Source organism: Lysinibacillus sp. RC46, from assembly GCF_041262385.1.
Classification (GTDB): domain Bacteria; phylum Bacillota; class Bacilli; order Bacillales_A; family Planococcaceae; genus Lysinibacillus.
Map to the genome: position 1 here is coordinate 1 of NZ_JBGCCF010000026.1, position 57,671 is coordinate 57,671.

54 protein-coding genes (1 of these 54 running past the window's edge) are annotated in these 57,671 nt (G+C 36.6%); 27 read left to right on the forward strand and 27 right to left on the reverse strand.

Features of this window, described 5'->3' with window-relative positions; genetic code table 11:
- Positions 1 to 101 precede the first annotated feature (101 nt).
- Together ABH966_RS20095 and ABH966_RS20100 are read left to right on the forward strand one after the other, a co-directional pair.
- Positions 102 to 1,139, forward strand: a complete 1,038-nt coding sequence (locus tag ABH966_RS20095; RefSeq protein ID WP_370081511.1) for a serine hydrolase domain-containing protein — start codon at positions 102 to 104, stop codon at positions 1,137 to 1,139.
- 22 nt (positions 1,140 to 1,161) lie between these two features.
- Positions 1,162 to 1,581 carry a GNAT family N-acetyltransferase gene (locus ABH966_RS20100; RefSeq protein ID WP_370081513.1) on the forward strand — a complete coding sequence of 140 codons (420 nt, stop codon included), beginning with the start codon at positions 1,162 to 1,164 and terminating at the stop codon, positions 1,579 to 1,581.
- Positions 1,582 to 1,817: 236 nt separating this feature from the next.
- On the opposite strand, the gene ABH966_RS20105 is transcribed toward ABH966_RS20100, so the two are convergent.
- Both ABH966_RS20105 and ABH966_RS20110 read right to left on the reverse strand, forming a co-directional pair.
- Positions 1,818 to 1,997, reverse strand: a complete 180-nt coding sequence (locus ABH966_RS20105; protein WP_132356806.1) for a hypothetical protein — start codon at positions 1,995 to 1,997, stop codon at positions 1,818 to 1,820.
- 448 nt (positions 1,998 to 2,445) lie between these two features.
- Positions 2,446 to 2,982, reverse strand: coding sequence for a tubby C-terminal domain-like protein (locus tag ABH966_RS20110; RefSeq protein ID WP_370081515.1), 537 nt, complete (start codon positions 2,980 to 2,982; stop codon positions 2,446 to 2,448).
- Between the two features lie 362 nt (positions 2,983 to 3,344).
- Here ABH966_RS20110 and ABH966_RS20115 point away from each other — a divergent pair, with 362 nt between their 5' ends.
- On the forward strand, positions 3,345 to 3,593 hold the full coding sequence (locus ABH966_RS20115) for a LapA family protein (RefSeq protein WP_370081517.1): 249 nt from the start codon (positions 3,345 to 3,347) through the stop codon (positions 3,591 to 3,593).
- Positions 3,594 to 3,966: 373 nt separating this feature from the next.
- Here the strand turns inward: ABH966_RS20115 and ABH966_RS20120 are convergent, their stop codons facing one another.
- Both ABH966_RS20120 and ABH966_RS20125 read right to left on the reverse strand, forming a co-directional pair.
- Positions 3,967 to 5,232 (reverse strand): dicarboxylate/amino acid:cation symporter, encoded by a 1,266-nt coding sequence (locus ABH966_RS20120; protein ID WP_370081519.1) that lies wholly within the window; start codon positions 5,230 to 5,232, stop codon positions 3,967 to 3,969.
- A gap of 289 nt (positions 5,233 to 5,521) precedes the next feature.
- Positions 5,522 to 6,571 (reverse strand): TRAP transporter substrate-binding protein, encoded by a 1,050-nt coding sequence (locus ABH966_RS20125; protein WP_370081521.1) that lies wholly within the window; start codon positions 6,569 to 6,571, stop codon positions 5,522 to 5,524.
- Between the two features lie 112 nt (positions 6,572 to 6,683).
- On the opposite strand from ABH966_RS20125, the gene ABH966_RS20130 reads away from it, so the two are divergent.
- Both ABH966_RS20130 and ABH966_RS20135 read left to right on the forward strand, forming a co-directional pair.
- Entirely contained in the window at positions 6,684 to 8,264 is a 1,581-nt protein-coding gene (locus tag ABH966_RS20130; RefSeq protein ID WP_483308141.1) for an ATP-binding protein, read from the forward strand.
- A gap of 220 nt (positions 8,265 to 8,484) precedes the next feature.
- Complete coding sequence (locus ABH966_RS20135; protein ID WP_370081523.1) at positions 8,485 to 9,186, forward strand: response regulator; 702 nt, start codon at positions 8,485 to 8,487, stop codon at positions 9,184 to 9,186.
- Positions 9,187 to 9,380: 194 nt separating this feature from the next.
- On the opposite strand, the gene ABH966_RS20140 is transcribed toward ABH966_RS20135, so the two are convergent.
- Together ABH966_RS20140 and vrrA are read right to left on the reverse strand one after the other, a co-directional pair.
- Positions 9,381 to 10,349 carry a 4-hydroxy-3-methylbut-2-enyl diphosphate reductase gene (locus ABH966_RS20140; protein WP_370081525.1) on the reverse strand — a complete coding sequence of 323 codons (969 nt, stop codon included), beginning with the start codon at positions 10,347 to 10,349 and terminating at the stop codon, positions 9,381 to 9,383.
- A 73-nt stretch (positions 10,350 to 10,422) separates the two neighbouring features.
- On the reverse strand, positions 10,423 to 10,962 hold the full coding sequence (gene vrrA, locus ABH966_RS20145) for a VrrA/YqfQ family protein (protein ID WP_370081527.1): 540 nt from the start codon (positions 10,960 to 10,962) through the stop codon (positions 10,423 to 10,425).
- Positions 10,963 to 11,334: 372 nt separating this feature from the next.
- On the opposite strand from vrrA, the gene ABH966_RS20150 reads away from it, so the two are divergent.
- Positions 11,335 to 13,023: a methyl-accepting chemotaxis protein gene (locus ABH966_RS20150; RefSeq protein ID WP_370081529.1), complete on the forward strand. Its 1,689-nt coding sequence runs from the start codon at positions 11,335 to 11,337 to the stop codon at positions 13,021 to 13,023.
- 405 nt (positions 13,024 to 13,428) lie between these two features.
- On the opposite strand, the gene ABH966_RS20155 is transcribed toward ABH966_RS20150, so the two are convergent.
- The 5 genes from ABH966_RS20155 to ABH966_RS20175 all read right to left on the reverse strand — a co-directional run bounded on the left by ABH966_RS20155 (position 13,429) and on the right by ABH966_RS20175 (position 19,533).
- Positions 13,429 to 13,608, reverse strand: a complete 180-nt coding sequence (locus tag ABH966_RS20155; protein WP_370081531.1) for a FeoB-associated Cys-rich membrane protein — start codon at positions 13,606 to 13,608, stop codon at positions 13,429 to 13,431.
- A 10-nt stretch (positions 13,609 to 13,618) separates the two neighbouring features.
- The gene (gene feoB / locus ABH966_RS20160; protein WP_370081533.1) at positions 13,619 to 15,598 is read right to left on the reverse strand and encodes a ferrous iron transport protein B; all 1,980 of its coding nucleotides are present in this window, start codon (positions 15,596 to 15,598) and stop codon (positions 13,619 to 13,621) included.
- The gene (locus ABH966_RS20165; RefSeq protein WP_049663835.1) at positions 15,595 to 15,822 is read right to left on the reverse strand and encodes a FeoA family protein; all 228 of its coding nucleotides are present in this window, start codon (positions 15,820 to 15,822) and stop codon (positions 15,595 to 15,597) included. Before ABH966_RS20165 ends, feoB begins: the two co-directional genes overlap by 4 nt.
- A 131-nt stretch (positions 15,823 to 15,953) precedes the next feature.
- Positions 15,954 to 16,658, reverse strand: coding sequence for a response regulator transcription factor (locus ABH966_RS20170; protein WP_370081535.1), 705 nt, complete (start codon positions 16,656 to 16,658; stop codon positions 15,954 to 15,956).
- Positions 16,659 to 16,815: 157 nt separating this feature from the next.
- A complete protein-coding gene (locus ABH966_RS20175) occupies positions 16,816 to 19,533 on the reverse strand; it encodes an ATP-binding protein (protein WP_370081537.1) in 2,718 nt (905 codons plus the stop codon).
- Positions 19,534 to 19,906: 373 nt separating this feature from the next.
- Here ABH966_RS20175 and kdpA point away from each other — a divergent pair, with 373 nt between their 5' ends.
- From kdpA to kdpC, 3 genes are read left to right on the forward strand one after another with little or no spacing between them, the layout of a single operon-like run.
- Positions 19,907 to 21,601, forward strand: a complete 1,695-nt coding sequence (gene kdpA, locus ABH966_RS20180) for a potassium-transporting ATPase subunit KdpA (RefSeq protein WP_370081539.1) — start codon at positions 19,907 to 19,909, stop codon at positions 21,599 to 21,601.
- Between the two features lie 16 nt (positions 21,602 to 21,617).
- The gene (kdpB, locus tag ABH966_RS20185; protein WP_370081541.1) at positions 21,618 to 23,681 is read left to right on the forward strand and encodes a potassium-transporting ATPase subunit KdpB; all 2,064 of its coding nucleotides are present in this window, start codon (positions 21,618 to 21,620) and stop codon (positions 23,679 to 23,681) included.
- A 10-nt stretch (positions 23,682 to 23,691) separates the two neighbouring features.
- Entirely contained in the window at positions 23,692 to 24,330 is a 639-nt protein-coding gene (gene kdpC, locus ABH966_RS20190; protein ID WP_370081543.1) for a K(+)-transporting ATPase subunit C, read from the forward strand.
- A 277-nt stretch (positions 24,331 to 24,607) separates the two neighbouring features.
- On the opposite strand, the gene ABH966_RS20195 is transcribed toward kdpC, so the two are convergent.
- A complete protein-coding gene (locus ABH966_RS20195) occupies positions 24,608 to 25,663 on the reverse strand; it encodes a 2,3-butanediol dehydrogenase (protein WP_370081545.1) in 1,056 nt (351 codons plus the stop codon).
- A 349-nt stretch (positions 25,664 to 26,012) separates the two neighbouring features.
- On the opposite strand from ABH966_RS20195, the gene ABH966_RS20200 reads away from it, so the two are divergent.
- Both ABH966_RS20200 and ABH966_RS20205 read left to right on the forward strand, forming a co-directional pair.
- Complete coding sequence (locus tag ABH966_RS20200; protein ID WP_370081547.1) at positions 26,013 to 27,314, forward strand: DEAD/DEAH box helicase; 1,302 nt, start codon at positions 26,013 to 26,015, stop codon at positions 27,312 to 27,314.
- 12 nt (positions 27,315 to 27,326) lie between these two features.
- Positions 27,327 to 28,220: a deoxyribonuclease IV gene (locus ABH966_RS20205; protein WP_370081549.1), complete on the forward strand. Its 894-nt coding sequence runs from the start codon at positions 27,327 to 27,329 to the stop codon at positions 28,218 to 28,220.
- A 212-nt stretch (positions 28,221 to 28,432) separates the two neighbouring features.
- On the opposite strand, the gene ABH966_RS20210 is transcribed toward ABH966_RS20205, so the two are convergent.
- Positions 28,433 to 28,669, reverse strand: coding sequence for a Nif11 family protein (locus tag ABH966_RS20210; protein WP_053484617.1), 237 nt, complete (start codon positions 28,667 to 28,669; stop codon positions 28,433 to 28,435).
- Positions 28,670 to 28,901: 232 nt separating this feature from the next.
- Here ABH966_RS20210 and ABH966_RS20215 point away from each other — a divergent pair, with 232 nt between their 5' ends.
- The 3 genes from ABH966_RS20215 to ABH966_RS20225 are packed head-to-tail and all read left to right on the forward strand — an operon-like array spanning position 28,902 to position 30,945.
- Positions 28,902 to 29,648: a metal ABC transporter ATP-binding protein gene (locus tag ABH966_RS20215; RefSeq protein ID WP_370081551.1), complete on the forward strand. Its 747-nt coding sequence runs from the start codon at positions 28,902 to 28,904 to the stop codon at positions 29,646 to 29,648.
- A gap of 14 nt (positions 29,649 to 29,662) precedes the next feature.
- Positions 29,663 to 30,526 (forward strand): metal ABC transporter permease, encoded by an 864-nt coding sequence (locus ABH966_RS20220; protein WP_370081553.1) that lies wholly within the window; start codon positions 29,663 to 29,665, stop codon positions 30,524 to 30,526.
- A complete protein-coding gene (locus tag ABH966_RS20225) occupies positions 30,523 to 30,945 on the forward strand; it encodes a Fur family transcriptional regulator (RefSeq protein WP_142509824.1) in 423 nt (140 codons plus the stop codon). Before ABH966_RS20220 ends, ABH966_RS20225 begins: the two co-directional genes overlap by 4 nt.
- A gap of 281 nt (positions 30,946 to 31,226) precedes the next feature.
- Here the strand turns inward: ABH966_RS20225 and serC are convergent, their stop codons facing one another.
- Entirely contained in the window at positions 31,227 to 32,315 is a 1,089-nt protein-coding gene (gene serC / locus ABH966_RS20230; protein WP_370081555.1) for a 3-phosphoserine/phosphohydroxythreonine transaminase, read from the reverse strand.
- A gap of 681 nt (positions 32,316 to 32,996) precedes the next feature.
- Between serC and ABH966_RS20235 the strand changes: the two genes are divergently transcribed.
- A complete protein-coding gene (locus ABH966_RS20235; RefSeq protein WP_370081557.1) occupies positions 32,997 to 33,536 on the forward strand; it encodes a hydrolase in 540 nt (179 codons plus the stop codon).
- A 35-nt stretch (positions 33,537 to 33,571) separates the two neighbouring features.
- On the opposite strand, the gene ABH966_RS20240 is transcribed toward ABH966_RS20235, so the two are convergent.
- Together ABH966_RS20240 and ABH966_RS20245 are read right to left on the reverse strand one after the other, a co-directional pair.
- Positions 33,572 to 34,081, reverse strand: a complete 510-nt coding sequence (locus ABH966_RS20240; protein ID WP_370081559.1) for a PCYCGC motif-containing (lipo)protein — start codon at positions 34,079 to 34,081, stop codon at positions 33,572 to 33,574.
- An 80-nt stretch (positions 34,082 to 34,161) separates the two neighbouring features.
- Positions 34,162 to 36,474: a YhgE/Pip family protein gene (locus tag ABH966_RS20245; RefSeq protein ID WP_370081561.1), complete on the reverse strand. Its 2,313-nt coding sequence runs from the start codon at positions 36,472 to 36,474 to the stop codon at positions 34,162 to 34,164.
- 192 nt (positions 36,475 to 36,666) lie between these two features.
- On the opposite strand from ABH966_RS20245, the gene ABH966_RS20250 reads away from it, so the two are divergent.
- The 5 genes from ABH966_RS20250 (at position 36,667) to ABH966_RS20270 (ending at position 42,128) form a co-directional block, all read left to right on the forward strand.
- Complete coding sequence (locus ABH966_RS20250; RefSeq protein ID WP_370081563.1) at positions 36,667 to 37,146, forward strand: thioredoxin family protein; 480 nt, start codon at positions 36,667 to 36,669, stop codon at positions 37,144 to 37,146.
- A gap of 149 nt (positions 37,147 to 37,295) precedes the next feature.
- Positions 37,296 to 37,997: a tetratricopeptide repeat protein gene (locus tag ABH966_RS20255; protein WP_370081565.1), complete on the forward strand. Its 702-nt coding sequence runs from the start codon at positions 37,296 to 37,298 to the stop codon at positions 37,995 to 37,997.
- A 300-nt stretch (positions 37,998 to 38,297) separates the two neighbouring features.
- Positions 38,298 to 40,478, forward strand: a complete 2,181-nt coding sequence (locus ABH966_RS20260; protein WP_370081567.1) for a bifunctional diguanylate cyclase/phosphodiesterase — start codon at positions 38,298 to 38,300, stop codon at positions 40,476 to 40,478.
- Positions 40,479 to 40,650: 172 nt separating this feature from the next.
- Positions 40,651 to 41,208: a hypothetical protein gene (locus tag ABH966_RS20265; protein ID WP_370081569.1), complete on the forward strand. Its 558-nt coding sequence runs from the start codon at positions 40,651 to 40,653 to the stop codon at positions 41,206 to 41,208.
- A gap of 266 nt (positions 41,209 to 41,474) precedes the next feature.
- Positions 41,475 to 42,128 carry an alpha/beta hydrolase gene (locus ABH966_RS20270; RefSeq protein ID WP_370081571.1) on the forward strand — a complete coding sequence of 218 codons (654 nt, stop codon included), beginning with the start codon at positions 41,475 to 41,477 and terminating at the stop codon, positions 42,126 to 42,128.
- 64 nt (positions 42,129 to 42,192) lie between these two features.
- On the opposite strand, the gene proC is transcribed toward ABH966_RS20270, so the two are convergent.
- Positions 42,193 to 42,993 carry a pyrroline-5-carboxylate reductase gene (gene proC / locus ABH966_RS20275; protein WP_370081573.1) on the reverse strand — a complete coding sequence of 267 codons (801 nt, stop codon included), beginning with the start codon at positions 42,991 to 42,993 and terminating at the stop codon, positions 42,193 to 42,195.
- A 327-nt stretch (positions 42,994 to 43,320) separates the two neighbouring features.
- Here proC and cyoE point away from each other — a divergent pair, with 327 nt between their 5' ends.
- Positions 43,321 to 44,271: a heme o synthase gene (gene cyoE / locus ABH966_RS20280; protein ID WP_370081575.1), complete on the forward strand. Its 951-nt coding sequence runs from the start codon at positions 43,321 to 43,323 to the stop codon at positions 44,269 to 44,271.
- 36 nt (positions 44,272 to 44,307) lie between these two features.
- Here the strand turns inward: cyoE and ABH966_RS20285 are convergent, their stop codons facing one another.
- From ABH966_RS20285 to ABH966_RS20305, 5 genes are all read right to left on the reverse strand, one after another.
- The gene (locus ABH966_RS20285) at positions 44,308 to 45,042 is read right to left on the reverse strand and encodes a metallophosphoesterase (RefSeq protein WP_370081577.1); all 735 of its coding nucleotides are present in this window, start codon (positions 45,040 to 45,042) and stop codon (positions 44,308 to 44,310) included.
- A gap of 530 nt (positions 45,043 to 45,572) precedes the next feature.
- Positions 45,573 to 46,022 carry a helix-turn-helix transcriptional regulator gene (locus ABH966_RS20290; protein ID WP_370081579.1) on the reverse strand — a complete coding sequence of 150 codons (450 nt, stop codon included), beginning with the start codon at positions 46,020 to 46,022 and terminating at the stop codon, positions 45,573 to 45,575.
- Between the two features lie 169 nt (positions 46,023 to 46,191).
- Positions 46,192 to 46,596 carry a hypothetical protein gene (locus tag ABH966_RS20295; RefSeq protein ID WP_370081581.1) on the reverse strand — a complete coding sequence of 135 codons (405 nt, stop codon included), beginning with the start codon at positions 46,594 to 46,596 and terminating at the stop codon, positions 46,192 to 46,194.
- 168 nt (positions 46,597 to 46,764) lie between these two features.
- Positions 46,765 to 48,093 carry a hemolysin family protein gene (locus tag ABH966_RS20300; RefSeq protein ID WP_370081583.1) on the reverse strand — a complete coding sequence of 443 codons (1,329 nt, stop codon included), beginning with the start codon at positions 48,091 to 48,093 and terminating at the stop codon, positions 46,765 to 46,767.
- A 32-nt stretch (positions 48,094 to 48,125) separates the two neighbouring features.
- Entirely contained in the window at positions 48,126 to 48,515 is a 390-nt protein-coding gene (locus ABH966_RS20305; protein WP_370081624.1) for a MerR family transcriptional regulator, read from the reverse strand.
- Between the two features lie 664 nt (positions 48,516 to 49,179).
- Here ABH966_RS20305 and ABH966_RS20310 point away from each other — a divergent pair.
- Complete coding sequence (locus ABH966_RS20310) at positions 49,180 to 49,758, forward strand: YdcF family protein (protein WP_370081585.1); 579 nt, start codon at positions 49,180 to 49,182, stop codon at positions 49,756 to 49,758.
- A gap of 587 nt (positions 49,759 to 50,345) precedes the next feature.
- Here ABH966_RS20310 and ABH966_RS20315 read toward each other — a convergent pair.
- Entirely contained in the window at positions 50,346 to 50,831 is a 486-nt protein-coding gene (locus tag ABH966_RS20315; protein ID WP_370081626.1) for a hypothetical protein, read from the reverse strand.
- Between the two features lie 197 nt (positions 50,832 to 51,028).
- Here ABH966_RS20315 and ABH966_RS20320 point away from each other — a divergent pair, with 197 nt between their 5' ends.
- Entirely contained in the window at positions 51,029 to 51,157 is a 129-nt protein-coding gene (locus tag ABH966_RS20320; RefSeq protein ID WP_256469430.1) for a hypothetical protein, read from the forward strand.
- Positions 51,158 to 51,202: 45 nt separating this feature from the next.
- Here the strand turns inward: ABH966_RS20320 and ABH966_RS20325 are convergent, their stop codons facing one another.
- The 4 genes from ABH966_RS20325 to ABH966_RS20340 all read right to left on the reverse strand — a co-directional run bounded on the left by ABH966_RS20325 (position 51,203) and on the right by ABH966_RS20340 (position 53,914).
- The gene (locus ABH966_RS20325) at positions 51,203 to 51,775 is read right to left on the reverse strand and encodes a 5' nucleotidase, NT5C type (protein WP_370081587.1); all 573 of its coding nucleotides are present in this window, start codon (positions 51,773 to 51,775) and stop codon (positions 51,203 to 51,205) included.
- A 12-nt stretch (positions 51,776 to 51,787) separates the two neighbouring features.
- Positions 51,788 to 52,903, reverse strand: a complete 1,116-nt coding sequence (gene ispG / locus ABH966_RS20330) for a flavodoxin-dependent (E)-4-hydroxy-3-methylbut-2-enyl-diphosphate synthase (RefSeq protein WP_370081589.1) — start codon at positions 52,901 to 52,903, stop codon at positions 51,788 to 51,790.
- Between the two features lie 95 nt (positions 52,904 to 52,998).
- Positions 52,999 to 53,343 carry a hypothetical protein gene (locus ABH966_RS20335; RefSeq protein WP_370081591.1) on the reverse strand — a complete coding sequence of 115 codons (345 nt, stop codon included), beginning with the start codon at positions 53,341 to 53,343 and terminating at the stop codon, positions 52,999 to 53,001.
- A gap of 52 nt (positions 53,344 to 53,395) precedes the next feature.
- Positions 53,396 to 53,914 (reverse strand): DUF1189 family protein, encoded by a 519-nt coding sequence (locus ABH966_RS20340; protein WP_370081593.1) that lies wholly within the window; start codon positions 53,912 to 53,914, stop codon positions 53,396 to 53,398.
- A gap of 195 nt (positions 53,915 to 54,109) precedes the next feature.
- On the opposite strand from ABH966_RS20340, the gene ABH966_RS20345 reads away from it, so the two are divergent.
- The 4 genes from ABH966_RS20345 to ABH966_RS20360 form a co-directional block, all read left to right on the forward strand.
- Complete coding sequence (locus ABH966_RS20345) at positions 54,110 to 55,741, forward strand: Na/Pi cotransporter family protein (protein WP_370081595.1); 1,632 nt, start codon at positions 54,110 to 54,112, stop codon at positions 55,739 to 55,741.
- Between the two features lie 204 nt (positions 55,742 to 55,945).
- Positions 55,946 to 56,425, forward strand: coding sequence for a DUF456 domain-containing protein (locus tag ABH966_RS20350; protein ID WP_370081597.1), 480 nt, complete (start codon positions 55,946 to 55,948; stop codon positions 56,423 to 56,425).
- Between the two features lie 174 nt (positions 56,426 to 56,599).
- Entirely contained in the window at positions 56,600 to 57,205 is a 606-nt protein-coding gene (locus tag ABH966_RS20355; protein ID WP_370081599.1) for a superoxide dismutase, read from the forward strand.
- Between the two features lie 408 nt (positions 57,206 to 57,613).
- Positions 57,614 to 57,671, forward strand: partial view of a peptidoglycan D,D-transpeptidase FtsI family protein gene (locus ABH966_RS20360; protein WP_370081601.1) — the 5' end (the start) only. Its footprint extends 2,147 nt past the window's final position; 58 of the gene's 2,205 nt are visible here — the first part of the coding sequence; the start codon lies at positions 57,614 to 57,616; the stop codon falls past the right edge of the window.

A 57,671-nucleotide genomic window follows, 5' to 3' on the forward strand; every position in this document is an offset into this window, starting at 1 on the left:
CTATCTCCTATAGGAAATCCAACAGATTCCCCAGTTGTCCGGATCAACTGGAAATTCTATCGGAAAGAGCTCTTACTACTAATATACGAGGGGGAATAATTGTGAAATTAAAGAACATCCACATTGAAGAACGAATGAAACATTATAATGTACAAGGTCTAAGTATCACATTGCTTGAGGGTGGTGAAATTAGTGGAACAGAAAATTACGGCTTATTAGAAGTAGAAAGCGATAGAAAAGTGAATGAAAATTCTATTTTTAGTGCGTGTTCAATTAGCAAGTTCTTAACAGGAATACTTGCTATGAAGCTAGTAGAGGAAGGACTTCTTGATTTAGATGATGATGTAAATGAAAGTCTTGTATCGTGGAAAGTACCGGAAAATGATTTTACTAAAAATAAAAAAGTGACATTGAGGAACTTACTAAGTCATCAATCTGGAATTAAAGACCCTGAAGGTAGTTATTATGAACTGAATTCGAAAATAGGGGTTCCTTCGATGGTTGAATTATTAGAGGGGCAAACTCCATATTGTAAAACTCCTATTGACGTAAAGTGTGAACCAGAAAGTGAATTTCATTATTCGGATGCGGGTTTTTGTATCATTCAGCAACTGATAGAAGATGTTACTGAAAAACTGTTTCATAAAGTTATGAATGAGCAAATATTTGAACCATTAGGAATGGCAAATAGCCAATTCAATACAACAATGTTGGAAGTGGATAGACAAAATTTTTCTTGTGGTCACAACAAAAACGGTGAATTAGTAGATGGGAAATATCCTATATATCCTTATCCAGCGGCTTCTGGATTATGGACAACTTCTCTGAATTTAGCTGAATTAGTTCTTGAGTTAATGAATGCTGTAAAGGGAGAAAGCAAAGTTGGTATTTCGGAAAGTTTAGCAAAAGAAATGATAACCTCACAAAGAGGTAAAAGTTGGACTGGATTAGGTGTGTTTCTTGAAGGCTCAGAAAAAGAAATAGAAATTACATCATTTGGTTGGGGAGTGGGTTTTCAATGTATGATGGTGGCGTTTCCGTATTTAGAGAAAGGTGCGATCATAATGACGAATGCAGAATTAGGTGTTCATCAAATGGAAGGTATTATAGGAGAAATATATAAATCTCTTTTATCTTAAAAAGTGTTAAGGGAGGAGAAATATGCAGATAGCCTTAGCAAATCCAGCTCATATATCTGAAGTTGTATCGTTCTTCAATGAAAATTTAGAACGCAATAACAGTGCTGTCTATTCTGAAGAGTTTTTATGTCCTCTTGGAGTTAAAGCAGCCATAAGAAGAAAGCAAATGATAGTGGCAACAGTAGAAGGTCAAGTAGTGGGAGCATTTCGGTTTTACCGAAAAAAAACACAAAACAAAATTTCTTTGTATCAATTTGCTATAAGCGAGGTTTATCGTGGTCAAGGGTTGTTAAAAAAGATGTTTAAAACGATAAATGATTTACCTATTGTTGCACTATGTCCGACTGATTCCGATTTTAATGAATATTATTATAAAACAGGTTGGAATTTACATGAGCAGAGTGACGAGTTCAAAATCTGGGTTTTTAGTAACCCTAATTAAGTTTTGTGAACTTTTTCACTTAAAGTAACGGGGTGCTTTAGTTAAATTTTGATTCACGAAATATCAAACAAAGTTGACAAAAAAAGGTACTGCAATTGCAGTACCTTTTAATATGCTAATTAATTGTCTTTTTAACCTGCGATTTTGCTTTTTGTACTTCAAAACAGAACCCGTTAGCCGCTTACAGAATTTTTATTACCTAGGAAGCGGCCCCTTTTGAAATGTCATCCATTCCATTAATGTTTTATTTCTTCAATGACCTTTTCTTTTAAATCTGCATCCATTGAGGAAAGCTTAACGTTATTTGTAAGACGTTCTTGTAATTCTCTTTCTGTCATAATACCGCGTTCTTCTAGAATTTGAACAAGTAGATCTAACGTCATTAAATTTTTAATATCTGCTGCTTTTGTATCCATGTTAAATGCCTCCAAATGTATAGTATTTCTACCTCTTTAGTGTACTCCTTTTTTAGTAGGTCGGCGTAAAATGGTCAAAACAAAGCGAATTTATTTCGTGTCCCGGAATATATTGAATGATTCTAGCAGTAGTGAAAGACAAAAAAGAACGAGCTAGCTTTTATGAGAAATCAGCGACAAGTAGTTGTAAAATGCAATAAACTAACAATAGGAGTTTTTTTTCATTATCTATTTAAACCGGTATGTATTTATGTTAATTAAGAGCTTTCTCTCCGTTAGTTGAACTTTGTTTTACGCTGCTAGAGCTTCGCCGCCAAAACTGCATTTTCCGCCGCTAAAGCCGTCCACTTCACCGCTAAAATTACTTTTTCCACCGCTAAAGCCGAACACCCCTAGGAAAGCGCCAAGTCGGAACGGAAATCAACCCCACTCTATGGTGATAAGCCTCCTAATTACTCATTGAGAATAAAGCCTGATATAAAGTTGCTAGCAAAGCAACAAAGAGCGTATCGTCAGAGTTAAAAAGTTTAAAAGATATACCAGTACGCACAAGTTCAGTTTCTACATTACTAGCGCTAGCTATTTTTTCATCATTACAATATAAATAAGCGGTTGAAGTAAAATCCTTTTCAAAGCGAAAAGCTAGCCCATCCATTGTAAAAGAGTAGGAGGATTCAAGTAATTGAACCGTCTTCCGTTGTATCGGTAAAATGGATCCATCTGGCATAATAAGCTGATGGCTAACACCCTTTGTTAATAGTGTAGATTGCACTTGAAAAAGTGGTGCCCCTAAAGTAGTGCGTGATTCATAGCGATGCGGTAATGACTGTTGTGCTGTAACTAGCATAACAGAATTGATTACTTTTCCAACGGATGAACGTTCAACCTTTTGTAGCACGCAAACCGTCTCATTTTGTTCATTCACAATAGGGATATTTGAAAAGCTTTCGAAAGCTTTTGGGTAGGTAAGGGTAAATGTAGTCATAAAAAAGCCTCCAATCTACTTACTATACGGAGAAGCTTAACCTTAGGTTTCACCTTCAACAAAAATTTTAACTTCTTTCAGCAAATGTTTTGTGTAGCGAAAGCAAAGCGACAGCTACAAATGTTTTGTGTAGCGAAAGCAAAGCGACAGCTACAAATGTTTTGTGTAGCGAAAGCAAAGCGACAGCTACAAATGTTTTGTGTACCGAAAGCGTAGCGACAGGTACAGAAGTCTACCACAACTATAGGTGGTGAGTTGAATATCAAAGGGTATACCCTTGCTGCGAAATAGTGATTGTCCTAAGCTAATTCTGATTCTATAATAGTGAATGTAATAGTTTATTAACAATAATGAGGTGGCTTATGAAAAAGCAATGGAACTTAATATTAGCACTAATTGTGGTCTTAATTATCGCAGTTTTTTCAGTTATCAATGTTGACATGGTAACGGTTAATTATTTATTTGGAAAAGCTGAGTGGCCATTGATCCTCGTCATTATTGGGTCAGTCCTATTGGGAGCCCTACTAACTGGATTAATTAGTATGATGAAAATTTATCAACTTCAAAGAGCTTTGAAAAAGGCTGGTGGTGAAATAGATCAACATTCTTAAAAGTTAATCTATTTCAATCAGAACGGAGCCCTTTATTATTTTTAATTTAATATCGTCCTCAAAATCAGGAAGGGTTATGCAGGCCAAAGCACAAAGCCGATTCCGGACGCATTGTTTATCTGTAGTGACAGCGGCAAATGTTTTCTGCGCGAAAGCGAAGCGACAGCGGCAAATATCTTCTGTGCAAAAGCGAAGCGTCAGTGGTAATTGTGCCGAGGCATAATTGATTCAATAGGCGATAAAGTTCGATTGATTTTTAATGCAAGCAACAAATGGAAGTACATTTGGGTTTTAAAAGATGGAATATGAAATTTAACAATGAAAAAGGCTGGCCGATAATGTGAATTTCTTCACTACCGGACAGCCTTTCATTTTATTGTTGAGTTGTAACTTCTCCTGCAAGAGCACGTTTTTCCTGCTCTGGATCGAATTCTTTTTCCATTTTTGAAACGACAACTGTTGCTACACCATTACCAATTAAGTTTGTAACGGCGCGCGCTTCTGACATAAAGCGATCGACCCCGATTAAAAGTGCAATCCCTTCTACTGGAATCATAGGGAATGCTGCTAATGTTGCTGCGAGTGTAATAAAGCCAGAGCCTGTTACACCGGCCGCACCTTTAGATGTTAGCATTAAAATAGCAAGTAATGTAATTTGATGCCAAACATCTAAATCAACTCCATAAGCTTGTGCGATAAAAATAGCTGCCATAGATAAGTAAATGGACGTACCATCTAAGTTAAAGGAGTACCCCGTTGGAATGACAAGACCAACGACTTGTTTAGAGCAACCATAGTTTTCTAATTTGCGCATCATCGAAGGAAGGGCAGATTCTGATGATGATGTTCCAATAACGATAAAAATTTCATCTTTAATATATTTAATAAACTTAAAGATACTGAATCCGAAGTAACGTGTAATAAGACCAATGATGAATACGATAAAGATAAACATTGTAATATAAACGGAAAGCATTAAAAACCCTAAGTTTCCTAGTGATTTAAGACCGAAGTTTCCGATTGTGTAGCTCATAGCGCCGAATGCACCAATCGGGGAAACTTTCATGACCATATTAACAATTTTAAAGAATATATCTGCTACTTGTTCAAAAAATTTAATAACTGGTTTAGCTGGTTCACCAATAGCTGCAGCAGCTATGCCGAATAAAACAGCTGAGAATAAAACAGGTAATAACTCTCCATTTGCAAGTGCTCCGACAACATTATCAGGTATAATTTGCATAATAAATGCACCAATACCATGCTCTGTAGCGGCTGCTGCCTCTGTATATTGGGATACATCTGCACCGTTTGCAGCTGCTGTATTAAAGCCTTTACCAGGTTTTACAATATTGACTACGATTAAGCCGATTGCTAGTGCGAAAGTAGAGACAATTTCAAAATAGATTAATGCCTTCCCGCCAATTTTACCAACTTTTTTTACATCGCCCATACTACCAATTCCAATAACAACTGTTAAGAAAATGATAGGAGCTATTAACATCTTAATTAATTTAATAAAAATATCTGCTAATATTTTCAACTTCGCTCCGAATTCTGGGAACGTAGCACCTACAATAATACCTAGCACAATGGCAATCAGTACTTGTACAGTTAAGTTTTTAAAATTTATACGCATGAAGTTCTCCCCTAACACTGTTTATGAATATTATGTGAACGCTTTCATGAGGTTATCTTAGCTGAAATTTTCCGACAATAGTTTTTATGACCGTAAAGTTTCTATTGTTCATTTTGTTCATTTTTTCGTTGGGAAATCAATAAAACTAGTGATATCAAGGGTTCGTGGCTGTTTTATAGTAGTTTTGTAATTTTGGAATCTATTATAATACATAAGAAAAAAATCCCCACTCTAGTGAGGATTTTATCATTAATGAACAAAAGTATTGTTCCCGCAGTGATGAAATACTTTAAGGAGAAACAATTTTTTCAATTTCCGATAAAACATCGTTTTCTTGTACATTGTTTCTATAAAAATCATAAACAGGCGCTAGTTTTTCCTTAAAGCGTTGGCGTTCCTTATTACTCATCGTATAGATTTCAAAGTTATCTTGCTGCTTAAGTTTTTGCAAATTTTCTTCGTTCATTTCTACAGCTTGTTCAAATTGCCAATCTGTTGTTTCTTTCATAGCCTCCATAATCTGTTTTTGGATTTCCGGAGGTAGAGATTTCCAAAACTTGTCGTTTATTAAAACGGCGTAGCCTAAAATGCCATGCTTAGTTAATGTCATATGTTTCTGCACTTTATAGAAACCTTTAGAATAAATATTTGACGCTGTGTTTTCTTGAGCATCGATGGCATTCGATTCTAAATCAGTAAAAACCTCGCTGAATGGAGTTGGGATTGGTGTAGCCCCAACAGCCTCGAATTGCTTTTCAAGGGTTTTACTTGGCATTGTACGAACACGTAAGCCTTTTAAATCTTCAAAAGTATGAATAGGGTGATCGACAGAGGTTAAATGTTTAAAGCCATTATGCCAAAAGCCTAGTCCTTTTATATGAAAAGGCTTAAGCTCATTTAACAATTGTTCACCAATCGAACCTGTAAGTACCTCATGCACTTCATCATCCGTATTAAAAAGGTAAGGTAAATCAAGAACCTGCCAATTTGGTATATAGGATGTCATCTTTGAGAAAGTAGGGATAATCATTTCTACTTGTCCATTTTGCAATGCCTGAAACTCGTTTTCATCATTAAACAAGGAGGAGTTTGGGTAGACGTGTACCTTCACTTTGCCATTTGTTTTTTCCTCTACAAGCTCGGCGAATTTACTTGCCGCCTGTCCTTTTGGCGTATTCTCAGCAACAACATGACTTAAATGAATCGTAATTTGCGTATTCAAACCTTTTTGCTCATCGTCATAGGGAAGAGGCTTTGCGAATAGTAAGCCTTGTTGAACACCAAACGCTATCGTTAACAATAAAACAGTTGCTATTGTTCCAATAATAAATTTTTTCATCTATTACACCTAATTTATTCGTATTTTCTGATGTTTTTGTTATTCTAACATATGGAGTAAGTTAAAATATAGTAAGAGGGAGGCGTACATCTTGAAATTTCAAAAAATATCGATGAAGAGAAAAATTATGTCTCTGACTTTTTTTATTCTCATGCTCTCCTTTAGTATAGGTGGGACATTTTTGCTAGGGTTCGTCATGACTGTGCAAAAGGATAAGCTTGGAGATCAGGCTTTACTTGTGGCAAAAACAGTATCACAGCTTCCCGAGCTGAAAACTTACATATCAAATAATAATTTTAACGAGGCTACCAAACACATAAATCCTGTAGTGGAGGAAATACGTGATATAAATGGCGCACAGTATATTGTTGTACTGGATATGCAAAGGCGCAAGTACTCACATCCAAATACAGAGGAGATTGGGCAAATCTCGGAGTCAGGAGATCTAAACGCTGCGTTTTCTGAGCATTATTATACATCCATCGCACATGGTGAACATGGAGATATGGTACGAGCATTCGTCCCAATCATGAGTAAAGAAGGTAAACAAATAGGCGTAGTAGTAGTGGGCTATAGTGTTTTAACTGTGGCAGAGTTGCTACAATCTATTCAAACAGAATTAATGATTACTATTTTATTATCTCTTTTCTTTAGTGCATGGGGGGCTCATACATTAGGGCTTCATATGAAAAAGCAAATGTTTGGGTTAGAGCCCCACGAAATTGCTAAAATGTATGTAGAACGAACGGAAACATTTAACGCGATGCATGAAGGAATTATTGCCATTGATAATGATTTGACAATCACAATATTTAATGAAAAAGCGTGTGACATATTGGGGGTTCACAAAAAGCCTTCAACATTAATAGGGAAGAAAATTTTTGACGTTTTACCTGATACACGATTACCTGAAATTTTGGAGCTAGATCAACCCATTTTTAATCGTGAGCTCTATATTAATGATAACAATATTATGAGTAATCGTATTCCTATACAAGTTAATGGAAAAACGGTTGGAGCTGTGGCCATGTTTAAGGATCGTACAGAAGTGAAAAAGCTTGCAGAGGAATTAACGGGTGTTAAGGCATTTGTACAAGCATTACGCGTACAAACACATGAGCATAAAAATAAATTGCACACAATTGCTGGTCTTTTACAACTTGGACATCATGAACAAGCACTTTCTTACTTAACACAAGTAAAAGAGGAACACGATGAAATTACAAACTTTCTAAATGAACGGATTAAAAATGAAAATATTTCTGGGCTATTGCTTAGTAAAATCTCCTATGCAAAAGAACAGGGAATTCTACTGGAGATTGACAGAGAAAGCCGTTTGACAACATTTCCAAACAATTTAGATCATCATGATTTCGTTATTTTATTTGGTAACTTAATTGAAAATGCTTTTGATGCATTAAGGGATGTACAAATTGAAGAAAAAATAATCCATGTTTCTGTTGATGAAGATGAGGATGTTCTGGCAATATTAGTAACGGATAATGGTAAAGGCATGACAAATGAAGTCAAGGCACATATTTTTGATAATGGCTATTCGACAAAAGAGAAAAAAGGTCGAGGCATTGGACTTTTTTTAATAAAAGAAATTGTACAAAAAGGAAAGGGAGAAATCGAAGTCATAAGTGAACCGAATAAAGGAACAAGCTTTTTAATAACTTTTTACCATACTTAATAGGCCCATCATCAAATGCTGGGCGACTCTTTGGGGTTCATTTGACATCCCTAAGAAAGCGCTTGGTTGTCATGAAAATCAATCCTATGAGTAATGCAATATGAATAGTTGAAATAGAAGCGAGAAATTCTATGGGAACAGTGTGGCGCTCTCGTAGATATCTTCCTTAAGTGAAAATTTGCACATATAGAGATAGAACAGAGTGTATGGAGGACTAACAGTGACACAAACAAAGGTTTTATTAATAGAGGACGATCCAATGGTGCGAGAGGTTAATCGCCAATTTATTGAAAAGATAGCTGGATTTGAAGTAATTGGACAAGCCTCAAATGGAGTTGAAGGGATTGCTCAAATTCAAAAACTGAAACCAGATTTAGTATTTATGGATATTTTCATGCCAGAGCAGGATGGAGTGACAAGTTTACGGAAAATTCGTGAACTCAAGTTACCGGTAGATGTCATTACGGTAACCGCTGCTAATGATATGGAAACTGTAAAACAGGTCCTGCATCTTGGCGTCTTTGATTATATTATGAAACCTTTTTCATTTGAACGAGTGCAAGGAACGCTTGAAAATTATTTGCGCTTCAAAAAGCAAATGCAAACAGAGCGTGAATTAACACAAGGAGAGCTTGATCAGTTATTCCATTATCATGGAGGGGATAATGAGGTTCAGCAATCCAATGTCTTACGGTCAGAAAAAAGTTTACCTAAAGGTTTTAATCGTGCAACACTAGAGAAAGTTGTGCACTATTTGCAATCTGTAGAAGGAGCATCAGCAGAAGAAGTAGCCAGTGGTGTAGGTATTGCGCGCGTAACAGCAAGAAGATACTTAGATTATTTAGAGAAGCAAGAGGAAATTACGATGGATGTGCATTATGGTGGCATTGGTCGTCCAGTCAATTATTATTTTAGTAAATAATGAGAAATCCTGATTGTCAAAATAGACAATCAGGATTTTTTACTACTATAGATTTTTAAGTTGTGGATAACCAAAGTCATAGTTATCGTCTAAGCTAAAGCGCTACATCCTCGAGGTCGCTTCGATCCCTCGTGCAAAAGTGGTGGAGCGTTTACTTTTGCTTCGGGCTCTCCAAAGCTTTAGCGCATTTGTTCTTAGTAAGGCATAATTTTATCAACAGGCTTTGGCGTTTTAATTTTAGGTAAAATTTTATCTAATGTAACTGTACGCTCAATGATATGTGTTGATTCATCATTTTCATCGAAATGATCAAGGAATGAAATAACCTCTTTTACAATTGGTGTTGGCGTAGAAGCACCTGCTGTAACAGCGACAGAATTAATTCCTTTTAACCATTCAACTTTAAGCTCAGAAACGTCTGCAATTCGATAAGATGGCGTCCCTGCTATTTCAACAGAAACCTGCGTTAAACGATTCGAGTTATTGGATTTTGGGTCACCAACAACAATAAGTAAATCTGCCTCCCCAGCTTGCTGTGCAACTGCCTCTTGGCGGACCTGGGTTGCCAAACAAATTTCCTTATGCACTTCAATATGTGGGAATTTCTCTTTTAAACTATCCATTAAATGAGCGACATCCCATTGACTCATCGTCGTTTGATTTGTTACTAGTAATTTATCATTCGTTAAATTTAATGCATCAATATCCGTGGATGATTGCACTAAATGTACATGATCTGGTGCAACCCCAATTGCTCCCTCTGGCTCGGGATGGCCTTTTTTACCGATATATATAATATCATAGCCATTTGCTGATTTTTCACGAATTAAATCGTGCGTAACTGTTACGTCAGGACATGTAGCATCAATGGATACTAAGCCTTTTCGCTTCGCAATTTCACGAATTTCAGGTGAAACCCCATGTGCTGTGAAAATAACAGTGCCAGTTTCAACTTGTTCAATAATTTCTAAACGATTCTCGCCATCTAATGTGATGATGCCATCTGCTTCAAAGGCATCCGTGACATGTTTATTATGCACAATCATACCTAAAATGTAGATAGGTCTTGGTAATGTTTTATCGAGTGCGGCGTTTCGAGCGATGACCATCGCATCAACAACACCGTAGCAATAGCCACGTGGATTAACTTTTAATACTTGCATGGTTGTGACTCCTTTCAAGCTTACCTACCTACATTATAACGGACAGGGACGGCGAATACAAAGAAACCTTCATCTACATAGGCGGCTGGAATATACGGGGCTTAGATGGAAGTGGTTCAGCAGGAGTAAATGATCCATTTTGTCGAGACGCTTTTCGACTTTTAGTTGAACCTGCTCCTTCACTAGCCGCTGCTCCAGCTGCTACTGCTCCAGCCCCTGCGGCAGCTCCTGCAGCAGGAAGACCTTGAAATCCTTTATACAATTTTAAAAGTGACGGAATATTTTTTACCATTGGCATTGCTTGCTGAATGTAAGGTGTATATGTTTTCGCTGAGTTAAATAAGCTATTCGCTTGCTGCAAAAATGAACCGATTTTTGAAGGTTCCTGCATTGGCATTTGTCCTCCAAATGCTCCTATTCCACTAGACATAGGAAAGCCACCGGGAATTCGTGGCTGATTCGGGAAGCCTCCAGGCGGGAAAAAGGACTGCGGTGACATTTGTGGAGGTGTTGGCATTTGCATCGGCATTTGCATCGGCATTTGTTGCATTGGCATTTGCATGGGCATTCTCATGCCACCAGGATACATCGGGAACTGTGGTCTAAATACCATAACGATCTCCTTTCGATAGTGATTTGACATTGATGACATACCTGATTATAAATATGATATGCAGAAGGGTAAGTTAGCGTTCGACACGCACAAAATAAATAACTAGGGCGATTATAAATGTATCTCACTATATCAGTAAGGTTTACTTATTATAGATGTAGACAGTAAGTGGTAAAAAATTCTTAAAAACTACACACTTTTTTCTCTATTCCAGTCGATAAGAAAGGTATAATGTTTTGTTGGTAAATCATCAAGTTAGAAAAAGATGATTTTAAAGTTAGTTCTGTGAAATATGTTACATTAATGTAAATAAATTGTTAAAATATTTTTTACTAGACTAAAATAGCAGAGGTTAAAAATAGGAGGTATTTTGTGTCAATTAAAGTAAGAAGTATAGTGTCGTTTGGCCTAATCGTAGTATTAGTTTTAGTTATGGGAATTTTTCAGCAACAAAATGCTAAATCCCAACTGGAGCAAGTACATTTGATGAAAGAAAAAACACTTCAAACGACGTTATTAGCAGATGAGATGAAGTTAGCAGTTGTACAGGTTCAGCAGTATTTGACTGATATTAGTGCCACAAGAGCACTCGATAATTTAGATGATGGATTTGAGCAAGCAGAAAAATATAGTAAAATCTTTAATAAAGATTTGGAACAAGTGAAAAAAATGCATCAGGAAGACCAGGAAAGATTAGATGCGATTAAAGTAGCGTTTGATGAGTATTATAGTACTGGTCAGAAAATGGCTCATAGTTATATTCAAGGAGGGCCTGAGCAAGGGAATAAACTGATGCTTGAATTTGATACTACTTCAGTTGAGATTAATGACAAAGTAGATTTGTTTCAACAAGAAAACATTACAGACATGCAAAATTCTTTAGCACATGTTGAAAAGCTTATTGATGATAATAAACAATGGTTCTTATGGATGTTCTGTATTATTTTAATGATTTGTGTAGTAGTTGGAATTATATTTGTACGTTCCATCGTTGTTCCTGTAAATAAGCTAACTTCTGCAGCAAGGGTAATTGCTAAAGGAGATTTATGTCAAAAGGATATCGAAGTTAGAACGAAGGATGAAATTAAAGATTTGGCTGATTCTTTTAATTTGATGAAGTCTAATTTACATTCACTAATACATAGCATGACGGCAAATGTTGAGCATACATCATCAGCTGCTGAAGAACTAGCAGCAAGTACAGAAGAAATTTCAAATTCCTCTCATGATATTGCAAACCTTGTAGAGAGAATGGCGATTAGTGATAATCAAGCAGCTGTTACAGGTCGTGAAAGTTCGATAGCAATGGATGAAACTGCTCAAGGTGTTCAACGTATTGCTGAGGCTACTCAAATGCTTCATTCTAAAGCAGTAGACACACAATCTATTGCAAATGATGGTGAAAAAACGTTGTATATTGCAGAAAACCAAATGTCAATTATCCAACAATCTTCAAATACAACAAATGAACGTATTAAGAAGCTAAGCACGCAATCAGCTGAAATCGTTCATATTACGAAAGTAATTACTGACATTACTGAGCAAACAAATCTTTTAGCTTTAAATGCTGCGATTGAGGCCGCTCGTGCGGGAGAGCATGGTAAAGGCTTCGCAGTCGTGGCAGATGAAGTGCGCAAATTAGCTGAGGAATCCAAAGCTTCTGCCAATCAAATAGTGGATGTAATAGCACTTATTCAGCAAGAAACGAAAGAAGTAGAAAAGGCCGTAAATGTAACAGTATTGAATGTAGATGAAGGTGTCACATTTATTCAGAATGCCCAAAATGCCTTCGATGGAATTTTAAAAGCGATTGGTGAAATGACATCTCAAATCGAGGATGTATCTGCTTCTACGCAACAAATTTCTGCAAGTACTGAAGAGGTGGCAGCATCGGTCAATGAAATGTCCTCTTCTTCCAAGCATGCTGCACAGCAATCTGAAACAATAGCATCGACAATAGAAGAGCAAGTTGCGACCATTCAAGAAATAAATACTGTTGCTAAGGCATTAAGTGAAGAAGCGGTGACTGTGAAGGAAGAAATCAATAAATTTAAAATTTAAGAGGCTTATCAGCAAAGCGAGTGGTTGATTTCCGTTTCGACTGGGCGCTTTGTTGTTGCTGTCGCTACGCTTTCGCACAGATAAAACAATTGCTGACGCTTCGCTTTCGCACAGAGCAAAGGCTTCCTGGGGGCGTCCGATGAGCCGCTTCGCTGCGCTGCAGGGTCTCGGGCCAACACGATGTTGGTCACGAAGGCGTTATCACAGGACGTGATGGTTTTAGCCTTCGTTCCTCTGAATCGCTAATCCCCAAGGAGTCGCCCAATCTCCACTCCAATCAACTTATCCAATGGTATACGTTTTAGCAAAATGTCATTTCAAAATTCCTACCCTCCATGTATAAAAGTGCAAAAAAAAGCGAGATAATTTCCAACGAATTAACAGTTTGGAAATACCTCGCTCTATTTATTTAGTAGTAAAATCTTTCAGTTGAGAAGGGGGGACGCAAGTGTTAGAAGAACAACTTTTCTGTAATGAGCATGATGCGCATTTGCCCTTCTTCTGCTTCTTAATGCTCTTATATAAAGTAATACCAGCATAGCCAAAAATAATACAACCGATTAAGATATTAATCAATAAACTCATTCTTTACACCTCACATGAATAAATTCCCAATGCCATAAATCATAAGTGCAATAAGATAAGCTACAACAAATGGATAAATGGTTGCAAATAAAGTCCATTTCACAGACTGTGTTTCCCTTTTTATTGCGCCTACTGTGGCTAAACAAGGCATATAAAGTAAAACAAAGGCCAAGAATGTATAAGCACTTAAAGCAGTAAAATGAGTTGTCATTGTAGAGGATAAGACACCTTCACTTACGCTATAAATAATCGCCATTGTTGAAACAATTACTTCTTTTGCCAGGAATCCAGCAATAAGGGATGCACCGGCTTGCCATGTTCCAAAGCCTAGTGGGATAAACAACACACCAAAAGCGCCACCGATCATTGCTAAAAAGCTGTCATCCATATTGACATTAGCGCCATGTGGTCCTAAATAAGAAAGAAGCCAAATAATAACGGAGCCGGCAAAGATAATAGTACCAGCTTTGCGGAAAAATCCTTTTCCTTTTTCCCAAGTAGAACGCCAAAGTGTTTTAAGCTGTGGTACATGATAGGCTGGTAATTCAACAATAAAAACTGAAGTTTCATTTTTCAAAATCGTCATTGATAATATTTTTGTCACAATAAGCGCTACCACTATACCCATTACATATAGGGAGAATACCACTAACGATTGATGTTGAGTAAAGAATGCTGCACCGAACAAAGCATATACAGGTAACCTTGCTGAGCAGCTCATAAACGGCGCAACAAGAATTGTTAATAATCGTTCTTTCGGCTGTTCAATTGTTCTCGCCGCCATTACACCTGGAACATTACATCCAAAGCTTACAATCATCGGAATAAACGCTTTGCCGTTTAAACCGAAAAATTCCATAAGGCGATCCATGACAACGGCAATTCTCGCCATATAACCTGAATCTTCTAATAGTGAAATAAAGAAAAATAGTACAAAGATTTGTGGAATGAAAACTAAAACACCGCCAACACCCGCAATGATCCCATCACATATTAAATGAACAATAAAAGGAGCTGCACCAATAGCTTCTAAGCCCTGAGTAACAGCATCTGTAAGAGGGCCTCCTACAATGCCATCCAGGAAATCAGAAAGTGGGGTACCGATCCATGCAAACGTTGCTTGAAACATTAAAAACATAAGCGCTAAGAAAATCGGAACACCCAAAATTGGATGTGTTAGAATTTTATCAACTTTCTCTGACCATTGTGTTTCACTTTTCTCTTGTATAATTACTTTGCTGTTGATGCTAGAAATATATAAATCACGTTTTTTAGCAATAGCTTTATTTAATGGTTCACCAATTTGCTTTTCTAAAGCATTGCGCATTGCATCTAGCTTTTCAAAGTATTCCTTTTCTTTCAAATAAGCGTCAACGGCTTCATTTCCTATTAAAAATTGAATCGTACACCATCTTCTTTGTTCTTCAGGAACATGCTGTAACAATGCTTCAATTTTTGAGATGCCTTCTTCAATTAAGTCATCATAGGTTAATGTAAAACGTTGTTGAGTACGATCGGAGGCCTGAATAGCAGTATAAATACCTTCGACACCTTTACCAGTACGAGCGCTTATTGGAATAACAGGTACTCCTAAAGAACTCTGTAATTTTTCGACATCAATTGAAATGCCTTTCTTTTTCGCTACGTCAATCATATTTAAACAGATGAAAACAGGCTTTCTAAGTTCAAGTATATCTACTGTTAATTGCATATTTCGTTCGAAATTAGAAGCATCGATAATATTTAAAATTCCATCTACCTGATCTTCAAGTAAAAATGAAGTAACAACACTTTCATCTCTTGAAATCGGATTAAGCGTATATACACCAGGTAAATCAATAATTTCTTTTTGTAGTTTTTTTACTTGTCCTACTTTTTTTTCAACGGTTACACCACTCCAATTGCCAACGTATTCATATGAATTTGTCAACGTATTGAACAATGATGTTTTACCGATATTAGGGTTTCCTATTAAAGCTAATCTACTCATACTTGTTCGACCTTTATATCCATTAAATCTTTTTTTCTAAGCCCGATTTTTTGTCCTTGACATTCCAATATACAAGCTCCAGAAAACCATCCTTTTTGGACCATACAAACTTGACAGCCTTCTTTTATACCAAAAGCATTTAATCGTTTACATAAAAGAGAGTCAATTTGCTGTAGATCTTTCACTTTAACTTTTTCCCCCAATTGAACCGCGTGAAGGTTCATAAGATCTACCTACTTTCTTGTGAGTGATAATCATTATCAAAAAAATCTTATCATTTTTTATCTAGTGTATCAATATTAAGTTTACTGTAGAAAGTAATATTGGAATAGCAAAGTTAAAGTAAGATTAAACATTATTCTTCATCGTGACAACGAAGCATTCTGTAACCAACGCGGACATGTGTCTGGATGAACTTTGGGTTAGCTGGATTATCCTCTATTTTCTTTCGAAGAGTAGCCATAAAAACTCTTAGACTTGGAACATCCGATTGAAGTGCATTATGCCAAACTTCCTTTAAAATAAAATTATGCGTTAAAACTTTGCCGACATGCTTTGATAAAATAACCAAGAGCTTATATTCAATAGGCGTCAAATGTACTTCTTTGTCATTTACAAACACTGTATTTGCCGCGTAGTTTATTTGTAAATGACCATTTACAAAGACAGAGGGTTCACTTTCTAGCTGATGCTCAAATGACATTCTTCTCAAAGCTACTCGAATTCGGGCTAATAGCTCTTCAACACTGAAAGGCTTTGTAACATAATCGTCTGCACCGGCATCTAAAGCATTGATTTTATCGTGCTCTTCTCCGCGTGCACTAACTACGATAATAGGTGTTTGAGTCCAGCTTCTAATTTTCGTTATAAGCTCTACCCCGTCTATGTCGGGTAGTCCTAAATCCAAAATAATCACGTCTGGATTCATAGCAAGAGCCTTTTGTAAAGCACTATGACCATCTCGTGCAATGTCAAATTCATACTGCTGAGTAGCTAATGTCATTTTAATTAAATTGCCAATGGCTATATCATCTTCTACTACTAGAATTCGTTTATTCATCGAATTTCATTACTCCTTTTTAGCTCATCACCATAAACGTGTGGTTGATTTCATTGTCGACTTGAGCTTTCCTGGGAGCGCCCGCTTCGGATCTTCTCTGTGGCACTGATTCCAAGAAGTCATCTGGCTTCTACTCCAATCAACTTATACGAACGTTTTAATAAATGTTATCTCTAACATTTGATAAAGGGCTTTTTTTTAGTGAAAAATTAAAAATCGTTCCTTTTGGTCTATTATCCGAAACTGTTATTTCACTACCATGTAATTTTAAAATAGTTTGACATAGAGCCAAGCCTAGTCCTAAGCCTCTTCGGCTATCGCTACGCTGTACTTTTCCGGTAGTAAATGGCTCAAAAAGGCTGGTTTTTATAGCATCATCAATGCCAGGTCCATCATCAGAAATACTAAAGTGTACGAAACGTTCAGATTCTTTGACATTTATAGTAATAACACTGCCTGACGGTGTATAGGTCAATGCATTATCAATAATATTAATTAGAACTTGAATAATCAGTCGCGCATCCATTACAGCAAATAAAAATTCCGGTTCAATATGATAGGATATTTCATGTGTATTGTTTAGACGAACGACATGCGTTAGTGCCTCTTGAATAATATCTTCTACAAGCTCTAATTGCATCTCTATAGCAAATTGTCCATCTTCTAACTTAGACACAGCAAGTAAGTTTTCAACCATTTGTACAAGCCATTTTGAATTTTTATAAATATCCTCATATATTTTGCTTTTTTCATCCTCTCGAATTAGAGGTGCATTAGATAGTAATATATCTGCATTACCGGAAATAGCAGTTAGTGGTGTTCTTAAATCATGAGAAACGGCGCGCAAAAGGTTTGCTCGCATTTGTTCCATTTCAGCTTCTCTAGCTACTTCTGCATTGAGTTTTTGCAAATACCATTTATCAAGTGCAAGTGAAAAATCATTAATAATGGCATGCAAAATATTACGCTCAAATGCAGGCAAGGGTGATTGCTTTGACAGGGCTATACCGATAATGCCTTTAACACTCCCGTTTGAAATAACCGGTAAATAGTAGGCATTCACTTCAGGAAATATATCGGTGGATACGCCTGCTACATGCTTATTATTGATAACCCAGCTTATTACACCATGCTCATTCGGATTCTCAAAGAGGGAAGCTATCTTCTTATTTTCAATACTAGATATGCTCTCGGTACGGAAAAAAATAGAGTTCACAATTAAGTTATTTTCTATCTCAAAAAATTGTACTGGTTTTTCAACTAATTTAACGATTTGTGACATGCCCTCAGTAATAATTTCATCTATTGACTTAGCATGTTGAAGCCTACGATTCGTATCAAGGAGCACCTCCATTCGATAAGATTTACGAACAGCGACAATGGTTTGCTCCTTTATTTTTTTCGTTAAGCTACTTGTAATCACTCCTGAAAGGAACATAATCACAAAGGTCATCGGATAGTCACGATGATAGGCGTTAAATGAAAATCGCGGTTCTGTAAAAAAATAATTAAAAAGAAGTACTGCTATGATGGAGCTAATAATGCTCATCATCCATCCTGATGACCAAATGGCAAGAATTAAAACACCTAAAATGTAGATAGTGATAATGTTCGAGTCGCTAACACCAATTGTGTAAAAATATAGCCCAACAACTGATACTATGCCAAATACTACAGCCATTTTTAATAAGTCAAGCCATTCAAATGACAGCTTATTTTTTACAGTAGGGAAGTAGAATTGTTCGTTTTCCTGATCTGGCACTATATGTATAGCTAAATTCGGCACAAATTCATTGAGTCGATCACTAATTTTGGTGTTTGGTCGCCACCATTTTTTTCTCATGCTAGTTCTACCGATGACTAATTTAGTGACACCACTAATTTGTGCATAGTTGGCAAGGGCAACAGCTACATCATCTTCCTGAACAATTACGACATGGCCGCCAAGCTGTTCAACAAGCTTTATATGTTGCTGAAGTCGTTCAGAATTTGCGTTTCTCCTGTCATGCTCCTGTACGTTTTGAACGTAAAGAGCCGTAAATTTCCCGTGTAATGCCTGTGCTAGTCTCGCAGTAGTTCGAATAACCTTGGCATTCGTAGGAGAGCTACTAATACCAACAAGTAAATGCTCTTCGATTTGTACATGATGCTTTATAGATTCGTTGCTGTTTACCTGCTTATAGTTAATCGTATCTGCAGCTCTCCGTAATGCAATTTCTCGAAGTGATACTAAATTTTGTTTACGAAAAAAAGATTGCAACGCTTTTTCAGCTTGTTGTTTTACATAAATTTTGCCTTCTTGTAGGCGTTGAATTAACTCATCTGGTTCAATATCGACAATTTTTATTTGTGCGGCTTGATCAATTAAATAATCTGGAATACGCTCTCGTACTTTTATCCCGGTTATTTCTTCTACTATATCGTGTAGGCTTTCAATATGTTGAATATTTACGGTTGTATAGACATGAATGCCCTTTGCAAGTAATTCCTCTACATCTCCAAAACGTTTCTTGTGACGCATCGTTGGAACATTGCTATGTGCCAATTCATCAATAATGACAATTTCCGGTTTGCGCTTTAGTACTTCATCAATATCTAATTCCTGAAAAGGTTTCCCTTTATAAATTATTTTTTTCGTAGGGATTTGCTCAAGTCCCTCGAGTAAAGCTAACGTATCTGGACGAGGATGTGGTTCTACAAAGCCAACTACCACATCTTTACCAAGTTTTTTTGCTTGATGTGCTGCATCTAGCATTGCATAAGTTTTACCTACTCCAGCAGCATAACCAAGAAAGATCTTTAGCTTCCCTACAAATTGTTCTTCCTGTTGAAGCCTCGCTAAAAACGTCTCTGGAGTTGGACGTGTATTTTCCATCCTCTTTCACCTCATTTGTATTATAGCGTTATCTTCCATTAAGAAAGTATTAAGATTTTCCCTCTTTATAGTTTCTTAATAGGAAAAGCGATTTCCTAACACTACATTAATTTGAAAGTCAGTATGATGAGAGCATCCAAATAAAGGAGGGTGCTCGATTGATGGACTTTTATATGATTGGCTTACTCATCATAAGCTTTGCAAGTCTATATGCATTAACAGCTTGGTGCTTCAAGTTAGTCGATGAAAAGTAAGGGGGGAATAAAAAATGTGGATTGTTATGGGAATTGTACTTGTATTCCTTTTCGGTTATCTAGGGCATGCATTACTTTATCCTGAAAACTATTAATAGGCTTGTAGGAGGTATTGCGGTATGTGGCAAATCGCCATCGTATTAATTATTTCTTTACCAATCGTTATTCTAACTGGTCACTATTTATTTCGGGTGACAATGCAACAAAAAACATGGCTTGATCCAATAATGGACAGATTTGATGCCGTTATATATAAATTATGTGGCATTAAGCAAATAGATATGACGGGAAAACAGTATGTACTTTCATTAATTTTGTCGAACGCCTTTATGGTGTTTATTGGATACGTTCTTTTACGAATTCAAGCTATGTTGTTTTTAAACCCAAATGAGATTGACAATATGGAAGCAACACTTTCATTTAATACCATAATTTCATTTATGACGAATACAAATCTTCAGCACTATAGTGGCGAATCAGGACTAAGTTATTTATCACAAATGCTAATCATTATCTTTATGATGTTTACATCTGCAGCTACTGGTTATGCGGCTTGTATGGCGTTCTGCCGTCGTCTTGTTGCTAAAACCGACACTATTGGTAATTTCTTTGTGGATTTTGTGCGTGTTATCACACGTGTGTTAATGCCTATATCTATTGTTGTGGCCATTATTTTAGTATCTCAAGGTACACCACAAACCTTGAGTGCGAATAAAACTGTACAAACAATAGAAGGTAAATTACAAGATATTGCACTTGGACCTGTAGCTTCTCTTGAATCTATCAAGCATGTAGGAACAAATGGTGGTGGCTTTAATGGGGCGAATTCAACAACACCTTTTGAGAATCCAACGGTCATTTCTAATATTGTGGAAATGCTATCTATGATGCTATTACCAGGTGCTTGTGTAGTTGCCTTTAGTTTAATGGTTGCATATGGAAAAAGAAAAACGATCTTTGGAAAGCAAGGGCTAGCCATTTTTGTGGCAATGAGTGCGCTATTCCTAGTCGGATTGGTAACTGTGTATGTTGCGGAGAGAGCGGGTAATCCGATCATTAATGAGCTCGGAGTTGCACAGGAGCTTGGCAGTATGGAAGGAAAAGAGATGCGCTTTGGGGTGGCACAATCAGCGTTATTTACGACAGTGACCACTGCTTTTACAACGGGGTCTGTCAACAATATGCATGATACATTAACGCCGCTTGGTGGTCTTGTACCGATGTTTAATATGATGCTAAATGTTGTCTTTGGAGGCAAGGGAGTCGGCCTAATGAACATGATGATGTATGTGTTACTAACAATTTTTATCGCCTGTTTGATGATTGGTCGAACACCTCAGTTTTTAGGCAAGAAAATTGAGGAGAAGGAAATGAAGCTAATTGCTCTTTGTATTTTAATCCATCCTGCTATTATTCTATTATTTTCAGCGCTTGCAGTTGCAACAACAGCAGGTGTAGCAGGCATAACGAATCCAGGGGCACATGGTTTATCTCAAGTACTATATGAATTTGCGTCTGCCTCAGCAAATAATGGCTCAGGTTTTGAAGGATTAGTTGACAACTCAACATTTTGGAATGTAACGACAGGGCTCGCCATGTTCTTCGGACGTTATTTGACGATCATTATTCAACTCGCAATAGCGTCTCTATTAGCGAAAAAAATGTTTCACAGTGACTCGGTAGGAACATTGAAAACAGATAATACTATTTTTACATTTTTACTTGTTGCTATCGTTTTAATGATTGGTGCTCTTACATTTTTACCGGCATTAGCACTCGGGCCAATTACAGAGCATTTACAACTTTATTCATAAATAAGGAGAGACACCTATGGAAACAGCAAGAAAAGGTTTGCTTACGGGCAATATGCTAAAAAGCTCGATTATAGACGCTTTAAAGAAATTTAGTCCACTATATATGCTGAAAAATCCAGTTATGTTTGTAGTAGAAGTTGGGTTTATGTTTGTGCTGTTATTAACCCTCTTTCCGAATATGTTTGGTAGCGGAGTAGGAGAACATGATCGATTATATAATGCGATCGTCGCGGTCATTCTTTTTGTAACCATTCTATTTGCAAACTTTGCTGAGTCGATTGCTGAAGGCCGAGGAAAGGCACAAGTTCAAACGTTAAAAAATACTAAAACAGTTACACAGGCTCGTGTCTTACTTAGTGATGGTTCTGAAATACTTAAACAGGCACATGAATTAAAAAAGGGTGACATTGTTTTAGTTCAGGCAGGAGAGGTTATTCCAAATGATGGAGAAGTTATTGAGGGAATTGCTACTGTGGATGAATCGGCGATAACAGGTGAGTCTGCCCCTGTTGTAAAGGAGCGGGGTGGAGACTTTTCATCAGTTACAGGTGGTACGACGGTTACGAGTGATTGGCTGATGATCGAAATTACTTCGATGCCTGGGGAATCCTTTTTAGACAAAATGATCACGCTCATTGAAGGAGCCAGTCGTAAAAAAACGCCAAACGAGATAGCACTCAATACACTTCTAGTAAGCTTAACGATTATTTTCTTATTAGTTGTTGTGACGCTCTATCCAATGACAACTTATTTAAATGTACCGATTTCTATCGCAACATTAATTGCCCTTACAGTTTGTTTAATTCCTACAACCATTGGTGGATTATTGTCGGCAATCGGTATTGCAGGAATGGATAGAGTTACTCAGTTTAATGTTATTGCGATGTCTGGAAGAGCCGTAGAGGCATGTGGAGATGTAGATACATTAATTTTGGATAAAACTGGAACTATCACTTATGGAAATCGCATGGCAGCTGAATTTCTCCCAGTAAAAGGGGTGGACAGTAAAGATTTAATGCAAGCTGCATGGCTTAGTTCTTTAACAGATGATACACCGGAAGGAAAGTCTATTTTGTCACTTGCTTGTGAATTAGGGGTGAATACTAACGATGAAGAAAACATTATTAAGTCAAGTGAACATATTCCCTTTACCGCACAGACTCGTATGAGTGGTATGGATATGAAGGATGGCACAAAAATTCGAAAAGGAGCCTATGATACGATAAAAAAAGAGAGCTTAAAAGCAGGTCATAGCATTCCTACAAATTTGGAACAGCTGATTCAACAAGTATCTTCTGTTGGTGGAACACCACTAGTAGTAGCGTTAAACGATAAAATTTTAGGTGTCATTTACTTAAAGGATGTCGTAAAGGCCGGACTTAAGGAACGCTTTGATCAGCTTCGAGCAATGGGTATTAAAACGATCATGTGTACAGGAGATAATCCATTAACCGCAGCAGCTATTGCAAAGGAAGCAGGGGTGGACAGTTTTATTGCAGAAAGTAAGCCAGAAGACAAAATTCAAGTTATTAAAGATGAGCAGGCACAAGGGAAAGTAGTAGCTATGACTGGTGACGGGACGAACGATGCCCCTGCATTAGCACAAGCTAACGTAGGTCTTGCCATGAATTCAGGAACAAATGCAGCAAAGGAAGCTGCGAACATGGTCGATTTAGATTCAAATCCTACTAAAATTATTGAAGTTGTAGAAATAGGGAAGCAGTTGCTCATGACTCGAGGTGCGTTAACAACGTTCAGTATTGCAAATGATATCGCAAAGTATTTTGCAATTATTCCAGCTATGCTTATGGTCGCAGTACCAGAGATGGGGACATTAAACATTATGCATCTCAATTCTCCATCAAGTGCGATAATTTCTGCTTTAATTTTTAACGCAGTGATTATACCACTATTAATACCTATTGCAATGAGGGGTGTTAAGTATAAGCCGATGAGTGCTGAAAAATTATTAAATAAAAACTTACTTGTTTATGGCGTAGGCGGAATTATCGCTCCTTTTATCGGCATTAAGTTGATTGATTTACTAGTTGGACCACTATTCCATACGTTTGGGTTATAGGAGGAAGGACATGCGAAAACTTTTTGAGAATTCAAAGCAAGCATTTTTAATCACAATGACAATGTTCGTTTTATGTGGTTTTATATACCCATTTGCAGTAACTGCATTAGCTCAAGGGTTATTTCATCATAAAGCAAATGGTAGTTTAATAGAAGCAGATGGTGAAGCTGTTGGTTCAGAATTAATCGGTCAAGCTTTTACTGCACCGGAATATTTCTGGGGGCGTGTCTCCTCTGTTAATTATAATGTCTATACGAAAGAGGATACGATACCAGACGAAAATGGCCAGGTGAACTATAGTGGTGTTAGCTCTGGAACGTTTAACTATGCACCATCCAATCCAGAATTAAAGAAACGGATAGAAGCAGATATCGAGAAGTTTTTACTAGCAAACCCATCCGTAAAACGACAAGACATACCCGCTGATTTAATGACCGCTTCAGGCTCAGGTTTGGATCCGCATATTAGTGTGAAGGCTGCAGAATTACAAGTCGATCGAATTGCCCAAGCAAGTGGGCTTGCGAAGGATGAGATTGAAAAAATTATAGCAGCAAATACGGAAAAACGGACGTTGGGAACTTTTGGAGAAAATAAGGTAAACTACCTAATGGCCAATCTAGATATTATAAAAAAAATGGATGAGAAATAGGTTCATCACCAAAAGTTAGGGATGACATTTGTTAATAAGTTTACCATGTATATAAGTTGATTGGAGTGGAGGCTGGGCGACTCCTCGGGGATCAGCGTCACAGATGAGACCCTGCAGCGAAGCGAAGTGGCTCATCGGACGCCCCCAGGAAATCGCCCAGTCGGAACGGAAATCAACCCTACGTTATTATGATGAGCAATAGGGGGATAAAAATTTAACAAATAAAAACAGGTAGAGAAAAGCTTCTTAGTTTTCTCTACCTGTCGCTATAAATAAATTAAGCTTGTGAATTTACAAGGATTTTAATATGATTTTTTTCTTTCATTAGTGCCTCGAAGCCTTCTGTTACGACTTCAGCAAGAGTAATTCGTTTCGTTACAAGTTTTTCAGCAGGGAAGTAACCTTGTTTCATTAATTCCATAACGGCTGGGAAAATATCGCGATAAGCAATAATCCCTTTTACAGAACGCTCTGTCAGTACGATATTGTTTGGCAGAATAGAAGCTTCAGTTTCCCAAATAGAAACGATAATTGTTTCTCCTTCAAATGTTGTAGAATCAATAGCTTGCTGTAATACTACAGGAACACCTGTTACTTCAAATGCAACATCTACGCCACCATTTGTTAATTCATGTAGACGAGCTACTGCATCCTCATCTTTAGGATTAATAACGGCCGTAGCGCCAAGTTCTAATGCTTTAGCAGCACGCTCTGCGGAAAGCTCTACCGCATAAATTTCGGCTGCTCCAGCTGCACGTAATGCCTCGATTACAAGAAGACCGATTGGCCCAGTACCAAAGACAGCTGCTGTATCGCCAGCTTTTAGTTTGCTTTGACGAACTGCATGTAATGCTACTGCCGCTGGTTCAACAAGTGCACCTTGTTCATAGGAAAGCCCCTCAGGCATTTTATGTACCATTTTTTCATCTACCATTGTATATTCAGAGAAACCTCCGCCACCGCCAGAAAGACCGTGGAATCCTAGGTGCTTACAAATATTATATTTCCCTTTTTTACAAGCAGCACATTCGCCACATGCAAGAATAGGTTCTACAACGACAGGATCTCCAACTTGTACCTTTGTAACGCCTTCGCCAACTTCTACTACTTCACCAGAGAACTCATGTCCCATAACAATTGGCGCAATATCTTTACTGACATAGTGAGGTTGTTCCACAGGAATGAATATTGGGCCAGCTGCGTATTCATGTAAATCACTACCACAAATCCCTGTCCAATGTACTTTAATTTTTACCTTTCCAGGTGAAATTACTGGTTCTTCAATGTTTTCTACACGGATATCTTTTGCTTTATACCATCTTGCTGCTTTCATAATAAGTCAACCTCCTCTAGTATCTTACATTTTCATCGTAACATATGGTAATTCTTCAAAGCATTAGTTAACAATAAATTGACATAAAAAATACTAATTCTTGGATTTTTCCAATAGCATTATAGTGCTATCCGCTTGTCGACAAAATAATAAATATAAAGTGTATCAAAAAACAAAGGTTAGCGCTTTTTTTATTGCATATTCACAGTATTTCGAGTAACTTTGATAAGGGCTTCGCTACAGCTATGATAAAAATATACAATTATGTTCATGCTTTAGATAATAGGACGTTAATATACCTAAAAGTTGAATCATGATACAATGAGAAAGATGTTAGGAGGAACGAATTATGTCAAAATATACTGATTATAATTTTCAGCCATTTTTGCAGGACGCAATTGCAAAACTTGGCTTTACAGAACCAACGCCGATTCAAAAGGAAATCATTCCGCTACTATTAAAAGGAAAGAGTGCAATCGGACAAGCGCATACAGGGACGGGAAAAACACATAGTTTTTTAATTCCTATTGTGCAACGAATTAATGCTGACAAGCAGGAAGTACAAGCTGTTATTACGTCACCTACACGTGAGCTTGCACAACAAATTTTTGATGCATTAAATCAATTAATTGAAGGAACAACTATTCAAGCGAAACTATTTATTGGAGGTACGGACAAGCAACGCTCCATTGATAAGTTAAAAACGCAACCACAAATTGTTGTCGGAACGCCAGGACGTATTCGTGATCTCGTTTCAGCGCAAGCGTTATTTGTGCATACGGCACCAATTTTAGTTGTCGATGAGGCAGATTTAGCCTTCGATATGGGCTTTATAGAGGAAATCGATGGTTTTGCTTCCCAAATGCCAGAAAACCTTGAAATGTTTGTATTCTCAGCAACAATTCCAGAAAAGCTTCAGCCTTTCTTAAAAAAATATATGGAAGCACCTGTTCATGTCCATATGAACGATAAACGCCCGGTCGCAGAAGGAATTGACTTTGTGCTTGTACCAGTGCGTTCTAAATCACGTAACAAACGTTTGTTGGAAGTCATTGAAGGAATCAATCCGTTTTTAGCGGTAATTTTCACTAACACACGTAAAACAGCAGAGCACGTTGCTGGCTACTTAAATGAAAACGGGATTCGCTGTGGTCAAATACATGGTGACTTAAGTCCACGTGATCGTAAGAAGATGATGAAGCAAATTCGAGAATTGGACTATCAATATATCGTTGCAACAGATCTTGCGGCACGTGGTATCGATATTCAAGGAATTTCACATGTCATTAACTACGAAATTCCAGAGGACTTAGAATTCTTTATTCATCGTGTGGGACGTACAGCGCGTGCAGGGAATAAAGGAACTGCTATCACGTTGTTTGAGCCATCAGATGAGGATGCAGTAGTACGTGTTGAGAAAATGGGTATTCCATTTGTTCAAAAAGATGTAAAAGATGGCGAATGGACTGAACTAAAAGATCGCCATGCACGTAAAAATCGTGTGAAGCATGAAAATGAAATCGATGCGAAAGCAAAGTCATTAGTACGTAAGCCGAAAAAAGTAAAACCAGGCTACAAACGTAATATGAAATGGGAAATGGAAAAAATTAAAAAACGTGAACGTCGTTTAAAAGCTCGCGGTAAAAAATAAGGAGGCATTCAAATGCTACTTGGATCGCATGTTTCAATGAGTGGAAAAGAAATGCTGCTCGGATCAAGTAAAGAGGCCCTTTCATATGGGGCAAATACCTTTATGATTTATACAGGTGCACCGCAAAACACTCGTCGTAAGGCAATTGCTGACCTCAATATTATGAATGGTTTATTACACATGAAAGAGCATGGGATGACGAATATTGTTGTCCATGCTCCATACATTATAAATATTGCGAATACAGAAAAACTCGAAACTTTCCGTCTAGGCGTAGATTTTTTACAGTCGGAAATCGAACGAACTGCAGCGTTGGAAGCAACACAAATTGTTTTACATCCGGGTGCTCATGTAGGTGCGGGAGCAGACGCAGGGATTGCCAAGATTATTGAAGGTTTAAATGAAGTACTATCACAGGATTACCCTGTACAAATCGCATTAGAGACAATGGCGGGGAAGGGAACTGAATGTGGTCGTTCCTTTGAAGAACTTGCTAAAATTATAGATGGTGTAACACATAACGAGCGTCTTTCAGTATGCTTTGATACATGCCATACTCATGACGCTGGTTATAATATAGTAGAAGATTTTGATGGCGTCTTAAATGAGTTTGATAAACTAATAGGTGTTGATCGTATCAAAGTCCTGCATATCAATGATTCAAAAAATGTCCGTGGTGCAGGAAAAGACCGTCACGAAAATATTGGCTTTGGTCATATTGGCTTTGATGCATTAAAAAATATTGTGCATCATCCACAATTAATGGAGGTTCCTAAAATCTTAGAAACACCATTTGTTGCTTTAAATAGTGATGCCAAATCAAAATCGGCTCCTTATAAACATGAAATTGAAATGCTTCGTAATGGAGAGTTTAAACCAGAGTTAATCGATGCTCTAAGAGGATAGAATAAAAAGCCCGAAATCAGCGGTATAGTTGCTGATTTTCGGGCTTTTTTTATTTTCATGGTGATGAGATGAATGCTGATGCGATCCTTTATTTCAATGGGTGTCTAAACACATACTAAAATAGAGGAACTCAGTCTAAGAACGCCACGTCCTGTGGCAATTTATCTGTGCGAAAGCGAAGCGACAGCGGCAATTACGCCTGGAGAAATTGATTATTTCGTAAACAATGCAATTAGTTGTCTGGAACGCTTTCTACCTAAAACAGCTTCTACCTCTACAAGAATATCTTTTGGAATACCTAAAAAGAGCCACGTAAATGAGAATTGCTCCAAATAAGGACGGAGTTTTCTTACTTCAGAAGTAGTAATTTCAAATCCTTCAGCACGTGCAATCGCAACAACTTCCTTATCACTACTTTGTGTTAATTGCTGTAAAAATTGAATACTCAAAGCTAATCCTCCTTTTAAAGTTGTTTAGTTTCTTGAAACAAAAATCATTCTTGTGAACGTCGTGCTAGCTATGAAAAGCTTCACATTAATGTATTAGAATCAATGTCTATACCAACTCGAAATCGAAAACAGTAGAATAGCAATCTTATTTTCTTTACAAAAACTGTACTTTCATATATACTTACAACTTGTTAAATCGTAATGATTATGAATTAGAAAGAAGAGAACATACATGAAAAAATCATTAATTGACATTGAAAATGTGTCTTTTCAATATGACTATACGCAAGTATTAAAAAATATCTCTTTCCGTGTAGAAGAGGGAGATTTTTTAGCACTTCTTGGTCCGAATGGTTCAGGGAAATCTACATTATTAAAAATTATTTTAGGATTACTAAAACCAATGTCTGGAGAAATAAAGCTATTTGGTGAACCAAGTTCAACTTTTAAGCATCGTGAATGGATAGGGTATGTGTCACAAAAATCTAATGCCTTCAATTCGGGTTTTCCAGCAACTGTCCAAGAAGTAGTGAAAAGTGGATTATCGAAAAAATTAGGATTATTTAAAAGACCTGGACGAGATGCAAAGGAAAAAGTATTGGAAGCATTAAAAGCTGTTGGGATGGAAGCATTTATCAATCGTAATATTGGTGAGCTATCTGGTGGGCAACAGCAACGTGTCTTTATTGCAAGAGCATTAGTTAGTGAACCGAGGCTACTAATATTGGATGAACCAACTGTCGGCATTGATCATGAGAATGTGCAGTCATTTTATGATATGCTGGCGAAATTAAATCGGGAACAGGGAATTACAATGATTCTTGTTACACACGATGTTGATACAGTGTCGAATCGTATCAGTCATGTAGCATGTTTAAATCAAACTATACATTTCCACGGTTACAAAAATGAATTTGATACAATTTCTCATGATGCGCTTGATGCTTGGTATGGCCATTCAGTGAGAAAGATTCACTAGAAGGAGAAGGTATAATGATTGAAGCAATTTTTAACTATGAATTTTTACAAAATGCCTTTTTCTCTGGGCTATTAATTGGCATATTGGCACCGCTATTAGGTGTTTTTATTGTCGTTCGCAGGCTTTCGCTTATTGCTGATGCCTTGTCACATGTGACACTCGCGGGAATAGCGGGAAGCTTATATATCAGTCAATCTGTTACAGCTTTAGCAATGCTAAATCCGATTTACTTAGGCATATTGGCATCTGTCAGCGGTTCGGTTTTAATTGAGCGTCTTAGACGTTTATATAAGCACTATGAAGAGCTTGCTATTCCAATTATTATGTCAGGTGGGATAGGTATTAGTGCTATATTTATCTCGCTTGCGAGTGGCTTTAGCACGGATTTAATGAGCTATTTATTTGGTTCAGTGTCAGCTGTATCACGTCAGGATTTATGGGTAGTGGTAGGAATTGCTGCAGTTGTCATTATCTTTTTATTTATATTTTTTAAGGAACTTTTTGTTTTATCTTTCGACGAGGAATATGCTAAAGCTAGCGGTCTGCCTGCACGTTGGATTCATCTCTTATTTATGATCGTTACAGCGCTTGTTATTGCTGCAAGTATGCGCATCGTCGGTATTTTACTTGTATCATCACTTATGACGTTACCTGTGGCTGCTGCAATGCGACTTGCAAAGGGCTTTAAGCAAACAATCATTTATGCAATTGTCTTTGGCGAAACGGCTGTGTTAATCGGTTTAGTCAGTGCTTTTTATTTAGATTTAGCACCCGGTGGTACAATTGTCGTTACTTCTATCTTAATTTTGTTACTTGTAATACTAGTGAAGAAAATAGTTTTTAAAATGGCTACAAAACGGGAGGAGGTAGCGCAGTGAATGTTTCAAGAGCGTGGGAAATTTTAAAAGAAAACGGCTTTAAAAAAACAGATAAACGGGAGTTAATATTAGATATGTTTGCAGCAACAGATAAATATTTAACTGCTCGAGATTTATTAGATGTTTTGAAAAAAGATTTTCCAGGTATGAGTTTTGATACGATTTATCGCAACCTTTCAACGTTTGTGAAGCTAGGAATACTGGAGGAAACTGAGTTATCTGGGGAACGAAATTTCCGTATGCATTGTGAATCTGAACATCATCACCATCATTTTATTTGTATGGATTGCGGCAATGTTAAGGAGCTAAATCTCTGCCCTATGGAAATGCTTGGAGAAAAGCTGCCAGACTATGAAATTGAAAATCATAAATTTGAGATCTATGGTAAATGTCCAGAGTGTAAGCATGAAACTTTGTAAAATCTGACATGACAATATTTGAAGAAAGGGGTAGTTCCAAGTGAGGTTTCATTTGGAACCACCCCTTTTTTGTACAAAGGTCTTTCCCGACTATTATTGCGCATCGCTCTAATAATCTATGATTTTTGAGTGAAAGGAGATTGGTAATATGTCCGCTAGGCATTTAAAAAGATGTATTTTCTTTAATATTGAATAGAAGGTATTTGCTGCTATACGGGTATATGGCTTCTTTCTGTAAATAGTAAAAAGACGAATGATTTATCATTCGTCTTTTTATTATATTATTGATGTTTTTGTTGGAATTCTACCATAAAGTCACGTAATGCTTCACAAGCCTCTAATGGTACAGCATTGTAAGTAGAAGCACGGCAGCCGCCTACAGAACGGTGTCCATTAAGTCCAACAAATCCTGCTGCTTTTGCTTCTGCAAGGAATTGTTTTTCAAGCTCTTCATCAGCAACACGGAAAGTGATGTTCATTAAAGAACGGCTTTCAGGTGTTGCATGACCAGTATAGAATCCATTGCTATTGTCAATAGCATCATAAATTACTTTTGCTTTTAATTCATTATGCTTGGCAATATCAGCAACGCCACCTTTTGATTCTACCCATTTTAATACTTCACCTAACATATAGATACCAAAAGTTGGTGGTGTATTGTATAAAGAGTTGCTGTCAGCGTGCGTTGAGTATTTTAGCATCGTAGGAATATTTTTATTCGCTTTCTCTAACAAATCTTTGCGAATAATGACTACTGTTACACCAGATGGACCAAGATTTTTTTGAGCCCCTGCATAAATAAGACCAAATTTACTTATATCAACTGGCTTAGAAAGAATATCACTAGACATATCCGCAATTAATGGTACATTACCCGTTTCAGGGAATTCCTTCCATTGTGTACCGTAAATCGTATTGTTTGAAGTGATATGCAAATAGGCATCCTCTTCATTGAATTGAATGTCTGCTAAAGTTGGGATATTGCGGTATTTATTTTCTTTTGTGCTAGCAGCTTCTACGGGCGTACCAAATAATTTAGCCTCTTTGAAAGCTTTTTCAGACCATGATCCTGATAATACGTAGCTTGCTTTTTGATCTGCTTGTAGGAAGTTCATCGGTATCATAGTAAATTGAAGACTAGCTCCACCTTGTAGGAAAAGGATTTCATAGTTTTCTGGGATAGCATAAAGCTTTTTCAATAAAGCAATTGCTTCATTATGTACTTCGTCGAAAATGGCACTACGGTGGCTCATTTCCATAATTGACATGCCTGAGTCACGGAAGTTTACTAATTGTTGTTGGGCTTTTTCTAATACTTCTAGTGGTAGGGCAGAAGGGCCTGCGTTAAAATTGTATGCTCGTTGTGTCAAAGTGGTACACTCCTTGTTTGTTTTATAAGGTTAAACCTTAATCATAGGGTTTTTAGTCCCTACTAATTTGAATCTATCGGGCTTTTACAATCAGTTCATAGTCATCTAGCAACTTTATATATATAGGTAATAGATTAAGCGGAATACTGACCGTTAAAAGCACTTTACTGGATTATAACTTAATTTTCAAGAGAAAAAATAAAATTCTCACTATTCGAGCAGAATAATGACAGGCTCGCAACAAAATATACACAATTGAGTTAAAATTCATAATAGCGTTTTGGCTTTAAATACGAACAAATTGAAAATGGATGTGTATATATGAGTTGATGTTTCGTGATTTACACGTTGCTAAAACGGTAGAATTATAAAATGTTCGTGTTTGTTTAAATGAAATCTCTTTTGCTAAATAAGTACTCGCTTGCACATTCCACTCCAGAAGGACGCTTTCCGTAGGTGTAGTCTAGGGATAGTTAGGTAGAGAGAGAGGAACAAAAAAAGCAGCCAACATTGACTGATTTCTAGCACTGATTCAGTTTTAAATGTGGTTTATATTAAAAATAATATTGGTTTACATAAAAACTAATCAAATTTCGGGCGGGGAATTATTCTAACCTACAACATAAACCAAGTAACTTTCGGTATAATGAATTGTGAATACGGATAGAAGGGGTGTTTTAAATGTTTACAATAGAAGAAGCGTGTTTAGTTGTCGTCGATGTCCAAGGGAAGTTAGCGACAATTGTTGACGAAAGTGAAGCGGTGATTGAAAATGTGGCCAAGCTGGTACAAGCTATGCAAGCTTTGGAGGTACCTATTTTATGGCTTGAACAAAATCCTAGCCGTTTAGGTGGGACAGCATTAGATATTGCTCAGCATATTCAAGGTCAACAACCTATAGCTAAAATGGCTTTTAGTGCATGCCAGGAGCAAGAGTTTGTCGATGCAATGAAGGCAAGTGGTCGTTCTCAATTTATTGTGACAGGTATCGAAACACATATTTGTGTCTACCAAACAGCTCGACAGCTAAAAGAACAAGGGTTTGAGGTTGAAGTTGTTGCAGATGCAGTGTCCTCTCGTACAAAGGCCAATAAAGAGCTAGGGCTTGAGAAGATGAAGGCACTTGGGATTTTACCAACAAGCATGGAAATGATTTTATACGAGTTACTACAACGTGCAGATCATCCACATTTTAAAACGGTGTTACGACTCGTTAAATAACAAAAAAACTCATCAGAACGATGAGTTTTTTGTTATTATGCAGGCATATCAGTCGGTGTTGGTTTTGCATAGCCTTCTTTATATGTGTTATCAATTGTTTGACGAATTTCTTTCAGGCTCATACCATCTTTATGCATTTTTGCAGACTGTACAGCAATTTCTAGGCAAACGAGACAACGAGTACCGTGATCATCCCAAACAATTGTGCCATCCTTACGTTTTTCCTCAATAAAGCAGTTTAAATTGCTTTTATGTCCGGCTGATTCGCCACATCCACAATAACATGGCATCCATTCTAAAATTTCTGTAGACTGACCAGCAATTTGATACACTAAACGAATATCTTCTGATTTATTATTTAAAAACGATGGTAAAACATCAGCAGAAGCAGTTTCCTCCTGAATATCTCCAGAAGCATGTCCATGTTCTTCATGTGAAGCTTCTTTTTGCGCTTCATTCTGATTTTTTTCAACAGCCTGATGATCTTCACCACAAGCACTTAACACTAATAACGACAAAGTAAAAATAGATAGTAGTTTTTTCAACAAAAGCGCCTCCTACATGTTTACAATACTTCCATTATAACATCGTTCGTTTTAGGATTTACAAGAAGCGCTAGCAAAAATTAATGAAATATATCTAATCCGCGTGTTTTGTTCATTAAAAGTTCCATTTTCTCACTCAGTAATTTTTTCATGAAGAAACCAAATAGAATGAAAATGAGCCAGAAGAAAGATAAAAAGGCAAGATCAATCCAGACCTTTGACCAAATAATACCACCAACTGCCTCTCGCATCATTCCAATCGCATAAGTGAACGGAAGAAATGGATTTATCATTTGGAAAAACTTGGGTAGCAATTCTACAGGATATGTGCCACCGGAACCGGCAATTTGCAACACTAACATAACAATGGCTAACGCTTTTCCAACATTTCCGAATACGGATACTAGCGTATAGACAACCGTAATGAACACTAAACTAATAAATAGCCCAAATGGAATAAAGAAGTAAGGAGCACTAATTGACCCATCTAAAATAACAATATCTCCTATTGTAATAATGAGCGTTTGAATAAATGAAAAAGTTGCAAATGTTAATAAACGTCCAAAGTATATTTGGCGAATACTATATTGATTATTGTCGTGAATATCTACAGATAAAAGAGAAATTAATAATAAACAACCAACCCAAATGGAAAGCACAGTGTAAAAAGGTGTCATAGCTGTTCCATAATTAGCAATTGGAAACATTCTATGTTCCTCAAGCTTAATAGGCTCCTCAAAGAAATCTCGCTCGGCGTTAACGTCGTTTTTCAATAATTGAACGATTTCAGAAATATCAGCTTCGCTTTCTAATTTTCTTAGTTTGTCTGCAAGATCTTTAATTTTTGTACTTAAAGCAGGAAAATCTGATTGTACTGTACCAATTGTCTTATTAGCTGTTGCTAACATATTTTTAGCATTTGTTAAACGATCTGTAGCCTGAGGCAGTACACTTTTTACTTTTGTTAGCATGGTTGATGCATTTGTTAACGTATTTTTTGCAGAAGTCAAGGTCGTATGAATTTGTGGTTCTAGATGATCGTTATAATTAGTAAGAAATTGATGAAGATTGTTAGAAGCATTTTGTGCAACATTTTGAACATCGGCAAGATCTTTTTTGATTGTTTCGACATCAATATTATTTAATTGCTGTACTTTATTTGAGGCGTCCGTTAATAAAGTATTCAGCTGATTTAATGCTGTTAAAGAGCTTAAAGAATAATCAGTAAAACTAGGATTTGCCTGTAAATCTCCACGGATAGCTTCAAGCTGTTCAATAATTTTATTATTTGTTAGCAAAGTCTTAACATCTTCAGAATTGTTTTGCTGTAGGGCCGTCAGGATGTTTTGCACCTTGTTTTCAAGCTGTTTACGAGTCGAAGCATCAGCTTGTGTTAATTTTTGAAGTGCTTCGAGTGTTTGGATGCTAGAGTTTACTTTATCACGGGATGCATCCAGTTGATTTTTAATCGTATCCTTTATTTGTGCAATGGTAGCTGAATCTACATTAGCATTTTGTATTTTCCCTATTATATCTGTAAATCGTTGGGCAATATTTTGTACAGTTTCTAGATCTTTTTTTATGATAGGGGACAACTGGTTGAACAATGTATCAGCTTCATTAATCAATTTTAAGCCTGAGTTGATAGTTGTTAGACCATCATTTGTTAATTTTTCAACCTCAGGAACTTGGGTAATCGTGTGGTTCAGTAAAGTCTCAGCTTCTTTTCCACCTTTAGCGGTTTTTGCTAAAAATGTTCCGATATCAGGAAGGTTATGTTCGATTGTAAAAATGTAATTTTCGAATTTCTTAAAATCTGGAATTTCCTTTTCCATCTCCACACCGACCGTATTAAAAATAGAAAAAAGTGTTCCGCTGACAGTTGAGATAAACTCACTAGAAACCTGTTGCGTCAGTCCGCTTGCACCTTTACTTGTAATTTTGGGTGCGATTGGATTTATTTTTTCATTTACATAATAATCGATATGCGCTTTAGTAGGCACATTTGATATTATAGAGGTCAGTTTTTGAGAAAAATCACTAGGGACAACAATAACCGCAAAATAGTTACCGTTTTTTAAATTATCAATGGCTTGTTCATGAGAGGTAAATTCCCAAGTAAAGTTTTGATTGGTACTTAAATTGTCTACTACCTCGTTACCGACATTAATATCTTCTCCTCTAACATTCGCTCCTGTGTCTTCGTTGACAATAGCAATTTTCATGTTGGCTGTATGAGCATAGGGATCCATAGAGGCATAAATATTGAGCCACGCATAAAGAGAAGGTAAAAAAATGAGTCCACCAATAATGACAGCAACTACCCAGTTTGTTAAGATATTATGGATATCACTTTTATAAATTTGAAAAATATTTCGGATAGTGTGTTTCATATTAACCACTCCATATTCGTATTGAGCATTATATATGTATGTTCCCAAATTTGGGCCAGATTATGTTTGAATTATGGAAAAACTTATTTTCGAAGACTTATTAGTTTACTAGGTTTTAAAAACACTTTATAATCAATCGCGAATACACTAAAACTAGGATTTTTTGGTGTAAAAAAGGAGGAACACATTCCCATGAAAAAACTACTAATTATTGGCTCGGTAATTGTTTTGTTATTTGCAGTAATTATTGTGCTAACAAAAGTCTCGAACAATAGCAAATTAGAAAACGCAGAGAAACTTTATGGCGACAAAGAACTAAAACAAGAAACAATTGATCAATTGGATGATAAAAATTACCAAAATATTATGTTGCCTGACGAGCTTGAAAAAAAAATAAAAGCTGGTGAAGATGTAAATGCTTATTTCTTCAGTCCAACATGTATGCACTGTAAAGCTTTTACACCTGAGTTAATGCCTATTGCCAAGGAGCTTGGTGTTGATATTGCCCAATTAAATGTTTATGAATACGGAGAATTAGGGGATAAATATAACATTGAATACACACCAACATTCATTCACTTTGAAGGTGGTAAAGAGGTTCAACGTTTTGTAGGTGCCTTATCAGAAGAAGATTTACGTACATTTTTAAATAAAGAAGTATTAAAAAAATAAGTAAAGCGGAGACTGGATCAAAAGTTATTTTTGAACAGTCTTTTTTTAATTTCTAGTTAAATCCTCCGGACGTAATTATGCCGAGGCATAATTGAATTTTGTAGTGTATACTAAATATACTGAAGAGTTGTACATTGGAGGAAGATTGAATGACAATGGATGATTATTTTTATAATGGTGAGCTAATGAAGTGTTATGAGGCGGCTAAACAAGTTACAGATGAAAATGAGAAAGTGTTAGCTGATAAATATATTAAATTATTAGAAGAGTACGATTTTGCTAGCTATCCAAAGTCTGCACTGGTTGTTGAAACTCAACATGCAGAACGAGCGGATGAAAGTTATCCTGAATCGGATACCGTAGTCGAAATTCGTGCGATAAAAGATGAAACAGAGTTTTCAAAGCGTATTAAAGAGCTTGAGGATGTAGCAACAACAGGTACTTCAAATGAGAAGGCACAATCATATTTTACACAAGGTGAACTGTTTTTGTTTGCACATCATTACAATGAGAGTGTCCATTGTTTTAGACAAGCAGTAAAAGAAAACCCTAACAAGGCGTTATATTGGGGCATCACAGGTCAAACTATGCATCGCTTTGGGTGGTTGCCATTTGATGCACTTGGCTACTTAGAGCAAGCTATTAACTTGGATCCAAAAAATGCGCGTTGGAAATGGAATAAAGCACTTGTTCTTATTCAATTAGCGAAGGATTTGCAGATGGCACCGTTTATGGCAAATGCTGCGATTACATTAGAAGAGGCAATAGCTGATTGTGGCGAACATCAGCGTTCCTTAAAAGATGCTATCCAAAATACGATAGATAATATGGATAGCTATGTATTTTCATAAAAATTATTAGATGTCTCAATAAGTTGAGGCATCTTTTTTATTTTAATTCAGCACATGTTTTTTGTAGTGATACTTTTTATCTCGAAAAAGCCTGATAAGTGAAGATTAATATTCAGTGTAGGATGAAGAACCCCTCCTACTGATTGAAGCTTCACTTTATTTTAATATTTAGTCCTAAATTTTTATTTTTATTTAGTTGAAAAGTTGGTTCTTAGTGTTAGTTTTATAGTATAATTATCCTAAATACATCGATAAAACAGTATATGGAAGGAGATTATTTAGAGATTAAGAAGGGGTGTTATGATGTGGAAATTTAATGAAGATTTTTCATTTGTGAAGCAGGGCATTCAATTTATCCTATTATCACTGGTGTTATTAATCGTAATTGATTTGGGTAGTGATAAATTTTATTGGATATTTGGAGAGAACAATTATGTAACGCTTCATTTAATGATGGAAATGCTTATTACTGTAGTGACAATGTCTATTTCGATTCAGGCATGGTTAATTACGCCTTATATTTTATCGAATAAAGTCCTCTATGCTGGGTCATTATTTTTAACGATTAGCTTATTAGAAATGGCTCACGCACTTTCCTATAAAGGAATGCCATTTTTTATTACTGAAAGTACGCCGTATGCATCAACATGGTTTTACATGTTTTGTCGATTACTATTATCGATTGGTTTTCTCATTATTTTTTTTATAAAGGAAAAGGAAATAAAATCGATTTATCGTTGGTTTATTTATAGCTTACCGTTTGTAATAATCACTGGTTGTTTTGTCGTTATCTATGCCCCAACGCCTATATTGCCACCACTTTTGATAGAAAGTGAAGGTCCCACTGTTTTAAAAAATACTTTGCAATATATAGCTGTAGCTTTCCATTTGGTGATTATGGCTCTATTACTTCTAAAGTTTAAAAAAGCACCTAAAATTATATTTTTATTATTATGTAGTTCGATTTATTTAATAATGAGTGATTTTCTTTATACCATGTATCAAGATGTTTCTGATATTAAAAACTTCATAGGACATATGTTTGAGTTAGGTGCATCTTATCTTTTATTTAGAGCTATTTATTTTTCATCTATTGAAAAACCTTTTCAGCAGTTAGTTGATACACAAGAGCATTTAGAAAAATCTCGTGAAAAGATGCATCATATGGCTTACCATAATGAGATTACGAATTTACCAAATGAACGTTTTTTAATGGAATCATTAAAGAGAGAGTTATACATATCTAAATCCCAAAAGGCAATTCTTGCTATCGGTATAGAAAGAATTGCTGCTATTAAAGCGTCTTTAGGTAGTACATATGCAGACCAAATGATAAGTCTAATCGCGCAAAGATTGAAAAATGTTTTACCAGAAAAGTATTTACTATGCTTACTAAGAGAAGATTATTTTGTCGTTTATATTGATCAGGTGAATGATACCCATCAATTGACGCAGCTAAGTCAAAAGCTCCAACTTGTCATGGAAGAATCATTTCAAGTACAACATTTTTCTCTCAATAGTCAATTAAATATTGGTATTGCTTTATTTCCAACTGATTCTTATAGGGAAGAGGAACTTATTAGATTTGCATTTTATGCCATGCACGAAGCACAGAAAACGCCAACACGCATTAGGTTCTATGAGTCTTCAATATCTAATGAAACGACAGAACGACTTTTATTAGAAACTGATTTACATGATGCATTAGCGAAGCAAGAGCTTTTTTTAGAATATCAACCACAACTAGATTTACATACGGGTCAAATTAAGTCAGTAGAGGCTTTAGTTAGATGGCAGCATCCAAAAAAGGGGTGGATTTCGCCGGGAGTCTTCATTCCAATTGCTGAGGAATCGGGATTAATTATACCTATAGGACAATGGGTACTAGAAACAGCATGTAAACAAGTAAAGAGTTGGGAAGCAGCTGGATTGCCACCGATTAAAGTGGCAGTCAATCTGTCATTAGGTCAACTTTTTCAGCAAAATTTAGTTGAAATAATTCACGATGTTCTTGAGAAAACGCAATTAGAGCCAAAATATTTACAGCTAGAGATAACAGAAAGTATGACCATCAATATTGATCATATGACGACGATTTTACACAAATTGAAGGCGCTTGGGATTACGATCGCTGTAGATGATTTTGGAACGGGCTATTCGTCATTATCTTATTTGAAGGATTTTCCTATAGATTGTTTAAAAATCGATCGGTCTTTCGTTCAGAAAATACAATCGGACTCTACAGATAAGGCACTAGTTGACATGATTCTCTCTATGGCAAAGCATCTACAGTTAAAGGTAGTTGCAGAAGGAATAGAAGAGATAGAACAGCTATCATATCTAATAGACAGCAAATGTGATACTGTACAGGGCTTCTTATTCAGCAAACCTGTACCTCCGCATATTTTACAGGAGAACTATCAATCGCTTCACAATGATGCAAAGTCTATTTTAGATTCAATTACTACATCTGAAGTATAAAGTGTTCATGCAACATCCTTGTTTCATCTTATAACAAGGATGTTTTTTTGTTTGCTATGTAAAACTATGAAAGCCTACATTGTAGACCTAAACGTCAACCGTTTCTTTCTATTCTACAATCATGGTATGATAGTGGGGAAATGATTTGTAGATATAAAGGACGGGTTTTTTGATGGCACAAGAAGTCGCAAATAAATTTATTGAAAATGTATGTAATCATTTAGTGCGCAATATGAATATTACGAAGATTGAGGAGCACTTTAAAGAAGTAATAGAGATGCAGCGTAAATCGGCACAGTCTCAAATTGATTTTTGGGATATGTTAATGATGAATATGCTGTATTTTACTGAAAATGAGCAAGTTTGGGAAAACGAATTTCTGAAGATGCTTGAAAAGAAAGAGTGGTTAAAGGCCACTGTACTTGAGGAAGAGCTATTGATGCATCAAATGCGTATTCGTCAGCAGGTCGCGGAACAAATGGATGCCGCTAAAGAATTGTTTCATAAACAATATGTGACAGACAATGTGACAGAGGAAGATATTGTTTACGATTATGCTTATAGCTCTGCTGGACATTCAATGCGCATAGATTTATTAACGGTACTTGCCTCAACTCCAGAGCAATCAAAAGTGCTATTTAACGCAGATCCACAAGAAACGATTCGTATAGTTAACGGCTATATTGCTTATCATACTGATGGTCTTATTAATAAGACAAAGTTAATATAGTTTGGCTCATTACAAAAGTTGAGATAATATTTGTTTTATGTCATGTATATAAGTCGATTGCAGTGCCTTAGAGCGAGTTGAGAGAGAAATGAAGGCTAAAAGCATACGTTCTATAATAACGCTTTCGTTTATAAAAACATCGTGTTCCAAGTGTCGTATCGTACGCACCAAAAACTATTTATGATAACGAAGCAATCCTGTTTTTGTCTAGATATTTTTTGCAGTATAATAAGGTGACACTAAGTTCACCTGAAAGGAATTTTTTAATGAATACACCATTTACATTTAAACATACACAACCAACGAATATGGATCCAAATAGAAAATATCCAGCGATTTTTTTATTGCATGGAATGGGAAGCAATGAAGATGATTTACCACAGTTAGTGCAGGACTTTAAAGAGCAATGTCATATCTTTAGTTTACGTGGACCTATTACGCAAAAGCCTGGCTATGCTTTTTTCACAATCCAAGACATCGGTAAACCAGACCGTGAAATTTTCGATAAAGTATTAGTGGCTCTACAACGATTTGTGCTAGAGGCAATTGATGAATATCAAGTTGATCCACATAAAGTGTACATGCTTGGATTTAGTCAAGGAGCAGTTTTGGCACAGTCACTTGCTTTTGCAATGGGTAATTTAATTACAGGAATAGTAGCATTAAGTGGCTACACACCGAAATTCGTGACAGTGGAATATGCAATTCGCCCAATCGATCACTTACATGCATTTATTTCTCATGGTGATTATGATTATGTCATCCCGTCGCAATGGGGTACTGAAAGTAAAGAAATATTTGAGCAATTTGGAGCGACTGTGACATTTAAGCAGTATCCAGACGGTCATGGTGTTACACCAGAAAACCTACGTGACTTAACTGCATTTTTAGCACAGGAATTACAGGATAATATTCAATGAAATGAAAACCGAGACATGTAGGATGTCTCGGTTTCGTTTTTTTCTTCAGTAGATCAATCAAGCTCTATTTTGATAAGCTTCGATCTTTGTCGGTCACTGCAGTAACTGCATCGTGAATCGTTGTTTCAAAATGATTACTTTGTAATGAGGATACACCTTGAATAGTTGTCCCTCCCGGTGAGCATACCTGATCTACAAGGGCCCAAGGATGTTCCTGAGATTGTATAATCATTTTTGCACTGCCGAGTACTGCATTTGCTGCAATATCAAGAGCCATGTTTTTTGGCATCCCTTCACGTACAGCAGCACGTGCCAAAGCGTCAATATACATATAGGTGAAGGCTGGTGAAGCACCACCAATAGTTGTAAATATGGAAAATAGGTGCTCAGGGACCTCGATTATTGTGCCAACTGTTTCGAACAGTGAAATGACATGCTGTAGCTGCACATCGGATACTTCTTCACTCGCTATATAGCAGCTTGTAGAGGCACCGATAAGCGCATTAATATTTGGCATTACACGAATAATAGGGGTAATTTCAGATAGATAACCTTGAAAATATGAAATGTTTTTACCTGCCGCGATAGAAACAATGACATGGTTGTCTTGTAAATGCTTTTTCACCTCTGGTAAAACATCTGGTAACATTTGGGGTTTGACACCGAGGATAATGACGTCACAATTCGACATAATATCTTCAATAGAGCTTGCGGCTTGAATACCGTAAGAGGTTGTTAATTTTGTTGTTTTTGCTTTGGTACGATTATAGCCATAAATAAAAGTAGGATCAAAATCTCCGCTTTTACACATTCCTTTAATAATGGCCGTTGTCATATTTCCAAGGCCGATAAATCCGTATTTCACGTGGTAGACACTCCTTTATATAGTTAAAACATACACCTTAGTATAGAGTAGTTTGTTTTACTTGAATAGTAATATGCAAAGAATCAAGCCAATTAGGTTCAAATTCACGTCAGTCGGTGGTATCATAGAAGATGTTGTGAATGAACGTGTATCTCTATTTTCGTTAGGTAGAATATAAAGAGTAAGAAAATGATGTACTTTATGTGAACATTGAGACAGACTCTATCTAAAAGAGGTAGAATAATAATTTGATATGACTAATGCAAAATTTGTCGCTTTCTAATGGTAAAGCGTGTAGAAATTAAGAGAGAAAAGGAATTAAGATGAATGGAACAAAATCTAAAAACGGAGCATAAACTACAATCTTCCAAGAAGTCTTTGGAGAAGTCCTCACGCTCTTCTATTTTAGCGCAGACAGTAAAAACAGGAATCATTAAATCCAATTTAATTCCTATGTGGGCTGGTTTAACGCTAGGTATGTACAAAAATAAAATGACTTTTGTAGAGAATATACCTGAAATTATTTTCGCAACGATTGGCTCAGCACTTGTTATTGGTGCTGCTGGAGCATTTAATAATGTGTATGACCGCGACATTGACGCAATAATGCCTCGTACGCAAAGTCGACCAACTGTAACTGGTGAAATGTCAGCTAAAACAGCGTTAACTTTAGCTTTTGCCATGCTCGTTATCGGGGCAGCTGTGTTGGCCCTTGCTTCTCCATTAGCTGCGGGCTTTGGTCTTTTAGGGGTATTTTTATATGTAGTACCTTATACAATGTGGACAAAACGACATACGATTTATAATACGGAAATTGGGAGTATAGGTGGGGCGATTCCAGCTTATATTGGTTGGGCCGCTGTTTCTTCTGATATTACACATCCTGCGATACTTGGTCTATTTTTAGTTATGGTTATTTGGCAGATGCCCCATTTCTATGCCATTGCCATTCGTAAGCATGCTGATTACGAAGCGGCCGGCGTTCCAATGCTTCCAGTTGTAAAAGGGATGCGTCGTACTTATTATCAAACGAACTTTTATTTAATCTTATTAATATTATCAAGTTTTTTATTTGGAACTTTAAGTGTTGGCATTATGCTTGTTGCATTATTGCTAAGCATTGCATGGCTTGTGATGAGTATTTACGGTTATCATAGTAATAAAGATCAAATAAAGTGGGCGACAAAAATGTTTGTCTTCTCACTTATCCATATGACAATTTTATTTACAACGGTTATTGTGTACTCTTTAGTAGGTGTTATTTTTAAATTGTATTAAAACTATTATCTCCATTCAGTACGAAAAGCCAACAGGTTATTCTATACTTGTTGGCTTTTCCTTTTCCACCGATATTATTTGATGACTTGGCCATTCTAATGCGTGTAACTGACCTCCAAAAACAGCTCCACCATCTATACCAATGATATTATTTTCGCCAAAATAGACACTGTAATCTGTTGGGTTTTGGTGAAGTCTATAGGTAGGTGTATGGCCAAAGATTACAGTTTTCTCGCCTTGATAACCTGCATGAAATTCTTCGCGAATCCATAAAAATTGCAAGGGATCTGTTTCTGCTAAAGCTACACCAGGAACAACACCGCCATGTACAAAAATGGCATCCTCTAATTCGATGTAAGTATCAAAGGTTTCGATAAGCTGTAAATGTTCTTCGAGCTTTGGTAAGGACTGAATAAAGCTAGGTAATGTCTCATCTTCAATGACTTCCTTAAAATCGTCTAACTGATAACCATAGCTTGCAAGTGTTGCCTCGCCACCGCAAAGTTCCACCCAATGATTCCACGGCTTAGGATGACCAGAGCGGCAGGCTTTTAGCATAATGGCTTCATGATTTCCTAATAGAATACGTGCACCTTTTGCCTGCAATTCTCCGACTAAGTTTAAAACGCCACAAGATGCAGGCCCACGATCAATATAATCACCAAGTAAAAATAACTGATCTTGCACAGTATCATAATTAGCTTTTAATAATAATTCTTCAAAAAGTTCTAATTCCCCATGTATATCACTAATTGCTAGTATTCGATCCATAAAAGAGCATCCTTTCCAGTATTAGAGAAGCTATTATTTAGTATAGAGAATAGTTTTACAAATTTCGACTAATGTAACTTTTAACCAAAAGTTTGGTTGTAATGTTATTACTCCATACTATCGGTTTCTAGTTACACTTTATCATATGACGAAGTGATTTCATTTCTGTATTCATTCGTCTATAGTGTTGGAATAGAGGAAGAGTGAATTTGCTACAGCTATTTTAACGGAATTATGGAAAACACATCATTTATAGGGTTTAAATGAAATTTAAGACTCGTGGTGTAAATGAAAAGAGCAAGGAGAGGTGAAGTGGTACAACAAAAACAGGAGACCCAAATTACAATTAGTCCATTACTGGCGGTATCGTACAGCTTTTATAAAGGTTCTTTCTACTTGTGTATAACGTAGAAGTATTTGGATGCAATGCTTCTACGTTATGTGCAAGTACAGTACTTTAACTTCTTTCAGCGAATGTTTTTTGTAGCGAAAGCGAAGCGACAGCTACAATTATGTCGAGGCATAATTGATTATTCTTGAAAGTTTTCCCATGCTTGCTTAACTATTGACTCGTCGAATGTTGATAGTAGTCGATAGTTGTTTGTATCTAAAATTCGAAAATGCTGACTAATGACGTTTTGTTGTAGACGATAACCTTTGTACTCGCTAAGATTTTTCCACCATATGTATCCACCCATCGTCTTTTCCTTAGGATGTAATGTTCCGTTGTTAGCGATTAAGTCGACAACCTCAAGTGGATCCCCGCCAAGCTCATGCTGTAAAATTGTGCTTTCTCGGCATAATGCACAAACTGCAACCGTTGTAGTCCAGCCAGTATAAATACGACCTTTTTCAATTTGAACAAGTGTTTTTTTAGAGAGTCCTAGTAAATCACTCATCTGATCCTGTGTTAAATCTTTTTCGGTACGGATTAATTTCAGTTTTTCCGAAATAAGTGTGATTAATTGTTCACGATTCATCCAAAACACCCTTTCTTTCAGATAATTAAATACCATTATACATGAAAGTAGTATGAGATGTTTGTTGTTTCGCGGGTAACTGTGGTTAATTAACGGGTAAAGTACTGAATATTGAAACGAAAAAACAGACTATCCCATCAATCTATTGATTGGACAGCCTGTTAGATATTTAAATCTCATATTTTTTTGTGTCAGAAATAACGCGGAAATGGATACCTTTAATTTGAGCACTTACTTTATGACGTAGTGTATCAATATCTACTAGTTCCTCATTTTCATTGACACATTCTGCAATCTCTTGTAATAGCTTCGTAAATGCCTCTTTGAAGAGTGAACGCATATTATCAAAATCTAGGCTACGGAAGTTTCCGTCAATATCAAATGCCTCCACAGAATTTAATTGCTTTGAAGCACCAGCAAAACGATCATCGTATACTGTGTAGTTTTCATCTGTTACGACGATAATATATAATACTTCACCTGTAATTGTTTTTAATTCAATGTTAGTTTTGTGTTTTTTGACGTCAGTAATGATATGAATACCGTCCGAATGATATAGTTTAAACAATTTCATATGTATTGCCCCCTGAAAATAGAATCATATCCATATATTTATTATATATGGATATGCCTAATAATGGAATGAGACAAAAGTATTTGGAAAAACTAGAATAGGCCCATTTAAATGATAGTAATGGAGTTAAAACTGTTATAAACTATTAAGAAAACCGTATTAGTCAGATTATGCTTCTAATACAGCAGGCAAAATGTTGCGAAGGGGACGAACTTCGATGTAATGAATACGATGGCCTTGCTGCTCATAGATACTAAATATATAAGGGGCCAACTCAATATTTTTAGTTGCTTTAATGCCGTTATTTACAGTTAAAAACCAACCGCCCAATGTTTCGACTTCTTCTGCTTCAAGTGTTACATTTAATAGTTTTTCAACATCTTCAATGAGAATTTTTGCGTTTAAAATATAGTGATTGTCACTTACTTTTCGGATTTCTGCAATTTCATCATCATCGAACTCATCTCGAATCTCACCTACTATTTCTTCTAAAATATCCTCGACTGTTACAAGCCCTGATGTCCCGCCGTATTCATCCATTAAAATAGCCATATGAATTCGCTCTTTTTGCATACGCACAAGTAATGCTTGAATAGGCATCGTTTCAATTACTCGTATAACAGGATTAATGAAATCTTCAAGGATTAATGAATCGTCTGTAAGTTGTTCAAGCAAACTGTGTGTAAACAATTCCTTAACGTTGATAAAGCCTAAAATATTATCACGATCACCATCATAAACAGGATAGCGAGTATATTTTTCATCGGCGATAAATTGAATCATATTTGTAAAAGATTCATTTTTTTCAATTCCAACAATCTCTGTTCGAGGAACCATAATTTCACGAGCAATACGTTCATCAAATTCAAAGACATTATTCACAAACTTTAGCTCTGTTTTATTAATTTCACCACTTTCAAAGCTTTCAGATAGCAGTAATCGTAATTCTTCCTCTGTATGTGATAACTCATGCTCTGAAGCAGGCTTCATACCAAATAGGCCAATTAATACTCGAGCTGAGCCGTTCAGGAACCAGATAAATGGATACATCACTTTATAGAACAACATAATAGGTTTGGCAAAATGGAGTGTAATCGTTTCAGCCTTTTGGATCGCAGCAGTTTTTGGTGCCAACTCCCCGGCAACAACATGTAAAAATGTTGCAATGGCAAAAGCACTACCAATTGTAAAGATCGTCATATATTTATCTGAAATGCCAATCAAGTTAAAAAGAGGGTGTAGCATAAATTCAAAGGTTTTTTCACCGACCATCCCGATACCAAGCGCTGTTACAGTAATACCAAGCTGACAGGCAGATAAGTACTCGTCTAAATGATCGACAACATACTTTGCAGAAATGGCTTTCTTGTTGCCCTCTGCAATTAATTGGTCAAGTCTTGAGGAACGTACTTTTACAATAGCAAATTCCGTTGCTACGAAAAAGCCAGTTAAAGCTAATAAAATGGTGAAAATCGATAAGTTGAGTATGGTCTCCAAATAGTCGTTCTGTATGAACAGAACGTCACCTCCTAATTATGAATAAGTAAAAATAAAGATTGCATGAGCGCAATACTTTCGGGTGAAACATTTTTTTTAATCTTTTCGATATATTTATTGTCTTGTTTGTTTATTTGTTCAAGTAGAGAAGTTACATCCTGCATTTTTACACGTAGTAATTGCACATCGATTTCTTCATGCGAAGTGTTTAGTTCATGTTGTATTTCTATGAGTGAAAGACCTTGTTGTTTGCGTTGCTCAATAATATGAAGTCGTTCAATCATTGTAGGGGCATAGTAGCGATAATTGGATGCAGAACGTTCGGCTTCTAATAAGCCAATGTTTGTATAATAATCGATTGTCCTTTTGGTAATGCCTGTTTTTTCTGCAAGCTCGCCAATTTTTAATCTCTCTGTCCCAATGCAAACACCTCCAAACCATCACGTGATACTTTGATTATAACTTGCTAGTTTAGTCAGTTTCAATTAGAAGAGCCCGATATTTCAAAATTGTAAGATTTCTTTCGGGGAGGGGCTTATTTATGGATGAACATAAAAATAGCTTTCTTAACAACTAAATGTTAGAAAAGCTGTATATCCTTGAAAAAATAAATTAGTCAATAAAATGTCATGTTAAACAGTCACAGATGAGACCCTGAAGCAAGTAGGGAACGAAGGCTAAAACCATCACGTCCTGTGATAACGCCTTCCTGGCCAACATCCAGCCGCTGCCGCTACATTAGCACTACGCTTTCGCACAAAAAACATCTGTTGCCCCAAGCGGCTCATCTGACGCCCCTAGGAAGCTTTGCTCTGTGCGAAAGCGAAGCGTCAGCATTAAGGATGCTTTCTCAAAGATTGTTGTTTCTTCACTTAATAGTGCAGGTTAGGTGAAGAAAAGTTGGAACATCACACCATTCCGTTCGTCTTACTATAAAGCTGATTGGATTATTAAGATTAAAAGGAGTTCCACAGACTAAATAATAGCAACGATCTTTTAGAAAAGCCTTAAAACAATCTCATATATTGAAATTTGCTACCGATAATTTATATAATGTCAATCGTTACAGTATATAAGGAGGTTATTATGAAGAAGATATTCAAGCATATCACTATATTGCTCGCGGCAGTACTTGTTTTTTTCCTTTGCCTACACTTACTTATCGTATCTCAAGGCAAAGATACTGCGAAAGAAAATGCAGATTACCTCATTATTTTAGGTACTCGTTTATCGGGGGATCAACCGTCTAGTCTGCTGTTCGAGCGCATCTCAACCGCAGCTGCATACTTAAAAGAAAATCAAAATACAATTGCAATAGCTTCTGGTGGCCAAGGGCAGGACGAAATTGTGTCTGAAGCTTCTGTAATTAAAGAATCATTAATTCAATTAGGTATTAATGAACAACGAATCATCACCGAATCCAAATCTACTCGAACTCTTGAAAACTTTCAGTATTCAATGGATTACATAGACAAAGATTCCACAGTTGTAGTTGTAACAAACCGATTCCATCTATATCGAGCCGAATCCATTGCTGAAGATTTAGGACTTAACGTAACCGGCTTACCGGCTGCAACACCATCTGAATTTCGTATTAAGTATTACTCCAGAGAATATTTAGCTATCGTGAAGTATTATTTAGAAAAAATACATATCCTCACCTAGCATCACAGAATAACAGCCTAGAAGAAGCTGCCAGACAATAACACTAACAATTAAACAAAAACAGGCGGTTCAGCCGATATAGTCATTTATATAGCCCAATCGTAAACGTTTGAACTATTGCTATACGGAAGAACCGTCTTAGGGAACGGTTCTAACTTGATCTTAAAGGAATGAGGTATCCGTGGGGTTGTATTATTCCTTACGTACCTCACAGCCATTAGTTGAGAAGAGAACACTATTACCGAGCAATCCGCGTAGCTATTATTGACGTATCAGAATTCGCATAGACAAACTCTTTAACGGGCTTGAATTCGCTTATGGTATCCCTGGTTCAGTTGGCGGTACCATTTTTATGAACACAAGGGCTTACGGTGGGAAAGTAAAAGATATTAATCTTGCCTACTGTTTGCTAATAAATAGTCTTATCGTATGAATTAATAAACTTAAACAAACAGGGAGCTTTAGTTAAATTTCCGATTATATCAGAAAAAAAGGCAGAATTTATTCTACACGTTTTGTAGATAAAATCTGCCTTTTTTTACAGTAACAATCTTTGAGAAAACAACCTTGTTTAAAAGCTACGGAGTTTATTTTTGTAAATATGTATCATATAGGTGATGAAGTGCATCCTCACCAGTCATTTCTAGAATCGTTTCGTCATTAAAAATAAGTGTTACATTTGTGAGGGCGCTATCAATTTTATTGTTGTTAATAGTGCATGTAACCTTTACTACGCCTGTTTCTGCTAGTTGTTTTTTCATCGTATCATCCCACGGTTGCTCAGAAAATAGTGGTGCTTGCCATGTGCCTCTCACATGAAGCTCACTTTTTTCGGCGTCATAATCCCAGCGTACGTCACGTAAAATAGTTTTAAATAGGTCATTAACCGTAAAAGATGTATCTTTGTAGTTAATGGCAATTGCTCGTACAGCATGTACATCACGACTAACTGCACTGGCTGCAGTTTCTGCTGCTGAGTTTATGTCTGAAACCGCGTCTTTAATTTCTGATAATCGATTACCACAGCCAGTTAGCAACGCGCAAAGACATGTTATACAAGCTACCTTTGTCATCCATCTCACAAGTAGTCCCTCCAGTATTGCAAGTTGATACTACTATAGTAACGAAAAGAAAACTATGAAAAAAGGGCATGAAGGCGGCAGATTGTGACGGTTTTGCAACGATGCGACCTCCACTTGAATGTCGAGAAATTGGAGTTTTGAAAATCTGAAAATTTAGTAAATTTTCCGAAGAAAGGGAGCGGTTTGTGATGAAGATTAATGATGAATTACTTGAGCGATTAGGAACTTATTTCGTGTACCATGCTGTTTACGAAAATTATGGCATTACCTTTGAGAATTTTGTGGAGCGTTGGTTACGAGGGATACTTGATGTATAAAAGAAGAAGAGTCGTGTTCAATACATGAACACGACTCCAATTGATTTATTTAAAATAATTTGTGATAAAATGGTTGGCTTCTTGCCAGTTATAAACACGTACGACATTCTCTGGAACAGCAAGGCGATTATACGGAGTGTCAAATAATACAACCGGTATTTTTAATTCCTCCGCAAGCATAACCGCATTATCATGCTTATCTTCAAAAAATGCATCAACACCATGGTTTTTTGCTACGGAAATTTTATCGTGACTACCGATGAGCTCGATATGATCATACGGAATAGATTGTGATTTAAACCAATTTACCGTAACATCTGATACATTCTCACCACGAGCAGAGATGTAATAAAGTTCGTAGTTTTCTTTCCACGTATTTAAAATATCTTTCGCATCTTTAGCTGCTTCAGATACTTCATACATATATGGCTCATTTTCTTTAAACCATGTATTAAATGCTACACGATCAACAGGGTGGGGAAATGCTGATAAAAAATCATATTCGCACACATCGTCGAGTGTAATATTTATATTGTATTGTTTATTGATATGTGGAATGAGAGTACTAGGACATGTCACTGTTCCATCGATATCAATACCAAAGCGAGGCTTTTTCATACTAGCACCTCCTTAGGCGTTCGCTTTTTCTGCTTCTTCAGCAGCACGTTTTTCTGCCATTTCAGCTGCTAATTTATCGATTTCTTTTTTCAACTCTTCTACCATTGTTTCTTCAGGCACTTTACGAACAGTTTTGCCCTTCATAAATAGTAAACCTTCACCACGAGCACCAGCAATACCAATATCGGCTTCACGTGCTTCACCAGGACCGTTTACCGCACAACCAAGAACAGCTACTTTTAATGGTACATTAAGTTTAGAAATATATTCTTCTACTTCATTGGCAATTGAAATTAGATCAATTTCGATACGACCACATGTTGGGCAAGAAATAAGTGTTGCCATATTAGAAGCAAGACCGAATGATTTTAATAGTTCACGTGCTACTTTAATCTCTTCAACAGGGTCTGCAGATAGTGAAATACGTAATGTATTACCGATACCTTTTGAAAGGATTGCGCCAAGGCCAGCCGCTGATTTTACTGTACCAGCAAATAATGTACCTGATTCAGTAATTCCTAAATGTAGAGGATAATCAAAGGCTTTAGACGCTTTTTCATAGGCCTCAATCGCTAAATTTACGTCTGATGCCTTCATGGATACGATAATATCGTGGAAGTCCAAGTCTTCCAAAATTTTAATATGGTGAAGAGCAGATTCTACCATACCGTCTGCAGTAGGGTAACCATATTTTTCTAAAATATGACGCTCTAATGAACCAGCGTTTACCCCGATACGGATTGGAATACCTTTAGCCTTAGCTGCATTAACAACAGCTTCAACTTTTTCCTTACGCCCGATATTACCTGGGTTAATACGAACTTTATCGATACCATTTTCAATTGCTTTTAATGCTAATTTATAGTCAAAGTGAATATCAGCTACTAATGGAATATTGATACGTTTTTTAATTTCCGCTATCGCATCAGCTGCACGTTCATCTGGTACTGCTACGCGAACGATTTGACAGCCTGCTTCCTCAAGACGAAGAATTTCTGCTACTGTTGCTTCGACATCATGTGTTTTTGTTGTACACATACTTTGAATGAATAATTCATTACTACCACCAATTGTTAAATTACCGACACGCACGGGACGTGTATTTGTACGGTGACAAATTTCACTCATTAACTTTCTCTCCTTTTCGGGCCATACTTTCGACCGTCACTGACATTTATTTTAGCAGTGTAAGAAAATAAGGACAAGGAAGAAACGTTAACTTTTCATTTTCCGCATTTGTTTTCAAATTCAAATGACAGCGGAAGCTTAATATTTTCACCAGGAACAAGAGCCTGTAATTGTAAGTGTGGATTTAATTCATAAAATAGTTGTAAGCGTTCAGGGAAGGTCATTGGTACTTTGGCGGGATGAAGTGCAAATAAACTGTGAATAGTATCGCCTTGAATAGTCTGTATAGTTATATAATTTGGCTCTCGCTGCTTCTCACAAAGGGCGTTTTCAGTTTCTTTCGGAAAAATGGCAGCAAGGTGTAATGAACCTTCTGTTAAATCTACTTTTACAACAAAAGCAAAAATAATAATGATAGCTGTTAACACAAAAGCACGCAAAAAATCCCCTCCTTTTCTACACTATATTTAGAAGAGAGGGGATTCATGCACATTATTTTTTGATTGGTTGTTTTGGATATTTTGTAATGGCTACGATTAGTAGAGTCACAGTTAAAAATAAAGAAAAAACAGAGATAATTGTACTGTTAATCGGTAGATAATCTGCTAGCATACTTATTAGAATTGCCCAAGTCATGGCAAATGTCGTAGTACGCCAAATGTGACGGTATTCACCGCGACGCTTCATGACTTTTAAAATCAGTAGACCTGCTACGGCATAGAGCGCAATTTGTGCAAAAATAAGCATCGTAGTAAAAACAAAAAGCATAATGAATGTCACGGGATACAATACCCATTTAACGTCTTCTATGTATTCAGTAATACCATTTAAACTATTCATATCAAATGCATCAACAGACATTCCAGCCGTAAAACGACCAAAAGAGAAAACTGTAACAACAGTAATTAGAAGAAAGGTATATTGAATGACCTTTCCGATTGGTAATAAACGATAGGCAGCAAGTTTTTTTGGATGAATTAAGCTATCGATAAATAGTTGTGAGTGTTTCATAAGCATATCTCCTCCAATCGCTATTCTACCATGTTCAACTTTGACAAGATATGAAATAAGAAATAATAACTGAGAATACGATAATGAAATGTTAATATTGTGTAAAGAAGTTAAAGGTTTTCTTTACTTTTTCTATACTATCATTTAAAGATTAGGAATAGAGAAGTAGAGATGTAGGAATTGGAGCGAATACAATTGACAATAGATTGGCAAAGCATACTGTTTCAATTTTTAGGCGGTTTAGGAGTCTTTTTATTTTCCATTAAATTTATGGGGGATGGGCTTCAAAAATCAGCAGATGATCGACTGCGTGAATGGTTGAATCGTTTTACAACAAATCCTTTAATGGGCGTGTTAGTGGGCATAATTGTGACGGTTTGTATCCAGTCGAGCTCTGCAACGACGGTGATTACGGTTGGGCTAGTGAGTGCAGGTTTTTTAACATTACGTCAAGCAATCGGTGTCATTATGGGGGCGAATATTGGAACGACCATAACCGCTTTTATTATTGGTATTAATATTGGCATATATTTTTATCCGTTATTGGCAATAGGTGCAGGGTTGTTATTTTTCTTTAAGAAAGCGACGTATCAGTATATCGGGCAAATATTGTTTGGCTTCGGGGGTTTATTTTTAGGTTTAGAGTTAATGAGTGCAAGCATGCAGTCACTTCATCAATTAGCGGACTTTGCATCATTAACCCTTCTTCTAAAGGATATGCCCGTTGTAGGGATTTTTCTAGGGGCAGTTTTTACATTGCTTGTCCAAAGCTCAACAGCAACTGTCGGTGTGCTACAGGGCTTATATGCTGAGCATTTGATTGGCTTAGATAGTGCTTTACCTATTTTATTTGGTGAAAATATAGGAACGACCATTACAGCAGTATTAGCTTCACTGGGTGCTTCTATATATGCTAAACGTGCAGCGGCTGCACATGTGCTATTTAATATTATAGGAACGATCATTTTCATGGTGTTCTTTACACCCTTTATGCATTACGTACAGTGGATTAGTGGGCTATTCCATTTGGAAGCGAAAATGCAAATAGCGATTGCGCATGGCTCTTTTAACATAATTAATATGATGATTCAGCTACCATTTATCGGAGGGTTGGCTGCACTTGTCACAAAGCTTGTTCCTGGGCATGATGGAAATATTGATGTGACAACGAAGCATTTAGATCCATCATTCATTGATTCCTCTCCGGCGATTGCACTCGGGCAAGCGAAGGAGGAAGTGTTACGTATGGGGGAACATGCACTTCATGGTTTAGAAGAAACATTTTTATATATGAAAACAGGTGAAGCTGCTCATATTCCTACAGTTTTACAATTAGAAGTAGCGCTCAATCATTTAGACAAGGAAATCACGAATTATTTAGTGATGGTGTCTAAGCAGCCACTTTCTCGAGCAGACTCAGTAAGACACCATACACTTCTAACAAATGTACGAGACATAGAACGTATTGGTGATCATTTTGAAAATATTTTAGAGCTTTTACAATATAAAGATCATCATGAGGTAAGTTTAAGTAAGTCAGCGCGACAAGATTTAATAGGCATGTTTAGCTTGGCGATTGAAGCTGTACGAAAGAGCATAGCGGCTCTGGATACAGCAAGTTTGAGCTTAGCGCAGGAAGTAACTGAGCTCGAAAGCTTGATAGATGATATGGAAGATAAGCTAAGACAAAAGCATATTGCGCGCTTAAATACGTACGAATGTAATGGAGCGGCGGGAATCGTCTATACGGATATCATTAGCAATTTAGAGCGTATAGGAGACCATGCTGTAAATATAGCTGACTCTATTTTAGGAATTAGACATTAGATCAATTGCACCTTGATGTAATTGTAGCTACTTTGCTTTCGCTACAGAAAACATTTGTAGCTGACGCTTCTCTTTCGCGCAGAAGACATGTGTAACTGAAGTTGCACTTACGATACAAATACATCTGCTGAATGAAAATAAATGAAACCTACAGCTTTGTAAATCCGTATGAAAGGCAATGCACGATAAAAGGAGAGAATTTTCATGGAAGTTGTTGGCTGGATCTTAGTGATTGCCTGCTTTATCATTTCATTTGTTGGATTGGTATACCCGATAATTCCAGGTGTGATTTTTTTAATCGGTGGTTTTTTAGTATATGGATTATTTTTTTCATTTGCGGAGCTAAGCTGGTTGTTCTGGGCGAGTGAAATTATATTTGTTGTCATTTTATTTGTTGCTGATTCTGTGGCCAATGCCTTTGGTATTAAAAAATTTGGTGGTTCAAATGCTGGTATGTGGGGTAGTACCATTGGTTTATTAATTGGTCCGTTCGTCATTCCGGTTGTAGGTATATTAGTTGGTCCATTTTTAGGAGCTGTGATTGGAGAATTAATCGTAGAGCGTCGTACATTTGGAGAGGCTGTGAAAAGCGGAGTTGGCTCACTTGTTGGCTTCTTAACATCAACACTGGCAAAAGCAGTTATTCAAATCGTTATGATTGTCGTGTTCTTTATAGCGATATAATTTCCTCCTGTAGTTTAGCCATTTGGAAAACAGGGTAGTATAGTAATCGTATTGGCTTTTCAGTCAAAAGGCTGAAAATCTTCAATTTGAAGTATTTTTCGTTGAATGGTTTGACCAATTTTGATAATCTAAGGATGTATTAATTATTTCTTTACTTTAGGGAGGAACTTAACAATGGCTTACGAATTACCACAATTAACTTACGCTTATGACGCATTAGAACCACATATCGATGCAAAAACAATGGAAATTCACCATTCTAAACACCACAATACTTATGTAACAAACTTAAACGCAGCAGTAGAAGGCACTGAATTTGCTGAAAAAGACATTCACGATCTTATCGCAAACATTGATGCTCTTCCAGCTGACAAACAAACTGCTGTACGTAACAACGGTGGCGGACATGCTAACCACTCATTATTCTGGGAATTAATCGCTCCAGGCGGTTCAAAAACTCCAGTTGGCGAAGTTGCAAAAGCAATCGATGCTAAATTCGGCTCTTTCGATGCATTCAAAGAAGAATTTGCAAAAGCTGCTACAACTCGCTTCGGTTCAGGTTGGGCTTGGTTAATCGTTGATGGTGACTCAGTTGCTGTTACATCTACTCCAAACCAAGACTCTCCAGTTATGGAAGGTAAAACTCCAGTCCTAGGCTTAGACGTTTGGGAGCATGCTTACTACTTAAACTACCAAAACCGTCGTCCAGATTACATCGGTGCATTCTGGAACGTAGTAAACTGGGATGTAGTAGAAGCTAAATTCCAAGCTGCAAAATAATTAATGTTTAATAGAAGGCTATGTCAAAGGTGATTACTCACCGAGGCATAGCCTTTTTTGCTGTCTTTTTTTGGTTCTATAATCTTTGAGGTATTCAATACAATGAAAGGTAGAGTGAATGCTCCAAACGCCAACTGAAAAAATTGGCAGTCGGTTGGGTTAAAAGGGATGCGGTCGCCGGAAGGTTTGGAGTGCTTCGAATGGCCGTCATCCCCCTCAATCTTTAATATAAAAACTATTTTTCTAGCAATCGATAAAAAACAGCAACTTTTCATCTTAAAGTGCCGTCAAATAAATGATGTTTTCAAAACATAAATTCGCAAGTGCATGCTTTCCTGTCGTACCTTCAAATGGTATACTAAATATCGTGTGTATTTAAATTGTAATTAGATGAGGAGGGGAATACATATGCGCAAAGCACCGGGAAAAAATCGCGCGACGAGTGTTAAAGCAAAACATCACTCTA

Coding starts and splice junctions, on each gene's coding strand:
- ABH966_RS20215 (WP_370081551.1), top strand. CDS start 28,902: ATGAAAAAATCATTAATTGACATTGAAAATGTGTCTTTTCAATATGAC.
- cyoE (WP_370081575.1), top strand. CDS start 43,321: ATGGAACAAAATCTAAAAACGGAGCATAAACTACAATCTTCCAAGAAG.
- ispG (WP_370081589.1), bottom strand. CDS start 52,903: ATGAGTGAAATTTGTCACCGTACAAATACACGTCCCGTGCGTGTCGGT.
- ABH966_RS20200 (WP_370081547.1), top strand. CDS start 26,013: ATGTCAAAATATACTGATTATAATTTTCAGCCATTTTTGCAGGACGCA.
- ABH966_RS20325 (WP_370081587.1), bottom strand. CDS start 51,775: ATGAAAAAGCCTCGCTTTGGTATTGATATCGATGGAACAGTGACATGT.
- ABH966_RS20315 (WP_370081626.1), bottom strand. CDS start 50,831: ATGACAAAGGTAGCTTGTATAACATGTCTTTGCGCGTTGCTAACTGGC.
- ABH966_RS20265 (WP_370081569.1), top strand. CDS start 40,651: ATGGCACAAGAAGTCGCAAATAAATTTATTGAAAATGTATGTAATCAT.
- ABH966_RS20255 (WP_370081565.1), top strand. CDS start 37,296: ATGACAATGGATGATTATTTTTATAATGGTGAGCTAATGAAGTGTTAT.
- kdpA (WP_370081539.1), top strand. CDS start 19,907: ATGTGGCAAATCGCCATCGTATTAATTATTTCTTTACCAATCGTTATT.
- ABH966_RS20270 (WP_370081571.1), top strand. CDS start 41,475: ATGAATACACCATTTACATTTAAACATACACAACCAACGAATATGGAT.
- ABH966_RS20250 (WP_370081563.1), top strand. CDS start 36,667: ATGAAAAAACTACTAATTATTGGCTCGGTAATTGTTTTGTTATTTGCA.
- ABH966_RS20245 (WP_370081561.1), bottom strand. CDS start 36,474: ATGAAACACACTATCCGAAATATTTTTCAAATTTATAAAAGTGATATC.
- kdpB (WP_370081541.1), top strand. CDS start 21,618: ATGGAAACAGCAAGAAAAGGTTTGCTTACGGGCAATATGCTAAAAAGC.
- ABH966_RS20195 (WP_370081545.1), bottom strand. CDS start 25,663: ATGAAAGCAGCAAGATGGTATAAAGCAAAAGATATCCGTGTAGAAAAC.
- ABH966_RS20320 (WP_256469430.1), top strand. CDS start 51,029: ATGAAGATTAATGATGAATTACTTGAGCGATTAGGAACTTATTTCGTG.
- ABH966_RS20285 (WP_370081577.1), bottom strand. CDS start 45,042: ATGGATCGAATACTAGCAATTAGTGATATACATGGGGAATTAGAACTT.
- ABH966_RS20340 (WP_370081593.1), bottom strand. CDS start 53,914: ATGAAACACTCACAACTATTTATCGATAGCTTAATTCATCCAAAAAAA.
- ABH966_RS20175 (WP_370081537.1), bottom strand. CDS start 19,533: ATGGAAAATACACGTCCAACTCCAGAGACGTTTTTAGCGAGGCTTCAA.
- ABH966_RS20350 (WP_370081597.1), top strand. CDS start 55,946: ATGGAAGTTGTTGGCTGGATCTTAGTGATTGCCTGCTTTATCATTTCA.
- ABH966_RS20120 (WP_370081519.1), bottom strand. CDS start 5,232: ATGCGTATAAATTTTAAAAACTTAACTGTACAAGTACTGATTGCCATT.
- ABH966_RS20165 (WP_049663835.1), bottom strand. CDS start 15,822: ATGAACCTTCACGCGGTTCAATTGGGGGAAAAAGTTAAAGTGAAAGAT.
- ABH966_RS20235 (WP_370081557.1), top strand. CDS start 32,997: ATGTTTACAATAGAAGAAGCGTGTTTAGTTGTCGTCGATGTCCAAGGG.
- ABH966_RS20260 (WP_370081567.1), top strand. CDS start 38,298: ATGATGTGGAAATTTAATGAAGATTTTTCATTTGTGAAGCAGGGCATT.
- ABH966_RS20170 (WP_370081535.1), bottom strand. CDS start 16,658: ATGAATAAACGAATTCTAGTAGTAGAAGATGATATAGCCATTGGCAAT.
- ABH966_RS20155 (WP_370081531.1), bottom strand. CDS start 13,608: ATGAGTTTATTGATTAATATCTTAATCGGTTGTATTATTTTTGGCTAT.
- ABH966_RS20110 (WP_370081515.1), bottom strand. CDS start 2,982: ATGACTACATTTACCCTTACCTACCCAAAAGCTTTCGAAAGCTTTTCA.
- ABH966_RS20100 (WP_370081513.1), top strand. CDS start 1,162: ATGCAGATAGCCTTAGCAAATCCAGCTCATATATCTGAAGTTGTATCG.
- ABH966_RS20140 (WP_370081525.1), bottom strand. CDS start 10,349: ATGCAAGTATTAAAAGTTAATCCACGTGGCTATTGCTACGGTGTTGTT.
- ABH966_RS20295 (WP_370081581.1), bottom strand. CDS start 46,596: ATGAAATTGTTTAAACTATATCATTCGGACGGTATTCATATCATTACT.
- vrrA (WP_370081527.1), bottom strand. CDS start 10,962: ATGGTATTTAGACCACAGTTCCCGATGTATCCTGGTGGCATGAGAATG.
- ABH966_RS20205 (WP_370081549.1), top strand. CDS start 27,327: ATGCTACTTGGATCGCATGTTTCAATGAGTGGAAAAGAAATGCTGCTC.
- kdpC (WP_370081543.1), top strand. CDS start 23,692: ATGCGAAAACTTTTTGAGAATTCAAAGCAAGCATTTTTAATCACAATG.
- ABH966_RS20105 (WP_132356806.1), bottom strand. CDS start 1,997: ATGGATACAAAAGCAGCAGATATTAAAAATTTAATGACGTTAGATCTA.
- ABH966_RS20310 (WP_370081585.1), top strand. CDS start 49,180: ATGAAGAAGATATTCAAGCATATCACTATATTGCTCGCGGCAGTACTT.
- feoB (WP_370081533.1), bottom strand. CDS start 15,598: ATGAGTAGATTAGCTTTAATAGGAAACCCTAATATCGGTAAAACATCA.
- ABH966_RS20125 (WP_370081521.1), bottom strand. CDS start 6,571: ATGAAAAAATTTATTATTGGAACAATAGCAACTGTTTTATTGTTAACG.
- ABH966_RS20355 (WP_370081599.1), top strand. CDS start 56,600: ATGGCTTACGAATTACCACAATTAACTTACGCTTATGACGCATTAGAA.
- ABH966_RS20130 (WP_483308141.1), top strand. CDS start 6,684: ATGAAGAGAAAAATTATGTCTCTGACTTTTTTTATTCTCATGCTCTCC.
- ABH966_RS20290 (WP_370081579.1), bottom strand. CDS start 46,022: ATGAATCGTGAACAATTAATCACACTTATTTCGGAAAAACTGAAATTA.
- ABH966_RS20220 (WP_370081553.1), top strand. CDS start 29,663: ATGATTGAAGCAATTTTTAACTATGAATTTTTACAAAATGCCTTTTTC.
- ABH966_RS20115 (WP_370081517.1), top strand. CDS start 3,345: ATGAAAAAGCAATGGAACTTAATATTAGCACTAATTGTGGTCTTAATT.